57 protein-coding genes and 4 pseudogenes (1 of these 61 running past the window's edge) are annotated in these 57,671 nt (G+C 41.3%); 24 read left to right on the top strand and 37 right to left on the bottom strand.

The genetic code is table 11. The features are described 5' to 3' along the window. Positions 1 to 285 (bottom strand): annotated as a pseudogene (locus tag V7K89_RS05335) (Uma2 family endonuclease); its annotated part reaches 234 nt to the left of the window's first position; the annotation flags it as partial. Positions 286 to 778: 493 nt separating this feature from the next. On the opposite strand from V7K89_RS05335, the gene V7K89_RS05330 reads away from it, so the two are divergent. Further along, on the top strand, positions 779 to 1,228 hold the full coding sequence (locus tag V7K89_RS05330) for an orange carotenoid protein N-terminal domain-containing protein (protein ID WP_335185027.1): 450 nt from the start codon (positions 779 to 781) through the stop codon (positions 1,226 to 1,228). A gap of 184 nt (positions 1,229 to 1,412) precedes the next feature. Here V7K89_RS05330 and V7K89_RS05325 read toward each other — a convergent pair whose 3' ends face one another. After that, a complete protein-coding gene (locus tag V7K89_RS05325; protein WP_335185025.1) occupies positions 1,413 to 3,635 on the bottom strand; it encodes an FdhF/YdeP family oxidoreductase in 2,223 nt (740 codons plus the stop codon). 921 nt (positions 3,636 to 4,556) lie between these two features. Between V7K89_RS05325 and V7K89_RS05320 the strand changes: the two genes are divergently transcribed. Further along, positions 4,557 to 4,712, top strand: coding sequence for a hypothetical protein (locus V7K89_RS05320; protein ID WP_335185023.1), 156 nt, complete (start codon positions 4,557 to 4,559; stop codon positions 4,710 to 4,712). A gap of 727 nt (positions 4,713 to 5,439) precedes the next feature. On the opposite strand, the gene V7K89_RS05315 is transcribed toward V7K89_RS05320, so the two are convergent. Further along, positions 5,440 to 6,108, bottom strand: coding sequence for a Mo-dependent nitrogenase C-terminal domain-containing protein (locus tag V7K89_RS05315; RefSeq protein WP_335185021.1), 669 nt, complete (start codon positions 6,106 to 6,108; stop codon positions 5,440 to 5,442). A 385-nt stretch (positions 6,109 to 6,493) separates the two neighbouring features. Here V7K89_RS05315 and V7K89_RS05310 point away from each other — a divergent pair, with 385 nt between their 5' ends. The 6 genes from V7K89_RS05310 (at position 6,494) to V7K89_RS05285 (ending at position 11,570) form a co-directional block, all read left to right on the top strand. Beyond that, positions 6,494 to 7,612, top strand: a complete 1,119-nt coding sequence (locus V7K89_RS05310; protein ID WP_335185019.1) for a glutamate--cysteine ligase — start codon at positions 6,494 to 6,496, stop codon at positions 7,610 to 7,612. 537 nt (positions 7,613 to 8,149) lie between these two features. Then, complete coding sequence (locus V7K89_RS05305; protein WP_335185017.1) at positions 8,150 to 8,506, top strand: hypothetical protein; 357 nt, start codon at positions 8,150 to 8,152, stop codon at positions 8,504 to 8,506. A 276-nt stretch (positions 8,507 to 8,782) separates the two neighbouring features. Next, on the top strand, positions 8,783 to 9,322 hold the full coding sequence (locus V7K89_RS05300) for a Dps family protein (protein ID WP_335185015.1): 540 nt from the start codon (positions 8,783 to 8,785) through the stop codon (positions 9,320 to 9,322). Between the two features lie 468 nt (positions 9,323 to 9,790). Continuing rightward, a complete protein-coding gene (locus V7K89_RS05295; protein WP_335185013.1) occupies positions 9,791 to 10,558 on the top strand; it encodes a ChaB family protein in 768 nt (255 codons plus the stop codon). A gap of 504 nt (positions 10,559 to 11,062) precedes the next feature. Continuing rightward, positions 11,063 to 11,296, top strand: a complete 234-nt coding sequence (locus V7K89_RS05290; RefSeq protein ID WP_335185011.1) for a hypothetical protein — start codon at positions 11,063 to 11,065, stop codon at positions 11,294 to 11,296. Further along, positions 11,289 to 11,570: a hypothetical protein gene (locus tag V7K89_RS05285; protein ID WP_335185009.1), complete on the top strand. Its 282-nt coding sequence runs from the start codon at positions 11,289 to 11,291 to the stop codon at positions 11,568 to 11,570. The genes V7K89_RS05290 and V7K89_RS05285 overlap by 8 nt, the downstream gene beginning before the upstream one ends. A 179-nt stretch (positions 11,571 to 11,749) precedes the next feature. Here the strand turns inward: V7K89_RS05285 and V7K89_RS05280 are convergent, their stop codons facing one another. Together V7K89_RS05280 and V7K89_RS05275 are read right to left on the bottom strand one after the other, a co-directional pair. Next, entirely contained in the window at positions 11,750 to 11,923 is a 174-nt protein-coding gene (locus tag V7K89_RS05280; RefSeq protein ID WP_335185006.1) for a hypothetical protein, read from the bottom strand. 242 nt (positions 11,924 to 12,165) lie between these two features. Beyond that, the gene (locus tag V7K89_RS05275; protein WP_335185004.1) at positions 12,166 to 12,786 is read right to left on the bottom strand and encodes a 2OG-Fe(II) oxygenase; all 621 of its coding nucleotides are present in this window, start codon (positions 12,784 to 12,786) and stop codon (positions 12,166 to 12,168) included. On the opposite strand from V7K89_RS05275, the gene V7K89_RS05270 reads away from it, so the two are divergent. Next, complete coding sequence (locus V7K89_RS05270; protein WP_335185002.1) at positions 12,778 to 13,092, top strand: hypothetical protein; 315 nt, start codon at positions 12,778 to 12,780, stop codon at positions 13,090 to 13,092. The two genes, V7K89_RS05275 and V7K89_RS05270, sit on opposite strands and share 9 nt — an antisense overlap. A gap of 98 nt (positions 13,093 to 13,190) precedes the next feature. Here the strand turns inward: V7K89_RS05270 and V7K89_RS05265 are convergent, their stop codons facing one another. The 11 genes and pseudogenes from V7K89_RS05265 to V7K89_RS05220 form a co-directional block, all read right to left on the bottom strand. Next, entirely contained in the window at positions 13,191 to 13,478 is a 288-nt protein-coding gene (locus V7K89_RS05265; RefSeq protein ID WP_335185000.1) for a hypothetical protein, read from the bottom strand. Continuing rightward, positions 13,475 to 14,338, bottom strand: coding sequence for a fructosamine kinase family protein (locus V7K89_RS05260; RefSeq protein ID WP_335185031.1), 864 nt, complete (start codon positions 14,336 to 14,338; stop codon positions 13,475 to 13,477). Before V7K89_RS05260 ends, V7K89_RS05265 begins: the two co-directional genes overlap by 4 nt. 114 nt (positions 14,339 to 14,452) lie before the next feature. Then, positions 14,453 to 15,751, bottom strand: coding sequence for a M16 family metallopeptidase (locus V7K89_RS05255; RefSeq protein ID WP_335184998.1), 1,299 nt, complete (start codon positions 15,749 to 15,751; stop codon positions 14,453 to 14,455). A 76-nt stretch (positions 15,752 to 15,827) separates the two neighbouring features. Beyond that, positions 15,828 to 16,003: pseudogene (locus V7K89_RS05250) on the bottom strand (Uma2 family endonuclease); the annotation flags it as partial. A 51-nt stretch (positions 16,004 to 16,054) separates the two neighbouring features. Continuing rightward, positions 16,055 to 16,300: a BrnA antitoxin family protein gene (locus tag V7K89_RS05245; protein WP_335184997.1), complete on the bottom strand. Its 246-nt coding sequence runs from the start codon at positions 16,298 to 16,300 to the stop codon at positions 16,055 to 16,057. Positions 16,301 to 16,427: 127 nt separating this feature from the next. Beyond that, a complete protein-coding gene (locus V7K89_RS35775) occupies positions 16,428 to 16,559 on the bottom strand; it encodes a BrnT family toxin (RefSeq protein ID WP_442941588.1) in 132 nt (43 codons plus the stop codon). Between the two features lie 187 nt (positions 16,560 to 16,746). Further along, positions 16,747 to 18,282 carry a trehalase family glycosidase gene (locus tag V7K89_RS05240; protein ID WP_335184995.1) on the bottom strand — a complete coding sequence of 512 codons (1,536 nt, stop codon included), beginning with the start codon at positions 18,280 to 18,282 and terminating at the stop codon, positions 16,747 to 16,749. Between the two features lie 471 nt (positions 18,283 to 18,753). Then, entirely contained in the window at positions 18,754 to 21,573 is a 2,820-nt protein-coding gene (gene treY, locus V7K89_RS05235; RefSeq protein WP_335184993.1) for a malto-oligosyltrehalose synthase, read from the bottom strand. A 421-nt stretch (positions 21,574 to 21,994) separates the two neighbouring features. Next, positions 21,995 to 23,842, bottom strand: coding sequence for a malto-oligosyltrehalose trehalohydrolase (treZ, locus tag V7K89_RS05230; protein ID WP_335184992.1), 1,848 nt, complete (start codon positions 23,840 to 23,842; stop codon positions 21,995 to 21,997). A 266-nt stretch (positions 23,843 to 24,108) separates the two neighbouring features. After that, positions 24,109 to 24,516, bottom strand: coding sequence for a thiol-disulfide oxidoreductase DCC family protein (locus tag V7K89_RS05225; protein WP_335184991.1), 408 nt, complete (start codon positions 24,514 to 24,516; stop codon positions 24,109 to 24,111). 190 nt (positions 24,517 to 24,706) lie between these two features. After that, positions 24,707 to 24,853 (bottom strand): hypothetical protein, encoded by a 147-nt coding sequence (locus tag V7K89_RS05220; protein ID WP_335184989.1) that lies wholly within the window; start codon positions 24,851 to 24,853, stop codon positions 24,707 to 24,709. A 145-nt stretch (positions 24,854 to 24,998) separates the two neighbouring features. Between V7K89_RS05220 and V7K89_RS05215 the strand changes: the two genes are divergently transcribed. From V7K89_RS05215 to V7K89_RS05205, 3 genes are all read left to right on the top strand, one after another. Then, positions 24,999 to 26,048, top strand: a complete 1,050-nt coding sequence (locus V7K89_RS05215) for an aldo/keto reductase (protein WP_335184987.1) — start codon at positions 24,999 to 25,001, stop codon at positions 26,046 to 26,048. A gap of 114 nt (positions 26,049 to 26,162) precedes the next feature. Then, a complete protein-coding gene (gene dps / locus V7K89_RS05210; protein ID WP_335184985.1) occupies positions 26,163 to 26,735 on the top strand; it encodes a DNA starvation/stationary phase protection protein Dps in 573 nt (190 codons plus the stop codon). A 645-nt stretch (positions 26,736 to 27,380) separates the two neighbouring features. Continuing rightward, positions 27,381 to 28,097 carry a pirin family protein gene (locus V7K89_RS05205; protein WP_335184983.1) on the top strand — a complete coding sequence of 239 codons (717 nt, stop codon included), beginning with the start codon at positions 27,381 to 27,383 and terminating at the stop codon, positions 28,095 to 28,097. 175 nt (positions 28,098 to 28,272) lie between these two features. Here V7K89_RS05205 and V7K89_RS05200 read toward each other — a convergent pair whose 3' ends face one another. Together V7K89_RS05200 and V7K89_RS05195 are read right to left on the bottom strand one after the other, a co-directional pair. Continuing rightward, complete coding sequence (locus V7K89_RS05200; protein ID WP_335184981.1) at positions 28,273 to 29,766, bottom strand: helix-turn-helix domain-containing protein; 1,494 nt, start codon at positions 29,764 to 29,766, stop codon at positions 28,273 to 28,275. 262 nt (positions 29,767 to 30,028) lie between these two features. Further along, positions 30,029 to 30,247, bottom strand: coding sequence for a hypothetical protein (locus tag V7K89_RS05195; RefSeq protein ID WP_335184979.1), 219 nt, complete (start codon positions 30,245 to 30,247; stop codon positions 30,029 to 30,031). A 501-nt stretch (positions 30,248 to 30,748) separates the two neighbouring features. Between V7K89_RS05195 and V7K89_RS05190 the strand changes: the two genes are divergently transcribed. Together V7K89_RS05190 and V7K89_RS05185 are read left to right on the top strand one after the other, a co-directional pair. After that, entirely contained in the window at positions 30,749 to 31,453 is a 705-nt protein-coding gene (locus V7K89_RS05190) for a mobilization protein (protein WP_335184978.1), read from the top strand. A 147-nt stretch (positions 31,454 to 31,600) separates the two neighbouring features. Continuing rightward, positions 31,601 to 32,323 carry a class I SAM-dependent methyltransferase gene (locus V7K89_RS05185; protein ID WP_335184976.1) on the top strand — a complete coding sequence of 241 codons (723 nt, stop codon included), beginning with the start codon at positions 31,601 to 31,603 and terminating at the stop codon, positions 32,321 to 32,323. Between the two features lie 8 nt (positions 32,324 to 32,331). On the opposite strand, the gene V7K89_RS05180 is transcribed toward V7K89_RS05185, so the two are convergent. The 3 genes from V7K89_RS05180 to V7K89_RS05170 form a co-directional block, all read right to left on the bottom strand. Then, entirely contained in the window at positions 32,332 to 32,760 is a 429-nt protein-coding gene (locus V7K89_RS05180) for a YidH family protein (RefSeq protein WP_335184974.1), read from the bottom strand. A 391-nt stretch (positions 32,761 to 33,151) separates the two neighbouring features. Further along, positions 33,152 to 33,808 (bottom strand): hypothetical protein, encoded by a 657-nt coding sequence (locus V7K89_RS05175; RefSeq protein WP_335184972.1) that lies wholly within the window; start codon positions 33,806 to 33,808, stop codon positions 33,152 to 33,154. A 61-nt stretch (positions 33,809 to 33,869) separates the two neighbouring features. After that, positions 33,870 to 34,580, bottom strand: coding sequence for a cadmium resistance transporter (locus V7K89_RS05170; protein WP_335184970.1), 711 nt, complete (start codon positions 34,578 to 34,580; stop codon positions 33,870 to 33,872). Positions 34,581 to 34,801: 221 nt separating this feature from the next. Between V7K89_RS05170 and V7K89_RS05165 the strand changes: the two genes are divergently transcribed. Next, positions 34,802 to 35,788, top strand: coding sequence for a LysR substrate-binding domain-containing protein (locus V7K89_RS05165; protein ID WP_335184968.1), 987 nt, complete (start codon positions 34,802 to 34,804; stop codon positions 35,786 to 35,788). Between the two features lie 84 nt (positions 35,789 to 35,872). Here V7K89_RS05165 and V7K89_RS05160 read toward each other — a convergent pair whose 3' ends face one another. The 4 genes and pseudogenes from V7K89_RS05160 to V7K89_RS05145 all read right to left on the bottom strand — a co-directional run. Further along, positions 35,873 to 36,241 (bottom strand): pentapeptide repeat-containing protein, encoded by a 369-nt coding sequence (locus tag V7K89_RS05160; protein ID WP_322727597.1) that lies wholly within the window; start codon positions 36,239 to 36,241, stop codon positions 35,873 to 35,875. Next, a complete protein-coding gene (locus V7K89_RS05155) occupies positions 36,231 to 36,545 on the bottom strand; it encodes a hypothetical protein (RefSeq protein WP_335185029.1) in 315 nt (104 codons plus the stop codon). Before V7K89_RS05155 ends, V7K89_RS05160 begins: the two co-directional genes overlap by 11 nt. A gap of 185 nt (positions 36,546 to 36,730) precedes the next feature. After that, on the bottom strand, positions 36,731 to 37,261 hold the full coding sequence (locus tag V7K89_RS05150) for a hypothetical protein (RefSeq protein WP_335184966.1): 531 nt from the start codon (positions 37,259 to 37,261) through the stop codon (positions 36,731 to 36,733). Between the two features lie 121 nt (positions 37,262 to 37,382). After that, positions 37,383 to 37,481: pseudogene (locus V7K89_RS05145) on the bottom strand (DNA-binding response regulator); the annotation flags it as partial. A 160-nt stretch (positions 37,482 to 37,641) separates the two neighbouring features. On the opposite strand from V7K89_RS05145, the gene V7K89_RS05140 reads away from it, so the two are divergent. After that, on the top strand, positions 37,642 to 37,767 hold the full coding sequence (locus V7K89_RS05140) for a hypothetical protein (RefSeq protein WP_335184964.1): 126 nt from the start codon (positions 37,642 to 37,644) through the stop codon (positions 37,765 to 37,767). Positions 37,768 to 37,894: 127 nt separating this feature from the next. Here the strand turns inward: V7K89_RS05140 and V7K89_RS05135 are convergent, their stop codons facing one another. Further along, on the bottom strand, positions 37,895 to 38,029 hold the full coding sequence (locus tag V7K89_RS05135) for a hypothetical protein (protein WP_335184962.1): 135 nt from the start codon (positions 38,027 to 38,029) through the stop codon (positions 37,895 to 37,897). A gap of 222 nt (positions 38,030 to 38,251) precedes the next feature. Here V7K89_RS05135 and V7K89_RS05130 point away from each other — a divergent pair, with 222 nt between their 5' ends. From V7K89_RS05130 to V7K89_RS05120, 3 genes are read left to right on the top strand one after another with little or no spacing between them, the layout of a single operon-like run. Beyond that, on the top strand, positions 38,252 to 39,229 hold the full coding sequence (locus V7K89_RS05130; protein WP_335184960.1) for an ABC transporter substrate-binding protein: 978 nt from the start codon (positions 38,252 to 38,254) through the stop codon (positions 39,227 to 39,229). A gap of 9 nt (positions 39,230 to 39,238) precedes the next feature. Continuing rightward, entirely contained in the window at positions 39,239 to 41,902 is a 2,664-nt protein-coding gene (locus tag V7K89_RS05125; RefSeq protein WP_335184958.1) for a hybrid sensor histidine kinase/response regulator, read from the top strand. Next, positions 41,892 to 43,256 carry a GGDEF domain-containing response regulator gene (locus V7K89_RS05120; protein ID WP_335184956.1) on the top strand — a complete coding sequence of 455 codons (1,365 nt, stop codon included), beginning with the start codon at positions 41,892 to 41,894 and terminating at the stop codon, positions 43,254 to 43,256. The genes V7K89_RS05125 and V7K89_RS05120 overlap by 11 nt, the downstream gene beginning before the upstream one ends. Positions 43,257 to 43,316: 60 nt before the next feature. On the opposite strand, the gene aat is transcribed toward V7K89_RS05120, so the two are convergent. Then, positions 43,317 to 43,892, bottom strand: a complete 576-nt coding sequence (gene aat / locus V7K89_RS05115) for a leucyl/phenylalanyl-tRNA--protein transferase (RefSeq protein ID WP_335184954.1) — start codon at positions 43,890 to 43,892, stop codon at positions 43,317 to 43,319. A gap of 97 nt (positions 43,893 to 43,989) precedes the next feature. Here aat and V7K89_RS05110 point away from each other — a divergent pair, with 97 nt between their 5' ends. Next, positions 43,990 to 44,319 carry a hypothetical protein gene (locus tag V7K89_RS05110; RefSeq protein WP_012410384.1) on the top strand — a complete coding sequence of 110 codons (330 nt, stop codon included), beginning with the start codon at positions 43,990 to 43,992 and terminating at the stop codon, positions 44,317 to 44,319. 119 nt (positions 44,320 to 44,438) lie between these two features. Here the strand turns inward: V7K89_RS05110 and rpsN are convergent, their stop codons facing one another. The 5 genes from rpsN to V7K89_RS05085 form a co-directional block, all read right to left on the bottom strand. Continuing rightward, entirely contained in the window at positions 44,439 to 44,741 is a 303-nt protein-coding gene (gene rpsN, locus V7K89_RS05105) for a 30S ribosomal protein S14 (RefSeq protein WP_335184952.1), read from the bottom strand. A gap of 77 nt (positions 44,742 to 44,818) precedes the next feature. Further along, positions 44,819 to 45,508, bottom strand: coding sequence for an endonuclease III (gene nth, locus V7K89_RS05100; RefSeq protein ID WP_335184950.1), 690 nt, complete (start codon positions 45,506 to 45,508; stop codon positions 44,819 to 44,821). Next, positions 45,484 to 46,584: an RIP metalloprotease RseP gene (gene rseP, locus V7K89_RS05095; RefSeq protein WP_335184947.1), complete on the bottom strand. Its 1,101-nt coding sequence runs from the start codon at positions 46,582 to 46,584 to the stop codon at positions 45,484 to 45,486. Before rseP ends, nth begins: the two co-directional genes overlap by 25 nt. Positions 46,585 to 46,708: 124 nt before the next feature. After that, complete coding sequence (gene serS, locus V7K89_RS05090; RefSeq protein ID WP_335184945.1) at positions 46,709 to 47,989, bottom strand: serine--tRNA ligase; 1,281 nt, start codon at positions 47,987 to 47,989, stop codon at positions 46,709 to 46,711. 577 nt (positions 47,990 to 48,566) lie between these two features. Further along, entirely contained in the window at positions 48,567 to 49,145 is a 579-nt protein-coding gene (locus tag V7K89_RS05085) for a DUF3611 family protein (RefSeq protein WP_335184943.1), read from the bottom strand. Between the two features lie 624 nt (positions 49,146 to 49,769). On the opposite strand from V7K89_RS05085, the gene V7K89_RS05080 reads away from it, so the two are divergent. Beyond that, complete coding sequence (locus V7K89_RS05080) at positions 49,770 to 50,117, top strand: PadR family transcriptional regulator (protein WP_334853009.1); 348 nt, start codon at positions 49,770 to 49,772, stop codon at positions 50,115 to 50,117. A gap of 52 nt (positions 50,118 to 50,169) precedes the next feature. Next, on the top strand, positions 50,170 to 50,700 hold the full coding sequence (locus V7K89_RS05075) for a cofactor assembly of complex C subunit B (protein ID WP_335184940.1): 531 nt from the start codon (positions 50,170 to 50,172) through the stop codon (positions 50,698 to 50,700). A gap of 451 nt (positions 50,701 to 51,151) precedes the next feature. On the opposite strand, the gene V7K89_RS05070 is transcribed toward V7K89_RS05075, so the two are convergent. Then, the gene (locus V7K89_RS05070; protein ID WP_335154908.1) at positions 51,152 to 51,469 is read right to left on the bottom strand and encodes a DUF3155 domain-containing protein; all 318 of its coding nucleotides are present in this window, start codon (positions 51,467 to 51,469) and stop codon (positions 51,152 to 51,154) included. Between the two features lie 286 nt (positions 51,470 to 51,755). On the opposite strand from V7K89_RS05070, the gene V7K89_RS05065 reads away from it, so the two are divergent. Then, positions 51,756 to 53,111 (top strand): GAF domain-containing sensor histidine kinase, encoded by a 1,356-nt coding sequence (locus V7K89_RS05065; protein WP_335184938.1) that lies wholly within the window; start codon positions 51,756 to 51,758, stop codon positions 53,109 to 53,111. Positions 53,112 to 53,135: 24 nt separating this feature from the next. On the opposite strand, the pseudogene V7K89_RS05060 reads toward V7K89_RS05065, so the two are convergent. From V7K89_RS05060 to V7K89_RS05045, 4 genes and pseudogenes are all read right to left on the bottom strand, one after another. Further along, a pseudogene (locus V7K89_RS05060) lies at positions 53,136 to 53,256 on the bottom strand (transposase domain-containing protein); the annotation flags it as partial. A gap of 160 nt (positions 53,257 to 53,416) precedes the next feature. Then, positions 53,417 to 54,304, bottom strand: coding sequence for an aldo/keto reductase family oxidoreductase (locus tag V7K89_RS05055; protein WP_335184936.1), 888 nt, complete (start codon positions 54,302 to 54,304; stop codon positions 53,417 to 53,419). A gap of 97 nt (positions 54,305 to 54,401) precedes the next feature. After that, the gene (locus V7K89_RS05050; protein ID WP_335184934.1) at positions 54,402 to 55,157 is read right to left on the bottom strand and encodes an SDR family oxidoreductase; all 756 of its coding nucleotides are present in this window, start codon (positions 55,155 to 55,157) and stop codon (positions 54,402 to 54,404) included. A 75-nt stretch (positions 55,158 to 55,232) separates the two neighbouring features. Then, positions 55,233 to 56,198, bottom strand: coding sequence for a quinone oxidoreductase family protein (locus V7K89_RS05045; RefSeq protein WP_335184933.1), 966 nt, complete (start codon positions 56,196 to 56,198; stop codon positions 55,233 to 55,235). 277 nt (positions 56,199 to 56,475) lie between these two features. On the opposite strand from V7K89_RS05045, the gene V7K89_RS05040 reads away from it, so the two are divergent. After that, positions 56,476 to 57,414: an AraC family transcriptional regulator gene (locus tag V7K89_RS05040; protein WP_335184931.1), complete on the top strand. Its 939-nt coding sequence runs from the start codon at positions 56,476 to 56,478 to the stop codon at positions 57,412 to 57,414. The last annotated feature ends 257 nt before the right edge of the window (positions 57,415 to 57,671 follow it).

Genomic DNA, 57,671 nt, shown 5'->3' with positions numbered 1-57,671 from the left:
CCAACTATCACGGGGTTTGCGTTCAGTATTTAAAACGACAAAGAAATCTGACCCTCGAAAGTCTTCGGATTTACGCTGGCGTGGACTGTAATGAATGCTAAGATTCCCCGCAGCAAAGTAGTCATTAAAGCGATTGTGGTCTCGCCACCACCAATCAAGACATTTTATTAATAGCAGCATTTGCTGCAAATGTAAATATGTTTCCAATGGTGGTTCGTTACTTTCTAAATCCCCAGGTGGAAATATAACATCTTCTGGGGTTTCAAAATCTTTGGCGACAGACATGGCTGCAAGTTTTGAGTGATGTTAACTTGAACGTCGCAGTCGGAAAGCGTTAAGTAGGTGGACGTAAATATTTGTCGTTGGGATAAGGCAGGAGGCAGGAGGCAGAAGGCAGGAGGAAATAGGATTTTAGCCTCGTTCTTTTTTGTTAATATAGTTTGGTTTTATTCTGCCGACCTACTTAATATTAGGTTTGCTTTTCTAAGCGTACTATTGCATTATAATCAGGAACCCCTTCAAGCGATCGCTTACTGTCACAGACGCTACTTTCAGTTTTAACATTTGTCTTTGCTTTTCATACATCGTACGAGGCATTTTTGTAACTAGCAATTTCAGTTATCTATATCTGTCTTATGTAATAAATCCTATACCTATCCTAAGTAGGGTTATCTATCTATTTTTGTTCGTTAAGTTATATGAAGTACTAAAGAATTGCGATTTTCTCAGTAAGTAACTGAGGAAATCCAGAATAACCTTAACTTAGTTGGAGTTTTTTATGACTTACACCGCTGATGAAGCAACAAAACCGGCTTTAGAAAGTTTTAAAAAGTTTGATGTAGACACTCAGCTAGCCCTACTTTGGTTCGGTTATTTGGATCTTAAAGAGCAGCTACAGCCTGCACCTCCTGAAAGGATAGAAGTTCCCGCTAAAGCAGTGTTTGACAGATTTGTGGACTTGTCTAAAGAAGAGCAACTGCAAGCACAACGCGACATTATTAATGGTGCAGCTAACGAGATTAGCCAAGCCTATAATGCTCTAAGTGCCAATTCCAGATTAGACGTTTGGCTGCTGCTAGCACAAGGAATGGACAATGGAACCATCATTCAAGTTCCGTCCGACTATCAACTACCGGGTGAAACGGATGAATTTGTCGCATCGATCAAAAAGCTAGAGTTTGAGCAGCGGATTAATTTCCTGCTGACTGTGGTGCAAGCCTTCGGTTAGTTAAGTCCAAGAGCTCTCAAACTTTCTAGAATTGGGGATAACTCAAAGTAGCAAATTAAGCTAGACTTGGCTGTTTTTGCTCTACTTTAATAGTTGTTAACTTAGAACTACCGCAGAGATGCTCATCTTTGCGGTAGTCTTAATGGAAGTTAATTTTGTTAAAACTGGGAAAATGAGACTTGATTTAGATTTTTTCCAACCGCACGATCGCATTATAATCAGGTACACCTTCAAGCGATCGCTTACTTTTATCGAGTAGCACATTCCCTTCCGGCCAATGTACTTGCAAGTTTCCTGACTGAATTGGCGCAATGTAGACTTGACAGCATAACTCGCCTAAATCATTCTTAAGAATGACGCGATCGCGATCTTTTAAACCCAACTGTGCCGCATCAGTCGCATTCATCAGCACCGCCTCTCGCATTGCCCCAGTAATTGCATCCTTGCGTTCCTGCACCATACTATTAAATTGTTTGCCTCGGCGCGTTGCTAATAAGAAATAGCCTTCTGGTAATTCTCTTTGGCGTGGCAATAATACGCCAAAATGTGCTTTCCCATCCGCCGTCGGGAAATTCCAACCAAAGCACAAATGTGAGCCACCATATTGAAACTGATCGCCAGCTTGTTGTAAGTGTTGAATACCAGCATATTGCGGGACGACTTGAGCAATTTCTTGACGGATAGTAGCAGTGTCAGCAAAAGTCAGCTTATCTGCCAAATCTGGTTTTACCCGCCTTGCCAATTCTAAAAATACTTCCCACTCAGGCCGCGCTTCTCCAATCCGTGGTCCCGGAATTTCTGGACTGAAAATTACCCGGCGTTCGGTGTTAGTTTCTGTAACTCCTCCTGGTATTTCGTAGCGAGTCGTCGCAGGTAGAAGCACCACAGTCTCAGCAGGTTCTACCAACATTTGGCTGGAGAGAACAATATCTATATGTACCCGCAGTGGTATTTGCTTCAGCGCCACTTCTACATAATCTGGTTCTGGCAGTACTTCTAAAAAATTCCCACCCACAGAAAACAACACATCTAAATCCCCCTGATGTGCAGCGTGAATCATTTCTGGAGCAATTAAACCTTTACTTGTCGGCACTTCAAAGCCCCAATGTTGACTCAATTGGGCAGCATTTTCTGAGGTGATGGATTTGCCACCAGGAAATACTGTCGCGTAACATCCCATTTCTGCACCACCCTGCACCCCAGAGTGACCGCGAATTGGCATTAAACCGCAGCCTTCCCGACCGACAAAACCTTTGGTGAGAGCTAGATTAATGATACTTCGCACATTATCTTCGCCGCATTCATGCTGAGTAATGCCCATACTCCAAACAAATACGGCTTTATCCGCTTCTTTGACCATTTTGGCAAAGGCGTACATCTCCTCACAGGATGTTCCAGAAAGCCGCTCTAATTCTTCCCAAGATTGGTTTTCTAAAGATGCTTTGAGTTCAGTAAAGCCAACAGTGTATAAATCTATAAATGACTGGTCTACCCAATTGTTAGCAATTATATGTTTAATAGTGCCATTTAAAAATGCTATATCCCCGCCCATGTTGATTAAGAAGAAGTCTTCGACAAACTTTGTACCGAAAACGGCACTTTCTATAATTGAGGGCACCCAGTAGCGCTCCATTCCTGGCTCACGGTAAGTATTAATAACTACAATCTTAGTGCCAGCTTTCTTGGCATAATGGAGATACTTAACCGTAACAGGCTGATTGTTAGCAACATTCGAGCCAATGAAGACTAATAAATCAGTGCCAATCCAGTCTTTATAAGAACAGGTGGTAGCCCCAGCACCCAGAGAAGCTTTCAAGCCTGCTGTACTGGGAGAATGGCAAATGCGGGCAGCATTATCAATATTATTGCTTCCCATTGCTCGTACAGCTTTTTGAGTAGCATAATAAGTTTCGTTGACAGTACCGCGACTGGTAACATAGAAACTGAGACAGTCTGGTGTGGTAGCGCGGATGCGATCGCTAATTACTCCTAAAGCTTCATCCCAACTCACACGGCGAAAGCCTTTTTCTCCTCGTTGACGAATCATCGGATAAGGAAGCCGTCCCAAGTTGCGTAATTGGGCACTTTTTTGCTTTTGTAACTGTGAGACATCCGCTAATAGCACAGGGTCAAAAGCTGGCATCGTATTCATCCGCAACAGTCGCAACCGGACATTGCAGAGATGAATACCATCTAAAGTCCAATCCTTCATCCCAGTTGTTCCGAGAGCACAACCATCGCAGACACCTTTATTTAGGATATTCCACGTGTATGGTAGTTTGTCACGAGACAGCCAGATTGCCCGAAATACCTCCCAATAGTTGTTGGGGTACTGTTCGCCAATGCCAAAGGGCTTCCAACTTGCCCAATTTGAAGGTGTCCAATATTTCTTCGGTTTCGGCAACATGACACGTCATAGAGTGAGAAAAGTGACTCTTCTAGGCTACCCTTTTAAGTAGCATTTAAGTAGCAGCCAGTTAAAAATCCAGATAGAAGAGATGAAAACTGGGAAAATTAGTTTATTCGCTTCAATATACTGCTGGAAACTCTCCACCGTCCCCCTTGCTTTATCCCTAGCAATGGTATCAAAACCCTCCTGAACACCACATCCTGACTGACGGTATCAATAATTTGCTCATTCTTAGTTTTAATTTATTTAAGCAAATTCCAAGGGAAAACTTGCTACCACGTCAATTCCAGTGATAGAAAATCTACGGCGGTTATTCCTTATTTATGTGAACTTCTACAACTTATTTTAAGTATTTTACAATTTACGCTTAATGTGAATTATAAAAAAGGCGGGAGAAGTAAGAAGATGAAAGTTACCAGCTTCCGAATAATGTGAATTCCATTATTTTCCAATAAGTTAGGTGATCTAGTTATAGTGATTCTCGTTTAAATACAGCACTGTGAATCATGTATAGATGTTGCATTATAATCTCTACACAATCTATATTGTCTCAAAGTGAGAACCTCTATATTTGCTGATGAGTGAAATACAAAAATAAAAACAAGAAGATTATTAAGCAGTCAAGCACAATTCATGAATTGTGCTTACGTCATTTTCACTCCTATATCTCTTATGATTTTTTAATTTCAACAGAAAATATTTTCTAAATCTTTAAAGCTGACAATCGATGTTAGCAACTCTTGCCTTTAGCGCAGTATTTCAAATAAAAATCTCTGTCATTGTGGACAGGGATAGTAATTTGTAATTAGGACTTGTCTCTTCGCTAACAAAATCTTTGTGAGCGACAAGCATTTGAGCTTGCCTTAAAACGTTTCCAAATAAATAAAAAGGAATCTGCCAAGTGCAACGGTAACTTCTTTGACTATATCTTGTACACTAATTGCGATTAACTCATGCTCTGGTGGCTCTCCCTCAATAGTACCAGACCAAGTAAAAGCTAATAAGAAATCATCATCTCCAGGCAAGGATGCAATTAAACATTCTTCTGGTGTTGGTTTGCAAATAATTCCATAATCATTTGCAAATTCTATTAATCTTTGAAATTTATTTTTGTTTGTTATTTGTCCTTTGGGTTAATTGAATTTCAGTTTGAGAATAAATCATATTTTTAACTCCAGAACTCAATTTAGTTGCTTTATAGCAGAAATTACAAATTATTAATTATTCGTAGATAATTATGAGTTATTGAAGTTAGATCGGACTGTAAGTCCAAAATCTTACCGCGATCGCCTGGTTGTATCAGCAACAATTGTCACTGGTTGAAAAAAATTTAGACTACCTACTTTTTCAGTTTTCTCTATTTACATACACCTCCCTTTGTTATCATTTTAATATTGATGCCCTAATCTTACCCAGGCTGACGTAGTGCATTGAGAATTGCGTAGACGCCTAGTGGCTTGTCGTTAGACATCGCTTTTGGGGAACAGCTGTAAACCGAAGCAGAAAAAGATTTTCTTTACGAATCAGCTTTTAAAGCAGAAAGCAAATACAAAGGTAAGGAAAAGGGTACAAAATATAAAGATGGTTTAATCCATTTCATATTGATAATCCCTGAGTTCTAGATTAGTCAGGTGAATAAATCAAGTATTCCCAAAAACAGAGTCAGATTTTCCACTTAACTACAGAACTATTTATTGGGCATTGGGCATTGGGCATTGGGTATTGAGCATTAAGCAGAGGAGAAAGAGGTAATTTTTTATTCTCCCCCTTGTCCCCTGCTTCCCTGCTTCCCTCTCCTTACTCAAATATATGGTGAAACATCTTCACCGCATTTATCTGCTAAATAGGAGAGAGCACGGAAACGTAAACCTACCAGTTGCTCATATAACGGATTAATTTTACACATCGGTGGAATATGCACAATCTTGCGTCCAAATAGGGTGACATCTCGTTCAAAGGGACACTGGGCGGGAATCATTTTACACAAAAAGCGGGCTACTCTTGGGTCTTGGATATCTAGCCCATCAAGCCAGTGACGCAGAGGGTGTAGGGCATTAATTTGACGCTTTGTCAGCCCAGTGTTGGCGATAGTGGGGGTAATTTGCTGTGGGTGTTCCAGAGTGTGGCGAAGGGCTTCCAGCAAGTTCTCTGGTTGTTCCAAGGCTTGACAGAACTGTTGCAGAACCTCATCTTCGCTGGGAGAATAAGTACCATCTGCGATCGCTACCATCACCGCTGTCCTTAAGAAATTTTCTGCAGCTGGTGTACCTTTACCCAAGGCTGCGGCTAATTCCTCTGGGGTAATTATCTCTAGTGAGTCGCATTTAATCTTAGGAGCTAATTGATTTTTGGTGATGCTGGCAATTAATTCCTGTTCTTGATCGTCAAAATTACCATCAGCCCAAGCAATAGTAAGCAGTCCACGCAACCAAGCGGCAATCTGTTCGCTGCTGTAGGGGGATTTTGTCATAAACTCACGTCTCAAGCTTTCCTCAGTCACTACTACGCTACCCTAACCAGTGACTATGAAGATAGTGAAAGCAGCACAGAAAAATAAATCAGAGAAGTTTTCAAATCGCAATAGTCGCTCTTAAGGTAAAATCAATTTATACTGTTATTGAGAATTTTTATATTTAAATTTAATTCGATTGGAATGTCTCAAATATTCATAAGCTTTAAGACTGTAATTTGCGTTACAGAGTGATGGAGTTCTCTAAGTATGCGAACTTGCCAGCTAAATATCGCAAATATTTTTCTCTAATGAATCGTTTACGATGTTACTTTTTTGTTTGTGGGATTGTGATCGCTTGGCATTAGTTAAATTCCGTTAACTCTAAAAAATTAAGGTATATATAATGTTTTTCTTTGGCATTGAACATGAAGTCGCTTTCTTGAACAATGAGGGAAAGTTTGCCGATTTCTCCAACACAAAATTTGCCGATTTCAATCAAATTATTGAAAGGCTACCCACATACCCCAGTGACTATCCTCAACTACGCATCGGCGATGCGGGTATTAAGATGAAAAGATGGTACATTGAGGGATTTGAAAGATTTGCGGATTCTGATGAGGTTATAGACTGTCATATTAAAGGTATTGAAATTAGAACAACTATCCATTCTAATATTCAAGGCGCTATTACTGAATTATCAGAAAGTTTTGACTTGCTATGTAAGATTGCCGCTGACTTTGGCTTATCACCAGTTTTGATTAGTTTCAATCCCTACAATCCAGCTTTTGAGCCTCAACCCCCATTAAATAATTATGAAATCAAACAGCTAGAAGCTTATCCTGACGAACAAACTGCTAATATTCACATGGTATCTTATGGACCAGATTTAAATATTTCAGTGGCAGATTTGTCAACTGAAGATGTGATTGATATTGGCAAAAAGTTAACTTATTACAGTCCCTATATCGTTCCTTTTAGTTATAGCTCTCCTTTTTATGATGGAGGTCTATGGGATGGACTATCAGTACGAACATTTATCAGAACTGGAAAAAGACCAGCTACTCTGGTTTTTGTTCAAAAAAAAGAACAACTAATTAATAGCATACCTTCCTTAACAAAAATCGCCCGGATTCCAGCTGAAGTGGGACGCATCGAATTTAAGGCTTGTGATAGTTGTGATAATTTTTTAATCTATGCAGCTTTGCTGATATTATTGAAAGGCTTGGTGTTAGATAAAACCTTATTGGGTAGAGCAACTGTACCCGATGCAGTGTTACACCAACTTTCTGCAAAAGAAGCATTTGAAAACCAAGATATTTTTGAAAATGCGACAAAAGTCTTGCAAGCAGCCGAAGTTGCTTTAGGAAATGACCAAGATGTTCATTACTTAACGCCGTTAAAAGTTCTGCTGGCAAAGCGAAAAACAAGATCTCATGAATTAATAGAAATATTCCATCGCGTAAGTTCAATAGAAAAGGTAATAAGAAAGACTTATCAAGTTAATAGAAAAGATTCTCCTTAATCTCCTTTTATGAAAGGAGATTAAGGAGAATCTTTATATAAATTTATACTTTACAAATGTCCTCTCAGGTGCATATTCATTAAATTGCTTTGATTGGATAAAATCGAGCTAACTGAACATAAATAGTGGAGCCATTAACCTGCCAAAACTAGATTAAGTCGATATACCTAGAGACTGATTTTATTGCAACTAAAGATTCAGTAAACTTCATTCTAGAGATTGATGCAGAGGTTAGCTTTCCCAAAGTAAAAGTGTAAACAGATAATCTGAAACGAAAAATTTCAATTATGAAATCTAATGATTTTGTGAAATCTAACGATTTTTCTAAATAATTAAGGTGGTATTTGCTTATTATCCCTTATTAGTCCAATTCAGAAAAACAAAAGAGATTTCTTCGTTAGGTTCGTTTTTCAAGAACTTCTAAATTGAAGCGGAGCTTGCCAGTTTTATTATTGCTTAAAATTGCTAAGTAAAGATATATACTTCGCTCTTTCAGTAAAAGTTCTGCGTTGTAAAAGCTGTTATGGAGGGTTTCCAATGAAGATGATTACTTCTGTTTTATCTATTTTACGTCCAGTACGTTTTTTATTAGTGGCTTTTACTTGTGCCCTAGTATTATTCTCTAATGCTTTTCCTGCTTTTGCAATCGATAGCTACCAAAGTAATCCTACTGAAGGTACTACACAACTGCTTGACATTCAGCGCAAAACTGACGAAGCGGCTAAAGAACCACCAGAAGGATTGAAAAAGACTCAAAAGGAGGCTAACGAAGGACTTAATGAGGTTCAGGGAGCGGCTGATATTGACAAGCAAAAGCGTCCTGAAAATTCAGGGGATGCAAAATCTGTGGAAGAAAAAGCAAATAATTTCTTGGACAAGATTACAGGTAAGTAACAGAATTAATATTTTGGTAATTTATTAGTAATGGGTGATTGCGTAAAAGTAATCACCCATTACTACTTATTATATTAATATTTCTATTTATTTTTTTAGCTGATATATAGCTAATTGATAAATTATCTATTGACTGAAGAGTACTACCTATTAAGGCATAGGTATAATTATATAATGTAATAATTAATCTCAACTCATAATATTTCCTTTGGTTGATGTGGAATAGGTGGAAAATTTGGCAAGTTAATAAATAAGTTTGCTTAGGGATGGAAAACAATGCGTGCGATAAACATTGGTTTGACGGACGAACAGCGTCAAGGTGTAATTAATCTGTTAAATCAGGATTTGGCAGATGCCTATTTACTGCTGGTGAAAACCAAAAAGTACCACTGGGATGTCGTTGGTCCTCAGTTCCGCTCTTTGCACCAGCTTTGGGAAGAACACTACGAAAAACTGACTCTAAATATCGATGCTTTGGCAGAGCGGGTTCGTGCATTGGGCGGTTATCCAGTTGGCTCATTGGAGGGATTTCTCAAGATTGCTACCCTTAAGGAACATGCTGGTAATGTGCCTACCGCAACACAGATGGTAGCTAATTTAGTGGACGATCACGAGCAGGTTATTCGTAATTTGAGAGACCATCTGGATCAGTCTGGTGAAAAGTTCCACGATCAGGGAACTGCCGACTTTTTGACTGGACTACTTGAACAGCATGAAGAGATAGCTTGGATGCTGCGTTCATTTATTGAAGGCGAGGCAATAGATGCAGATGGTAGACAGCCAGCAGCAGGGGTTAAGACTCCCGTAGGTGTATAGCTCATACTCATACATCTGAGTTAAAGATGGCTAAGGGAGGATTGATTCTTCCCTCAATTGATGTGAAAGAATTAATCTGCCTGCATCCAATACAGTTCAGTTAAGCCTAAAACTCAACTTCTACGTAAGTTAGTTGAGAAATGAAACCCAACACTTCCGTTACTTTGTTGGGTTTCATCTCGTTCTACCCAACCTACAATTTACTTAACTAAACGCTATTGTACCTGCATCTACTCATTCACCCTGTTAGTTTTGAATTTTGGATTTTGGAATTGAAAATTGGTTCATGCGTCAACGCCACTTCACGTAAGTCTTCTCAAATCGAGAGATCCAACCACACGGCTGGCTTCTTTTTACTGGGGAAGCTGTCTACCGCAGTGGCTCTCTCGGATGAGTGCAGTCAATCTAAAATCCAAAATTGATTGGTCATCTTCATTGCAAAAAGAACATAATACAGGGAGTTTTTAAGTGCAAGAAGTATATAAAGCAGAACGTACTATTTCTGCTGTATTCAAAGAGCAGAAGCAAATTGATGATGTAATTCAACGTTTATTAGACAGGGGTGTGCCTAGAGATCATATTTCGGTCATGGGCAAGAATTTTCAGTCAGAAACCAGAATCGCTGGCTTTATTAGTAAAAAAGATGTGATTCTCGGAGGTTTGAGAACAGGAGCAGTTTTTGGTTCCTTGTTTGGTTCCTTTCTCAGCTTGCTTACGGGTGTAGGCGTATTGTTTATTCCCTTTGTCGGTCCAATCGTGGCAGCAGGACCTATTGGTGCAGTGCTGTTGGGAGCTGCTAGTGGAGCGATCGCAGGTAGTGCAGGTGCCGGTCTAGTATCGGTTCTAACTACTTTGGGAATGCCAGAAGATAGAGCGGCTATCTACCAAACTCGCTTACAAGCTGGCGAATTTTTCGTGATGGCAGAAGTTCCAAGCGATCGCACTGGCGAATTTCAATTGCTGCTCGAAAGTGCTGGTGGTGAAGAAATTCACACGATTGAGAAAACTCTGGCTCGTTCTTGTTCTGGACAGTGCAACAGTCCAGCAGACTTGTCTCCTGAAGTTCGCGCTCATCTTTCTGATGAAGCCCAGAGTACATTCATTGAGCACTATAATGCTGTACTCAATGAAAGAAGCGATGAGTTCACAGCCGAACAAGCTGCTTGGGAGACTATTCACCAGCAATATGATGAAGATGAAAATGGTGTCTGGTCTAAAGCTAAGGTCAAAGCGTAAAGAAGGTAGAGGGCAAGAGGGATGCAATCTGGTAATAGCTTCTCTACAAGACGCACAAAAGACAGATCCCCACCACCCATATTGCAGTTCAACTGTGGCAGACATATTAGTGTTCTTGACTTAAACCCTTGCTGAGGATAGTATTCTTGTTGCAAGAACTGCCTTTTACCTCTGTTATTAAACTACTCTGCAAGATTAGATATCAGAGATTTATAACAAATAAAATATCCAATATTGTGGGGCAGATTTTTCGGTCTACCTCACAAAAAGTAAGTATATTGGCAATAATATTAGAAAAAATGTACATATTTATACGTATCTAGACAGGCGCTCGCATTTAGATAGAAATTACCCAGCTCTGGGCTAGTTTGTATAACTTTGGGTGCATTACCGCAAATGCGCTGATACTTTAATTTCCCCTCTTCATAAATTCCGCAAAAACACCGTTACACTATTTGTGCTTGTGATCAAAACTTAGAGCATCCAGTTTATTAGGGCGTATTTATGACCAACCCTGTAAAGACGGTTATCCAAGTCAATCTGGAGATGGCTCTAGAAGTAGCTCAAGAATTGGAGCAAGCTCCATACACTCAACTCGGTGCTTATTGTTTAGAAATTTTACGAGAAATCGGCTGTCGTGGCACTGAACTCCCTGTTAACTTACAAACTCGCGATCAGCAGCTAAACTTCATTACAGGCTTTGCATCTTATGCTTTTGGAGAGGTACAAAGTGTATAAAGTATTAATTGATGATATATTTTCTGATTCAGAAGGGGCAGAAGAAACTACTTTTCCTGCCACAGATGAAGATTTATTAATCTTAACAGAAAAATTTTTAGGGTTTGAAATTCCCTCAAAGGTTTTCTTGCAAGCTATAGCTATTGCTGATTACGACGGTGCAGCTGCTTTTCGCTACGTTGATAATTATTTGATTAATCTCAAAAATAAGAAGAAGCGTAAGCAGAAGAAATTACTTGTGTTAGGTTGTTCGACTAAATTTGACAATAATTGACGTGCTTATTCACCAGCTAACTAAAAACCAATACGATTTAGATAAGATAATTTGCACAACTGATATAGAAGAGACGTTGCATTGCAATGTCTCTACACATATTTGTCCCACAGAGACAAGAAAGAACAATTAAAAATTATCTAGAGTTAGTGGAATTCCAAAAAATAAATTATCCAATTTCACCGAATTACAACAACTTTTTCTCTCCCCTGCTCCTCTGCCTTGAAAGCAATGGGATATTTTTTTAGTTGAAAGTCCTTAGTAGTCCGCCAAGTCAACAATGCTTGGTTTTTAGTGAGCGCTTCAGCGCTCAAATCAAGGACTAAAGTCCTTACTACGAACTTATTACTCATGTCCCCTATAATCCAATACGGTTCAATTAAGAGAAACAGGGCTTGGTGGGGGACAAGAGAGAACAAGGGAGAGGGGGAAGACAAGGGAGAAAAATTGCCCCCTTGTCCCCCTTGTCCTCCTTGTCAAGCGTGAAGAGAAGAGTGCTTAACCGAACCGTATTGCCCTATAACCTACGTGTCATTCCTATAGTTGTTTTGCGACCAATTCCTGCATACAAAGCAAAATTAGCTAAAGCATAAAACTATGAGGCATACTTTCTCTTTTTGGTTGTAGACTGAGTGCTTCTAGACTCTACAGTGAACTCAGGGATTTCCTGGAGTTCAGCTTCACTCAAACTATACTGTTCACAAACTAAACTTAGGCGATTTCCTGGGGTTTTGACAGCATTAACCGAATGGGTTAAATCACCTTGAAAATAGACTAAAGTATTGAATTGGGGCTTGATTTGCCCAAGTTGGCGTTTGTGCGATCGCAATATCAGTTCTCCCCCTTCCATATCTGCTGGTACGCGCACATAGAGAACACTGACAATCGCTGGCGGTTCAATGGTTTTGGAGTAGGAACGTAAAGAGCGATCAATATGGGGATCGACGCGGGAGCCTTCTTTAAGTTGTAAAGGATTGAGGTAAAAAGCATTACAATTCGGCTGGAGAGCTAAATCTAGGTAAGGCTTGAAGTAGGGAAACTGCTGTTCTACTTTCGGTAATCCAGAACGCTGAAATACTACAGAAAATCCTTTAGTGGCGACAAAATCACGGTTGAGGTTGTTGATTGCAAAGTAAGGACAAGCTTGGATTTCTCCCCACAATTTGTTTAGGTAATCGCTGGGGAAGGCGTTGGTTTGTTGTTGATAGTGTTTCACTGGGATAGAGGAGCGATCGCTGAAAAAGAGAACTTACCAATTAAAGCACGAGCTGGGAAGGAGTTTTTAAAGATGTTAAGGCAAAAAGGGGAAAACGCTGATCCAGACAGAGAATTTGAAATTGATTTCGTTGGCTATTCAGGAGATGAAGGTGAGATTATGTACGGACTAAAAGAGCCGAATAATTCCGAAAGTAAAGAAAAATATGTTTCTTCTATTACTCAACTAAGAATTGACTCTAATCATCCCATAGCTACTGAAGTGGAGGCTTACCAACGCCAGCGAATTTGTAAGTTAATGTTGTAAAATTCCAGAGGTTTTAAAGCAGAGCTAATGACATTAGAGCCAGCAAAAAATAAAAACTGTAGTAAATATTTTAAGAAGTAATTAACTCCGAAAACCAATTATTTATTTTGATAAAATGCTAAAATACTCTGTGCAGGCCACAAGCTAATATTATTTAATTTTTCATATAGTTGAGGAAATTTTTTGAACCAATTGTATTCTAGAATTTCTGTGATCGCTCTCGCCAAAGCTTCCTCCCAAGATGTTATTGACATTAATTTTTCTAATAAATCTATGATTTCATCTTTATAGTCTTGCCCCAATTTATAATGCTTTTCTACGTGCTTGTGTTTTGTTGTGGAAGAGTGATTCGGACTATTGGCACTTTGTAAAAAAGTGAAGTTCAACGCAAAATCTGGTCAATCATCTGATTTGCTTGAGAACCATAACCGCCACCAAATAAATTGAAATGATTCAATATGTGATAAAGGTTATAAAGTGTTTTTCTCTGCTCATAACCTGGCTCTAAAGGGAAGACTTCGTTGTAACCTTTATAAAACGCTGCTGGGAACCCACCAAACAATTCTGTCATGGCGATATCAACTTCGCGATCGCCAAAATAAGTTGCTGGATCAAATATCACTGGTTCCCCTGATGCAGTACACCCAGCATTTCCGCCCCATAAATCGCCATGTACTAAAGAAGGTTGCACCTGACGATCCGCCAATAGTTCAGGGATAGCTGTTAATAACTTGTCTTGTTGGGGAAAATTACCTCCTCGTCGCCTTGCCAACTGAAATTGATAACCCAAACGATGTTTAAGATAAAATTCTGTCCACTCTGCTATCCAAGTATTGATTTGAGGCGTGGAACCAATGGTATTGTTAATTTTCCAACCAAAACCTTGACTGTTCCTAGCTTTGTGCATTGCCGCTAACTTGCGTCCCATTTCTTGCCATGAATTGCTGTTACCGCTACCAAGTTCCAACCATTCTAGGACGATGTAGCTAGAATTATCAGCAGTACTCCAGCAAATTGGTTTGGGAACGCGAATACTAGCTGTTGCGATCATTTCCTCTAAACCCAACGCCTCAGCTTCAAACATCGCAACTTGGGATGCTTGGTTTAACTTGACGAAATAGGTAATCTCACCATTAGAGATAGTATAACCTTGGTTGATGCACCCGCCACCAACTGATCGCCGTTGCTGACTCTGAAATTTTTCGCCAGTTACCTGGCTAATATGGGTGTCGATTTGAGTCCACATCATGCAATTTTGGATTTTAGATTTTGGATTTTGGATTATTAACTGGGCATTGGGTACTAGTTATTGATTATGTTCCTCTTTCACATGCCCAATATCCCATTCACAATTTTTAATTTACGGCTTGACGAAAACTACACCATAAGCATCTGGAGATAGATATTCTTTGGCTGCTTGCATCAAGTCTGTTGCATCTTGGCTCTGAATGATCGCTGGGTAGTTAAAGGCGGGTTCCAAGTCTCCTACCAAAGATTGATAATAACCATACAACCCAGAGCGATCGCTTGGTGTTTCGTTACCAAATATAAATCTGTTAGCGACTCGCCGCTGCACACGAGCTATTTCTGATTCTGTTACCAACTCTGTTTGTATTTTGCCAATGTGTTGAGCGATCGCATCCTCTACAACTGGTAAATTTTCCACTGCACATTTAGCTGAAATATAAAATATCCCTTGTAGCTTGTTGCTCATGTTGCTCACAGAAATTGAAGAAACTAATCCCCGTTCTTCCCGTAAATCCCTCACTAGTCTTGATGTCCGTCCGTGTCCCAAAATTCCGGCTAAAACATCCAATCCATAGGTGCGATCTAACTGGGTCATTCCTGGAACCCGCCAAACCATCACTAGCCTTGCTTGTTGGAGACTTTCATCGATAAATTCTCGACGGACGATTTCTGTAAATGCTGATTCAGGATTCAGTGGGGAGTGGACACAGATGCGATTCATCGCGTCTGTTCTGGGGAGTGGGGAGCAGGGAATAGCTTTTGTAAATCCTTCCGCAACTGTTGCAATTAATTCTTCCACAGGCAAATTGCCCACAGCCACGGCAGTAATTGACTGCGGTTGATACCAATTAGTATGAAAATCTCGCATCTGCTGGGGTTTAAGTCCAGCAATCACCGATTCTGATCCCAATACTGCACGGCGATAGGGTAGACGATCAAAAGCTGTCTCCATCGCCCGCCGATATGTACGCCGCTGAGGATTATCCTCTGAACGCCTAATTTCTTCTAAAACTACCAATCGCTCACGTTCAAAGGCATCATCAGGAATACTCGCATTCGATACTACATCTATTTGTAGTGGCGCAAGCTTGGCAAAATCTTTTGGTGCAGTAGTTATATAGTAATGAGTATAGTCTTGGCTAGTAGCGGCATTGGTGACAGCACCCCGTTCTTCAATTCGACGTTCAAATTCGCCACTAGCCAGTCGTTCTGTTCCTTTAAAAATCATGTGTTCTAAAAAGTGAGCCATGCCGTTAATAGCATCAGATTCTACAGCAGAGCCAACTTTTATCCATAAGTTGAGGTTTACGGCTTCAACTGGCATTTGCTCGGCAATGATTGTCAAACCATTGGGCAACTGATGAAGCGTCGGAGCATTGAGAAGGGGAAATTTCTGCAGGGTTGAGGTCATTGCTACTTGTGTGTGAGGAGCATGTTACTCTCTTATCTTATCTGCGACTGTAAAATAAGCACTGTGATCGCTTTCCCTGACAATCAATTTCTACATTCAGTTTTCGCCCAATCAATGCAGATACTTGCTCGTGTGGCCCAGTTGGTTCCATGTCAATATTAATTCACCATCAATTATTTCATCGCGATCGCACTCACCATAATGGCTAATAAATTCATCAACGGTTAGAACTTTTGGAGCTGATTGAACCATTGTGATTATTCCTCATGATTTGGTACAAGCCAGTAAGGTAAGGTGTTATGGCTATGAATTCTGCTCAATATAAGAGCAAAGAGCGGAGTTAATTAGAGATTCGTAGTCTTTTCCTTTGCTTTTAAACCAATCTAGAATATCTCGATCTAGTTGAATTAATGTGGCTTTTTGGCTAACAGGTTTTACTATTTTAGCTTTTTCCCAGAATTGTCGATCTAATTCAGGAATATCTGAAGTATCAATCGCTGTATCAGGGATATTTTCGAGTTTTTTAAGTCGATTGGGCGAGATACTCATAGTAGGTTTTCCTTTCTTTGGGGGTGGCTTTTCGGGCAGAGATTAATCGAATTTTGCTGTTTTTGTCTGTATGGGCGACGGTAATAATTACAACGCCTTGGATTGAGCCAATACTAATTTATCGAATTTATTCATAGTTATACCGTTCATTAATTGAGGTGAAAACAACACCGTCAAATATTTCTGTAGCCTCTTCAAAATTAATGCCATGTTTATAGATATTTTGTTTGTTTTTGTTTTTGTCCCATTCAAATTTCATTCAACTAATACATAATTAATATAAGTAAGTTGGCACAATAAAACCAAATTATATGAAGAAAGATAAACTAGACTAAAACCCTCTTCCCTCCTGCCTTATCCCAACAACAAATTTTTACGCTGACCTGCTTAGAGTCAAGTGTAAAAAATTAAGATCAAGGCATGAGGAAAAACTCACGCCTTTTTATTTAAACTTTTTTCTGTGCGGCTATTAGGAGTTCCAGAATAGCTCCATTTGTCCAGCCGAAACCAACTTCGTTGGAACTATATCCAAAGCAGATTTCGTCGGAAACATTGGCAGAACAGCGCTCAACATCATATTTCTCAACTAGGGTATTGTGACGCTCGAATTCTTTAACTACCATAGCGAGAAATTTATTGGCAATGCGATCGCCCTCTGCATGAAACCCATAGCGGCGAAGTCCCTGGACGGCAACTAATGTCAATGGTGCCCAGCCAAAGGGAGCATCCCATTGGTTGCCAGTGACACGAGTACTAGTAAAAATTCCACCTGGGGCTTCAAACAAGGAGAGATTTTTGACAACGCGTTTGGCTTGAGTTGGAGAAGCAATTCCCAACCAGAGAGGATAGAACGTGGTAGCAAATTCGTAGCGGCGGCGTTTTCCGCTCTGGAAGTGGTAGTCGAAATATAATCCTTGTTCTTCATCCCAGAGAAATTGATCGATGCGATCGCGGCGGATATCTGCGCGATTGCTCCATTTTTGTTCCAATTGTTCGTTCCCCAGAATATGCTTAATTTGCGCCATGTCTTGTTCAACCTGATACAGCAAACTGTTGAGGCACACAGGAGCGTAGTGGAGGATATCAGCACTGAAAGGGCCAAATCGGTTGGTGATATCAAAACCAGACTCGCGCATGGTGCGATCGCTTTTGTAAAATAGGTTGGTCAGTTGGTCAGTTTCCTGGTTGTAATAAAGACTAACGTCATAATCCTCAACTTCAAAAGTTTTATAGAACTCCTTAACGCGATCGTAGTGGCTTTTTCCCTGTTCATCCCGCTCGGAGAACACAACTTCTGGCGCGGGTCCTTCCCCAAAGGCATAAAATCTAGATAAGCCGGTTGCAGCATTCAAATGGGGCGGAACTACCCAATAATAGTAAAATTGCTCTAGCAGCGGTACGATTGACTTTAACCACTCTTTATCCTGGGTGTGCTCGAATAATGCCAAAACCATCATGCTGAGAACAGGAGGCTGCGATCGCGACAGCATATAAGTCCGGTTGGAATTGAGGATGATGCCGTAATTCTGGATCTGATACAGCAGTTGGTCTACTTGGCTTTGCGCTAGTTCTAATTCCCCATCGTGCAAAAGTCCCAGTAATATAAAGTAGCTGTCCCAGCCATACATTTCATTAAAACGACCACCTGGTACGACATAAGGCCCTGGTAGGTACAACAATCCGTGATCTTTAATCGCCTCCACTTCACTTGGCAAAGTGCGAATTACCAAGCATTCCATATCCTTGGGAGATAGCGATCGCTCCAACACACTTTGAACTTTGGGAGAATCTTCTAAGGGGGAAATGTAGACAATCCAACAAGTATCTTTTTTGTGCTCTAGTTTGGTGTCCCTTGCAGATTGTAATAAGTGTTCATGCGAGCGCGTTAAGGTTTTCCACGTTTTTTTGATATGCGATCGCACGGCATCAATCTGCGTAGTAGTAAGTGCTGGTGGAGTGTCCGTGTAAGCTGGAGTAGTCATAATTCATCTCAAAATTCAAAATGGGGCTGGAGCGAGATTAAGGACCAGCAGCAGGGAATAGCGCTGTCAAGGTGATACCAATTCAAAATTCATGCATTAAGAAAGCCAGACAGAACAAAAATTTGGGAGTATGTATAGCCGTAGTCACACAGGTTGGGACATTTGGAAGGAGTGAATGCTAGAAGCTAATAGTTTTACCTCCTGCCTCCTGCTATATCTGTCGCATTCTTTTTTCAAATTGGTATGAGTTTGGATGAGATGAGACTGCAATTTCTATTTCATTACTAACTCAGAACTCGGAATTTTCAGAATTCTAAAAGGACAAGTAAAGATTTGAGTTGAACAAATATGAAATTCAATCTACATTTCACCTTGACACTGGCTAGATCAAAAAGCAAAAAAGCAAGGCAGAAGAGTTTTCCCCTCTGCCCTTTTTACTCTTACCCTCTACCTCTTTTGCCCCCATGCTTGTTAGTCACTGACTAACAGTGCAACTGGAAAATCGGTGAGGGCTGCTGCGATAGATAATGTTTCTGTAGCTTGTAGGGGTTGCTGAGTTAGGACGTTTTTCCAGGTTTGGGAAGTTCCAGAGGGTAATTGCAGATGCGTATCTTGCCAAACTGACTTGCCTAAAGGATTGTCTCCTGGCTGGATGAGGCTGGTTAAAAAGCGTGGCGCGATCGCGATCGCTGTTTGATTTCCCTCCCGCCGCGCAAAGGCGATAATGTGATTGGCATAGGTTCCCTGAACTTCTAACGGCAGATAGTCGCCATCCTGGAATAATGAGACATAGTTTGTTCTAGCTTGGAGTAATTGAGTCGTTAAAAACAGTTTGATTCTGCCGTCTGTTTTGTCGTTGAGTAACTCCTGAATTAATCCTAAAATGTCTGTTTTTGCCTGTTCGCGGATGGCGCTTAAGTAAGTACGTAGCTGTTCAAAATCTACGGGACGGCGATTGTCTGGATCGACTAGACTCAGTTCCCAAAGTTCCGTTCCCTGGTATAAATCGGGTACGCCGGGTGCGGTAATCTTCAGTAGAGTTTGGGAAAGAGAATTAAAGATCCCATAGTCTGCAATTCGCTGTTGAAAGGGACGAAAGGCTTCTAGAAATTCCCTAGAGATGGAAGGATCGAGTACTTTTTCAATAAAGGAAGTACAAGCTTCTTCATACTCATTGTCAGGTCGTAACCATGCAGTATGCACCTTTGCTTCTCGTATTGCCTTTATTATATATTCCTTTACCCGTTCCACGAAGGATTCATGTTCATGTTCCGCAAAAGGAAACGCCCCTATCAGGGTTTGATAGAGAAAATACTCATCGTTGCGATCGGGGATAGCGAAACCGTGACGTACACCGAAGATGTTTACAAAGCCGCCATCGCTACGATGTTCTCGATTTATGGCGCTCCAAGTATTTACCTGCTGATCCCATTCATCGGGGATTTCTGAGAGGACATTCAATCTGGCCCGGACATCTTCGCCGCGTTTGGTGTCGTGGGTGGCGGTGGTGTTCATTGTATGGGGCCAGGTTGCTTGGTGCTGTTGGTTAAAGGCATGAAATTTGGTTACTGGAATCCCAAAATGACCGGGATTACCCCCAACTTCATTCAACGATAGCAAGCGATTGTATACATATAATGTAGTGTCTTCTACGCCTTTTGCCATTAGCGGGCCGCTATATTGCTGCATTCGCAAAACAAAATATATCCATTGTTCGCGTTCTGTTTGAGTTAGAGAATTATCAAACTCTAGCAGCATTAACTTTTCAATAAAGGTCAGTTCGTGCTGTAACAGGGGCGTTTGCTCTTTAGCTTGGCTAATTACTTCTTGAATGGTAGCGCGATCGCTATCTCCAATCCCATCAGGCGTAATGTAAGTCCGGTAAATCGGGAACTGTGTCAAAACTTCAGCGATCGCTCTTTTTAATCCATTCAACGTAAAATCATTGCCATAGCGATATTTGCTGGAGATATTTTTTAACAAACTAGCCAGATTGTCAATATCACCTGCTAAATTCTTTTCCAGGATTAGCTGCTTTTTATCCCTCACTACTGAAGCATAATCTACTCGTGAACCAATAAAGTTTTGGTAAATTTTATCAAACTGCGATTCATTTTCTGTTTGACAGAATACGCCATTTACATAGTTCAAAAAGTCATATCCCGATGTACCTTCAATGTTCCAATTTTCCGGCAAATCTTCGGTGATTTCTAAAATCTTCTCAACAGTGATGTAAACATCACCCATTTTTTCTCGTAGCCTTTCGATATACTGGGTTGGGTTATAAAGTCCATCAATATGATCGATGCGTAAACCTGTAAACTTGCCTTCCTCAACCAGCTTTTGAATAAAGCTATGAGTATTATTAAAAACCCGCGCTTCTTCAACTTTAACGGAAATCAGTTCGTTGACAGTAAAGAAACGGCGGTAGTTCATTTCCTCTGCCCCAACCTTCCAAAAAGCAAGACGGTAAAATTGGTCATTGAGTAAATCATCTAGAAGGTTAAAGCTTTCGGAATTGCCCGGTTCTCCGTTAAAAGTTTGGATATTTTCGTCAAGAAACTCGCGGATGGTATCGTTTGTGGTGTAGAGTTCCCAAACCAATCCTTTAATAAATGCGATTTGGTCTTGTCGCTGTTTTCCCACAACTTCTGAGGGCACATTTTTAAGAATGTAGAGAATCCCCAATAGCTTAATAAAATCGGGATGATTGCGTCCCAGTGTGCGCGTGAGTCTACCCAAATTCTGAGTGATAACTTTTGTGTAAGACTCTAACCGCAACGGCAGTTTTAAGTCGTAATAGTTTACACTTAAACCGTTTTGTTCATATTGCAGTTGAATGTGTCCGTTTTCCAGGGATACACCATAAAAATCTCCCAGTAATGGCGCGAGAATTCGCTCTTGGCGATCGCCAAAGGGAGCATTCCAAGAAAGGTCGAAGTAGTCGGTATAGCTGGAATCGGGACCGTATTCCAAAATATCTATTAAATAAGGGTTTTCGCTGGTATAGGCCATGTGGTTGGGCACAATATCTTGTAACCACCCCATACCAAGAGATTGAATTTCATCAACTAATGCATCAAAAGATTCATTAGTTCCCAGTTCTGGATTAAGTTGAGTGGCATCTACTATATCGTAGCCGTGTGTACTCCCGGATCGCGCTTTGAAAATCGGGGAGGCATATAAATCAGAAACGCCCAAATCTGCTAGATAAGCTGCGATCGCTTTAGCGTTGTCAAAGCCAAACTGAGGTGTAAACTGAATTCGATAAGTGGCGGTAGGAATTCGCATGAGTTTGTTCTAATGAGAGATGGGGCGATAGATTCGGTTAAGATGTTTGTCTCTTGAAGATCCCCCCAACCCCCCGATAAAATGGGGGGGCTTTTTCCGATTACCCCCTTTTTAAGGGAGTCGCCGCAGGCGGGGGAATCTTACCTGAAATGCTTTCAGAGGTGGGGGGAGTTTGAGCCTTTTTACTCGAACGTTGAGCCTTTTTACTCGAACGTTGAGCCTTTTTGCTCGAACGTTGAGCCTTTTTGCTCGAACGTTGAGCCTTTTTGCTCGAACGTTGAGCCTTTTTGCTCGAACGTTGAGCCTTTTTGCTCGAACGTTGAGCCTTTTTACTCGAATGTTGAGCCTTTTTACTCGAACGTTGAGCCTTTTTACTCGAACGTTGAGGTTATCAGGGTAATTTAAGTTCTAACTTTCCCTTTCATCCTTTTTCATAGAGTACTAGACTAGTCGGTTGCAATTTCACTTCTTGGCTCACAGATAGATGTTCAGGAGCTTCAGAACCATGCCCAGACCATGAGGTATCAGCCGAGTCTAACAATTTATTAGCATTTTGCTCAAACGGCAAAGTCACTGTCACTGCCGATGAATTGAAATTCATCACAAATATGACTTCACTCGATTCGCACCAACGCCGCACGATTACCAAATCCTTCTCTTTATCGCTAGTCGCTTGGATGAAATTGCGGTCTTGATTCAAAAGGGCTGGATGCGTCTTCCGTAAATTAATTAACTGGCGATACCAATCCCAGAGAACTTTATGCTTACCTTCATTGCGTAATTCCCAGTTGAGTTTAGACTTTAGGAAAGTTTCTGCTGATTCTGGATCTGGCGGATCGTCTGCAAAGTGAAATGCTTCAAATTCTTGTTTGCGTCCGGCTCGAACTAATTGAATTAAATCAGGATCGGAGTGACTGACAAAGTAAATGAAGGGTGCAGTTTCACCGTATTCCTCTCCCATGAACAACAGAGGTAAATTGGGCGACAGCAGCACAGCCCCAGCGGCTAACTTTAATCCCTCAAAAGAGATGCGCTGGGTAAGGCGTTCTCCTTTCATTTGATTGCCGATTTGGTCGTGATTCTGAATGCAGATTGTAAACTGTGATAAAGGGCGATCGCGGCAAGATACACCATGAAATCGATTGCGGTGTGGTGCGTATTTCCAATCGTAGACAAAAGTATCTTCATAAGCTTTTGCTAGATCCGCAACCTGCCCAAAATCTTCATAATATCCTTGGCGATCGCCTGTCAAAAGTGCGTGCAATGCATGGTGGAAATCATCACTCCACTGAGCATCGAGTCCATATCCACCCAATTCTGCCGGACGAATTATTCGCGGATTATTCATATCACTTTCGGCAACTAGATGGCGTTTCCATCTTTGCCCTTGTTGTGAAAAATGATGAACTGCTTCTGACAATTCCCATAAAAAATGTTTAGCGCCCAAATCATAAATTGCTTGAATCGCATCCAGCCGCAATGCGTCAATGTGAAATTCACCCAACCAGTACAGCGCATTTTCGATAAAATAATTTCGCACACCCTGACTATGGGCGTCATCGAAATTCAGCGCTTCGCCCCACGGCGTTTTATAGGTTTGAGTAAAGTAGGGCGCGAACTGACTCATATAGTTGCCTTCCGGCCCAAAGTGGTTATACACCACATCCAGCACAACGGCGATATCATTTTGGTGGCAAGCATTTACCAGTTGCTTGAGTTCGGCTGGACTACCATAGGAATTTTGCACAGCATAAGGATAAACGCCATCATAACCCCAGTTACGATATGCCAGAGAGGCCTCAATATGAGTGTCTCCCGGAACCTGGGAAATGGGCATGATTTCAATGGCGTTAATTCCCAATTCTCTCAGCTCTGGTAAACGGGGAATGATCGCGGTGAAAGTTCCTTCCGGCGTGAATGTCCCAACATGGAGTTCATAGAAAATCATCGACTCTACAGGAACACCTGTCCAGCCTTCATCAGTCCACTCAAAATCATGATCGATAATTTGCGATGGTCCATGCACCCCTTCTGGTTGATACTGCGACGCCGGATCGGCAAAGGTGTCTTGGCCATTTAAGACATACTGATAAAGCGTTCCTGGATATACATCGCTGACTTTCGTGTGCCAGTATCCCTCAGACTGAGGCTTGAGGGGAATTAACTGCTGTTCTGGCGTCAAAATTTTTACCGTAACGCTATCTAATAGCGGAGACCAAACTGTGAATTCACACTCTCCGTTACCCAAGTAGTTTGCACCAATTTTCACGCAGTATCCTCCCGTCAGACTCTTTGTTGTGCCAAATTGTAGCGCGATCGCAATGTCATTGATTGCACAATGTTTACAAACACGCCAGATAGCATAATCGTTAGTCTACCAGACTTTTTGCTAGCATCTGGAGGCGGATTTTTTCGCAGAATAAATTCTGTCTAATGACAAATTTAGTTGTCAAGAAGACAGGAGGTAGGAATTTTGAAACTTACGCAGGTGGGTAAAGCCTGGTGTCGCTGCGGTTTTTAACTACATATTTAAACTTAAGTTGACTTGCAGCTACCATCCACACAATAAGATGATTCATACGTGTTAGAACGTTTACCAAAAATTGCGTAGCGGTTATCGCGGATTTGTTCGTAAAAGCGATCGCCTGCCCATTTCATCCCCGGTAATGCTCGATAAGCGTCTACAAATATACTTCCTGCTGGCAATAACCGCCCAATTTCTTCAGCGGCATTACTACCTTGCCAACGTCTTTGAGGTTCATTGCCATCAATTAAAATCATCCCCTGTTCGCAGTCTTGGGCTGTAATTCCCCACCGTAAAAGTGTCTGCTCATCTTGCATAGGACTGTAGCGAAACAGCTTTCCTTGGTCTAAGGTTTCTAGTGATCGCACTAGAGTAACGCAGAGATTGCAATTTCCATCGTAGATTACGTAGTAATTCATAAAAATAACTGCTCTTTAGCAATTGACTTGTCAGATGTGTCTAAAACACAACTTTGGTATTCTAGCTTAGAAAACTGTAGCGATTGCTCTTGCCTTACCGAATCCAGCAATATTAGAGAGGAAAACAATGGCAACATACCCTATTCTTAAATTTCTATATCAAAGAGCCATAACATGACTGTACAAAGGTTCACTCCGTTGATGTTGCCGTTGCTGTTCTACAAAAAGCGATCGCATTGGCAATGCAAGTCATTGCATTCACAATGTAAGTCATCGCATTCATAATGCAAGTCATCACATTCATAATGTAAGTCATTGCATTCACAATGTAAGTCATCGCATTCGCAATGCAAGTCATCGCATTTCAATAGCACGAAAATACAAATACTAAAGGGCTTGTCCTCAAACATCACCCTCAGTTTTTAGTTATCATGCCTTTGGAATAGTATTTGCTTAATTTTTTCATTAATCAGAAAATATTCATGAAATACAAACTCTTGGGCAAAAGCGGATTAAGAGTCTCTGAACTCTCCTTGGGAACCATGACCTTTGGTGAAGATTGGGGTTGGGGTGCATCTGCTGACGAAAGTCGGAAAATTTTTGATAGCTATGCAGAAGCAGGGGGAAATTTCATTGACACCGCCAACGGTTACACCGATGGTAGTAGTGAAAAAATTGTCGGTGAGTTGATTGCTAAAGAACGGGAACGTTTTGTAGTTGCGACAAAATATTCCTTTCCATTGCAGATGAATAACAAGAAGGGCGACCCGAACGCTAGTGGAAACCATCGCAAGAATTTAATTCAATCTTTGGAAGGTAGCCTCAAACGGCTAAATACTGATTACATTGATTTATTCTGGTTGCACGCTTGGGATTTTACAACACCGATTGAAGAAGTTTTGCGATCGCTTGATGATGTAGTCCGTCAAGGTAAAGTACTTTACATCGGCATTTCTGACACACCCGCTTGGATTGTTTCCCAAGCAAATACTATCGCCCATTATCAAGGATGGACGCAGTTTATCGCCCTGCAAATTGAGTATAGTTTGATTCAGCGCACACCGGAGCGGGATTTGATCCCGATGGCAAAAGCTTTGGATTTGGCAGTAACGCCGTGGTCGCCTTTGGGTGGTGGAGTGCTGACAGGAAAGTATAACAAACCCAGTCAAGAAGGCGGCGAACAAGGGCGAGTAGTGAGTTTAGGGGGAGAAGTTTCCCAAAAGAATTTAGCGATCGCGCAAGTTGTCAGTGAAGTTGCGGCAGAAATTGGCCATACACCTTCACAGGTAGCATTAGCTTGGTTACGCGCTCAAAGTGGTGTGATTATTCCGATTGTTGGGGCACGTAAGCTAACACAGTTTCAAGATAACTTAGCTTCTTTAGATGTCAGCCTCTCGCCAGAACATCTGCAACGATTAAATGAAGTGAGTCAAATCGAACTGGGTTTTCCCCATGACTTTTTGCAGAATAATGATATCCGCGATCGGCTTTTCGGTGGTACATTCAATACCATAGAAAACCATCATATCTGACCAAAAGTCATAAACAGTAACACATTCAGCCGTTAATATAATCTGTCGTCAGAGAGTTTCGCACAGCCAACCAAAATCTGTAAGGTTAGATGCAAAAGGCATTAACGTAGAACTATGAGCGACAATACTATTACATCACGTTTGTACCCCACTCGTATTGACATTCCGGCTGAAGCGCGAGTGCAAATCGTGGTACTTCTCAACCAAAGCTTGGCAGCCACTTCGGATCTAAAAACCCAAGCAAAGCAAGCGCACTGGAATGTAAAAGGAACTGACTTCTATCAGCTACACCTCTTATTTGATGAAATTGCTGGAGAATTGGAAGAGTTCATCGATTTGATAGCTGAACGTGTCACAGCTTTAGGCGGATATGCTTTCGGAACAGTTCGCGCCGCAGCTAGTAATTCGATCCTGCCAGAATACCCCTTAGATATTTTGGATGGCAAAGATCATGTGACAGCCTTGGCAGATCGCTTTGCATCCTATGCTAAACATCTTCGGCAAGCGATCGATAAAACTGATGAATTAGGCGATCTCGATACTGCTGACCTTTACACCGAAATTTCTCGCACCATTGACAAACGACTCTGGTTCTTAGAAGCTCATCTGCAAGTAGCAGAAATTAAGGCAGAGAATGGCAAAGCGGGTATTACTCAGACTCAAAAGATACCTGCTAGTGTAAATTAAGCACTTTTGAGAAACACTTGATTTACTAATAGGGTGCATTAGACTTTAGTTTAATGCACCCTATTGTAACGTTATCTTGATGTGAGTTCGACAAAACTCTCTACCTAGAACCAAAGTTCAAAACTATCCCTCTCCAAGTCGAAGAGGGATAGTTTTACGTAATAAAACTTAGACCTCTTGCACAAATGCAAAATTTGCTCTCATCTCCTAACCCCTTCTGCCAAAATTGAGAGAAGGAGAGCTAAATTCAAAGTCCCTCTCCCAAGTTTGGGAGAGGGATTTAGGGTGAGGGCTTTTGATTCATGCAAGAAGTCTATTGATTTGGCTAATTAGACAGACATTATTATATGAGTCGTCAAATTCACGTTACCTCGATCGGATTTTTGATATGTTTCTAACACACCTTAGCAGTTAATCTTGTTGTGCAAAAATTTGAATCGCAGTAATTTAGTTTTGCAAAAGTGTATTTTATTCAATCAAAAATATCTGTTAAATTTCATAGTATCTTTTTGGTAAGTACGCCACTTTTAAGTGCGTACTTTTCATTTTATATGTATATACTTTATTATTTAAATAGTTACAAATTAGATCTAATCAATCAGAACTCTAAATTCTTCTAAAAACAATTAACAACGAGGTAAATTTATGTCTCAAAATACAATTACCCACTTAATTCACGATCGCAATTCCCGTGGTCACGTTAATATGGGCTGGCTCGATACTTATCACACATTTTCCTTCGGTAGTTTTTACGATCCTAACCGGATGGGATTTCGCTCTCTGCGGGTGATTAACGACGATCGCGGGGCCCCTGGTGCTGGATTCCCTATGCACGGTCATCGCGATATGGAAATCCTCACTTATGTCTTAGAAGGTGCAGTAGAGCATAAAGATAGCTTAGGTACTGGCTCGATAATTCATCCCGGTGATGTACAGATTATGAGTGCTGGTACTGGAATCAGCCACAGCGAATTTAATCCTTCGCCAACTGAACCACTACACTTGCTGCAAATCTGGATTCTTCCCGATCAACAAGGATTGACACCAAGATATGAACAAAAAACTTTTCCTCTAGAAGAAAAGCGCGGCAAACTCCGCTTAATTGCTGCTAAAGATGGGCGTGATGGTGCTGTGACAATTCACCAAGATGTTGAGTTATACACATCTGTTTTAGAGGATGGTGATGTTGTTAATTATCAAGTCAAACCTGGTCGATATGCCTGGTTACAAGTAGCGCAAGGCATAGTCAATTTAAATGGTGAAGAACTCAGAGCCGGTGATGGTGTACAAATCAACGGCGAAGAACAGCTAGAAATTAGCACTAACATCGGCGGCGAAATCTTGCTTTTCGATTTAGGCTAATATTGCAGCCAAAAGGGCGGTTAGAAACCGCATCTAAACAAACAAAACCTGCTTTTACAGGTTATAACAAGGGGCTTAAGCCCCTTGTTTTGTCTTATATAATATCCGCATAATTATAGCAATTTGAAAAAAGAATGCGACAATACTACAACTTACGCATTGTCAAAAAACTAGTCTAACTAAACGAGTTTCTAAATTTGAGTGGCGAGATGCTTGTCTTATTCTTAAATAATTTATTAAACGACTGCGGATGTTCAAAACCGAGCTGATACGCTATTTCGCTGACTGAAAGCGATGTTGTGGATAACGCTTCTTTGGCTTTTTCAATTAATTTATTGTGGATATGCTGTTGGGCGTTTTGTCCCGTCAGCGTTCTTAACATATCGCTTAAATAATTCGGCGATACGTTTAATTTATCGGCAATATATTTGACGGTTGGAATTCCCGATTGTAATTCATTTTGTCTGTCAAAATACTCGTTTAATAAATCTTCCAGTTTCACCAGCAAATCACTACTCGCTTTTTTACGGGTGATAAATTGCCGATTATAAAATCTGTTTGAATAATTAAGCAGTAATTCAAGTTGTGAAACAATTATATCCTGACTAAAGTTATCAATATTGGAACGATATTCCTGCTCCATATTTTCGATAATATCGTTTATGATTGCTTCTTCTTTTTCCGAGAGGTGCAAAGCTTCATTAACCGAATAGTTGAAATACTGGTATCGCTTGATCGTTTTGGCTAGCGATGTATTCCATAAAAAGTCGGGATGGATTAGTAGTGACCATCCCCTACGCTTTGATGCTGCATCTTTATCAATTTCCACACCCAATATTGGTCTATGGCGGAAATAGTCTTCATACAATCTGCCGCCACGCCTAGCAGCATTCATTTCCGTAAAACCCTGTGCAGTTTGCGGGTTCATTCCTGATTCCAATAGACCATTTAAAAATTGTTCGTCAGAAATTTCCAGCCATTTCAGATCAGAATTTCCGATGGCTTCGCCCAGAATTTCGGCGATTTCGTTTGGCGAAACTTCATCGCTTGCAATATAACGAATTTCTTTACCATTAAAAGGTTTTTCAATTTCTTCGGCAATCACGGCAGCAATATCTAAAGGGGAGACCCATGGTTCTTTTTCATCGCCGCGATAGTTGCCGATGATCGCGCCTTGTGATTTGATGGTTTGGATAAAGGTATACATGTAAGTGTAAAAACCAACTGGGCGCACGAATTTAATAAAGACTTCTTCCGGCAGCTCTGTTAAAATATTTTCGACATTGTAATGAAACTGGAGCAAGCCAACTCCTTTGTCAGCACCGATGCTGCTCAGATGCACGACACGTTTCACGCCCGATTGTTCAATGGCTTGTTTGTAGTTTTTGCCAATCTCGGTGATAGCCGCGATCGCATCAACATTCGGGTCGAAGAAAGCATCGGGGGCAAGCGATTCCATCACATAAACGACATCTGCGCCTTTAAAAGTCGCTGATAGAAAGCCAGCGTCTTCCATTGTGCCAATAGCAGCTTTTGCACCTAGAGCTTCAATATCTTTGTGCCTTTCAGCTTTGCTGCTGATAACCGTCACCTGATGCCCTTTTTTCACTAACTCTTGTGTCAGTGGTTTACTAATATTTCCTAAAGAACCTGTCACTATAACTTTCATCAATATCTACTCACAAACTATTTCTAAATTGAAATTTGAATTTCTCTATTTATGGTAGATAATTTTTTATTTTTAAAGTTAGCCAAATCATCGGTAATTGTATCCAAAATGTGGAATTTTCTGACGTGACAAAACTAAATAGTTGCAATCATGGCGATGCCTGCGGTGGTCATTGAGCTTTGTCGTACCACTTCCCTGCGGGACGCTACACGAACGTGGAAGCAAGCTAGCAAGAGCATCTTGTAGAGAAGTGTGGGCTATGTCAACGCATTTGTTGATTTGGCGATCGCATTTGTTGATTTAGCGATCGCATTTGTTGATTTGGCGAACGCATTTGTTGATTTAGCGATCGCATTTGTTGATTTAGCGATCGCATTTGTTGATTTGGCGATCGCATTTGTTGATTTAGCGATCGCATTTGTTGATTTGGCGAACGCATTTGTTGATTTGGCGAACGCATTTGTTGATTTGGCGAACGCATTTGTTAATTTGGCGAACGCATTTGTTAATTTGGCGTGGACATAACGCACCCTACTGGCGTGTCATTACTCAAATGTTGCAATAAATTTTCTTGTGGGATGGGTGTCCTCACCCGTCCAAGCGGGCAAGATGCCTACCCCACAAAAGCTAAATTTTATGCACCATTTTAGCCAATACGCGCTGCTACGAAACTACTATTGAAACCTATGCTGGTCATACTTGTGTGTACACTATAGGCTTGCGGGGAACTTGGGGCAGAGAGAGAGACGAAGCGTAGCTTTAGCTCTTTGGGGTTCTTCGGGTTTGATAAGTAATCAACCGGACATGATATTAGTCCGCGCAGACGGACTTTACCTGTGTAAAATGAGACTGTTGGAAAACAATATCCAAATCACGGTTATACTTTCTCATAAAACCACCAAAATACTTGGGGGCAATGGCCAAAAAGTTCCTAGTTTGGGAAAGATGTATCAGACTTTTATAACTATTAGAGGTGGCTGTAATGCCGACGATTCATTTTGTGGATGGTGAAAAAGGCGGGGTAGGAAAGTCTCTCTTTGCCAGGACAATGATTCAGTATTGTCTGGATAAAAGAATCCCATTTATACCAGTAGAGACAGATAGATCGAATCCAGATGTAGCAGGGGTATATAAGGAGATATGTAAATATGCTGTGTTTAGTGAGAATGAACGACAGGCAAATAAGGCAGATAGAATATTTGAGTGGGCGATAGAGAAGCCAGTAATTGTGAATTTAGCCGCACAATCGCATAGAGCAGTACAAGAGTGGATTGAATCTAATCAATTACTTGAACTAGGAAGTTCGCAAGGAGTGATATTTTGCAAATGGTTTGTATCGACAGGAGGATACGACAGCATCAACCTATTTACTCAGTCAGTGAATACTTACGGTGAGAAAATCCCTCATATTCTAGTGAGGAATTTAGGGCTGTGTGATGATTGGGAGCATTTAGACTTAGACTCCAACTATCAAAACATAGTCAATAAATATCACATAAAAGTTATAGATTTTCCGAAGTTAGCATACAGAGAAAGAAACATAATTGACCAAAATCGCCTGACGTTTGCAGAGGCTAGAGAGTATAAAGAATTTGGAATAATTGGGAAACAGAGAATAGTGAATTTTCTCAAGCTTGCTTATGGTGGTTTTGAGAAAGTAGGTATCTGGTATGAAAAAGTTGAGTAGCAGCCATTAGTCATTAGTCATTAGTACCAATGATTTCAGACAAACCTTAGCAGAAGATTGGATGGGGTGCGATGGCGTAGCCACCCGCCGTAAGCGATCGCTTTGCGAATTTGACTACAATCCTTAAAAAGAGTAGCAAAAACTTAAATGTCTAAAAAGCCCGATTCGCAGTTCCAAAATCTCTTTAGTTCACCCAAATCAACAAACTGGGATGAAAGATTAGCTCAAATAGCTTATCGCTTTAACCGAGAATATCAACGTGAAACCTTTGAACTTCCAGCAGAAGTACAAGCAATGCCGATATTCGGCGAGTGGATTGCTGGAAGTTTCTCAGGGAGAATTGCTTCCCCTTTTTGGGAAATTGCTAAACCTCAAAAAAACCAACACTGCATAGATATTGGCTGTGGGATCAGTTTTTTGATCTATCCTTGGCGGGATTGGCAAGCATTTTTTCATGGACAAGAAATCAGTAATGTGGCACGCGATACCCTGAATTCTCGCGGCCCACAGTTGAATTCTAAGCTGTTCAAAGGTGTTGAGTTGGGAGCAGCTCATCAGTTAAACTACCCATCAGAGCAGTTTGATATTGCGATCGCCACAGGATTTAGCTGCTATTTTCCCCTCGAATATTGGGATGCTGTACTAGCAGAAGTCAAGCGGGTATTAAAACCAGGTGGACATTTTGTATTTGACGTTCTTAATCCAGAACAGCCTTTAGCAGAAGATTGGGCAGTTCTGGAAACCTATTTAGGGGCTGAGGTGTTTTTAGAACCTTTGGCTAAGTGGGAAAAAACGATTAAGGCCGCTGGTGCTAAAGTTGTAACCCATAAATCAGGGGAATTATTCGAGTTGTATAAGGTGCGATTTTAAAAATATTATTACTCAGGGATAAGTGGACTCATTGGATCTAAAGAAGTTGTAAAAACAAAATAGATTACCCCAGCGCCGAGAATCATCACGGCGAGACTGAACAGTAACACCCATCGGTCAGTTGGTTCGTAAGTATCTTCTTCAATATCACGACGGACAGCAAAATAGTGTCCTGTTGAGAGCCACACCGTGATTAAACCCACCAGTGAGAAGACTAAACCTAACTTCCAGCCGTTACCAGGACGAGGTACCAAAGGTACTTGGAAGGCACGCAAACGCACGATGACCACACCAAAACCTAAAAGAGCGATCCCTGTCCGCATCCAAGCGAGGTAAGTACGCTCATTTGCCAAGTGATCTCGAATTCTGGACGGATTCAGTCGTCCTGGCTTTTTTTTATCTTGATCTTCTTCTGTAGGTTTCAATTTTAACTGCATTAATAACACCCTTATCCCCAAAGCAGCTTCTATCAAAAAAATGCGCAGGTAATAGGAAATCTCTTTCCAGATAACTTGCACCCAGCGCAATAGTTGCGCTACTGAAATATGCTTGTTGTGATTGTACATTTTTCCAAAATTTATTTTAATGCAGATATCGAAATAAAACAAGTCTGACCAAATAATTCGGAACTGATAATTAATGTTATGGAGCAACTATAAGTAATAAGATTCATAAAGAAAACAGCCAAGATCAGAGAGATTTTTCGCCAGCTTGTGTCCTGTTTTCTCTGAAATTGGCTGTTACCCTGTTGATATTTAGAACAATTTATAAACAGTTATAAGTCTAAATTATTACCATACACTTAGTAACTGTTTAACGTTCAATGATTTAAGACTTCATAATAGGCGCATTGGGAACCCGTGTATCTATTATAGCCTGTGATACATTCGGAATAAACCAGTTAACTTCGTTAGCTTTGACAATTTGAGCATTAGGAATGTTAATTTCAATTGCAGCAGTATCTGGATTAGTTTTAATTGCTAACTTACTACCATCAGGTATCTTAATAGCCACTGCCTCTGGAAATTCTTGAGCTTGTCCGTCTGCGGTTAAACCTGTAATTGTGGCATCATTTGGCAAATATAAGCCATCACAATCCCAGTTATTTTTAGTGGACTGACCATCAGCTAGAAAATATAGACCGTTCTCGTACATAGCATCGTCATCCTCTTCCTCATTTGGTCTTTTGCCATATACTGCTATGGTGTTACCTGTTTTGTTTTCGCATTGACCCCAATTGATTCCTGTCTCTAAAGCATATTTTTGGAATGTTAACTCATCGATTTTCTGCTGAATTTTCTCTGGTGTGACACCTTCTACTTGAGTTTGGGCTTCTTTTGCTTGAGTCAGTTTATCAAGCGTTTTCGTGACTTCGATGTAATCAGGGTTTTTGCTAAATTTTGGTTTATCAGCAAAAGAAGGTTGAGCAAAGGCGAAATTAGCAACAATCATTAAGATAATTAGCAGAGATTTCCAGATTTTCATGTTTTGATTCCTATTGATGGGTTAAGATATTTTGCTGTTAGAAATTCATAATCACTTCTTTTTAGACAATTAGTTTTTCTTGTTCTTCACTCGACGGTTGAGTATTGAAACCTAAAATTAATGAGAATATATAACTAAAAATTACAGATAAAAGAGTCCAAGTAACATTTTCTGAAACAATAAACACGCCCAAACCAATCAAGACACAAGGTACAAAAGTCTTGCCATTTTCAGTTAAAAAGTTGGCGATCGCAGGCAAGTAGGTTAATTTGTAAGCGGTATAACACCATACACCAACTAGGGTAAAAAATACACTTAGTATTACCAGTAGATTATCTAATTCTGAGTTGGCAAACAGGGGCACATAAACGCTGATATTGTCGCTACCATTGGCAAAGGCGATCGCAGCGACATTGCAAGTTTGCGGAGAGAGAAAATTGCTAACTATAGAGGGACAAGACGGCTCAGTTTCTTCTTCAGCTTCTTCAGATGAATCCTCTTCGCGTTTTAGTAAACTGCTTATGCCAATAATCATTGGTATAAAACCAAGTAGTCTAATCCAGTCCTGCGGTATAATTAGTCCACCTAAGAAACCAGGAAGGCTAGCAACGATCAATGCTGCAAAACCGAGATACTGACCAGCAAGGATGTGACGACTGCGAAACGTTGTACTTATTTGTGAAAAAAACAACGTCAAAATGACAATATCATCAATGTTGGTAGCAGTGAATGCGGTAATCGCTGTGGTAATTGCAGTTACTAAATCGTTCATTTATAAATGTCCTTGTGTTCATGCTTGGGAATTGGGCATGGGGCATTGGTTCTCCCTCTGCTTCCCCTGCTTCTTCCGTTCTCTACTTGGCCGTTTGATTCTGTGCCGAAGCTTTGATTTATACTTTAATCAAACTAACCGATAGAATCAAATGCTTTTATTTGTCAAAATGATAAATGAAAGTGATTAAAATTTGACACTAAGTCTTAGGGATACGATAAATGGCAGGAATGACGCTTGAGCAGCTAAAAATCTTTCTAGCTGTGGCGCAGAACTTACACTTTACTCGCGCAGCAGAGGAGCTTTATATTACACAACCTGCTGTCAGTGCAGCAATCCACAACCTAGAGCAAGAATACGGAGTAAAACTATTCCATCGGATTGGTCGCCATATCGAGATTGCTGAAGCGGGTAAATTACTGCAAGTGGAAGCGCAAAAAATTCTCGATCAAGTTTCCTTGACAGAAAGGGGATTGCGAGAATTGAACAATCTGCAACGAGGTGAATTAAAATTAGGGTCGAGTCTAACAATTGGCAACTACTGGCTACCAAGTAAGATTAGTGAGTTTAAGAGCCAATATCCTGGTATCCAGATTGACTGTACCCTTGCAAATGCAGAAACAATTTGTGTCGGGACAGCGATGGGACAGTTTGATTTAGGTTTGGTGGAAGGAGATGTGAAGCCAGCGCTTCAGAATACTCTAGAGTACGAAATAGTGGGGAGCGATCGCTTGCAAATTGTGGTTGGTCAAAAACACCCTTGGTTTGAGTGGGGAGAAATTGACTTAAGCCAGCTAACTCAAACTCCTTGGGTGATGCGGGTGCGGGAATCTGGAACACAGCAAAGATTTGAGGAAGCGTTACAAAATTGGGGTATCAACCTCAGCGAACTGAATGTAATTTTAGTGTTCGCCAGTGGTGAGATGGCAAAAGCCGCGATTGAAAATGGTGTAGGTGCAACTGGAATTTCTGAGTTGATGGTAAAAAAAGAAATCCAGTTGGGGACTCTGCGGGCAATTCAAGTTATTGATAATAGAGAAGGCAACAGTGCGATGCCTACAGCAGGCTACGCCTACGCAGAAATAGTTCGACCTTTTTTCAAAATCAAACATCGTCAGCGTTTTCAAACTGCTCTTTCCAAAGTCTTTGAACAAATTTTGATATCGTCTATGTTAGATGGCTTACATCAACATGTGTCAGTTATTTAAAGGGAATTGGGGATTGAAAAGAGGTAGGGGGAAAAACTTACTGCAACTGCCCCCTGCTCCCCTGCCCTCTGCCCTCAATCCTCTTCACACCTTCTGCATATTTCTACTGATGGGGTCAAAACCTCTAGAAAAGCGCGTGCTTTCATCGTAGTAAGCACCAGTCAGATTCGCTCCATACAACTTGGCATAGTTGAGTTTTGCTCCTCGGAGATTTGCTTCATTCAAATTGGCACCACTCAAATTAGCTCTGGTCAAATTCGCTTTGGCTAAGTTAGTTCTACTCAAATCTGCTCCCCAGAGTTTAGCTTTAGCTAGGTTAACTCCACTTAAGTCAGATCCCCATAAATTAATTCCAGGCAAATCGGCTCCAATCAGCTTGTCCCTACTCAAGTTGACGGCTGGAAAATATCTTTCCCCTGCGGCAAAACGCCTTTTTAATTCTTCAGCATTCATGCGTCGCGTTGACCTTTCTTAGCAATACAGAAGTTATTTGTTGCCACTCCTGGCTTAGTTCTCCTGAAAATGCTGGCTGACCACTGCGTTGATACCAGTAATGGGCATTTTTCAAATCGCCTTCTTTGCGGTGCAGGTAAGCGTGAACCCAGGCACTGTCAGCATCGCTGGCATCTGTAACTAATTCATGAGCTTTGTTCCAATCACCTTTTTCGGCATACCACATTGCTTGCAGCCCTTTTGATAGTGTCTCAGGACATGGGCGCTGCTTTTCCATTAATCGCAGGAATTCCTCTATATTCACGATCGCCACCTAATAAAAATCATACTTCTATCTCTAAGATACTCCTCAATCCTAGGAGAGAATGGGGATTGGGGGAGATGAGGGAGTGGAAAAGCAGGGGAGCAGGGGAGTAAGCGAGCAGAGGAGAAGTGCAGTAAGTTTTACCCCTCTGCCCCTGTACCTCTTGTGCCCAATGCCCTTCATCTTTATTTAACTGGAATAACTTCAAACTGGAAAGTACCGATCAAACGGTCATCAATATAGACTTCTATTTTATGCTTACCAACTGGATCGCCAGGGGCGATTGTCCAAAAATTCTCAATCACACCTTCTGGAGCCGACTGTGTGCGCCGTGTTACAGATGTCTTACCGTCTGCTGATATTGAGAAATCTTCACCATTATCTGTACCCCAAGTTTCTGGAGGTTTTGGTAAATGCAAGACTTCACGCCATTTCACTTCACCTTGGTAGTTTTTAAGTTTAATCCGCCATCCGTAGGTGTTTCCTTCCTGAAGTGGCACTCTTGTTGTCTGGAAAATAGAAACATTTCCTTTGGAGTCAACTCTCTTGAGTCCAAATTCGGTATTACTGACAGTAATCTGTTTTACATTCGTTGGTGCAGGAGATGATATGGCATTTTCTACCAAAACAGAAGTAGCGTTAATTGGCTCAGAACCGACGATCCCAGATATTAGCCAAAAAGCAGCTAGCACAGCAGTAGTAGTCCAAATTCTCATGAGTATGGTTTTCCTGTCAGACTTTTGGTACTTATTCAAGTAATCTGCCATGTTTTCCGGGTCAAGGTTAGCGATGGTTAGACAAAGACGAAATTGCTTTGATAAATTTGACGGATTTAATCAACCCACTGACTTTGGTCAACATCCAATCTAAAATTAGTAAATCATAGTCTTTGCAAAAGGCAAACCATTGCACTGTCGTTTCTCCATCTGCGTAGGCTAGCAAGAACCGTAGGTATCGCATTTACTGCATAGCCATTCTTTACCGTCTTATACTACAAGGCACTTCACGAACAAGACAGTGTGGCATGGATATAGTATTCTAAATTCTGAATTCTGACTCCTTCTTTATATCTTCCTTTTCTAATCACACTTTGCACATGAGATACCAAGTTGGCGGTAGCCTCTACAGTGACGATCCCACTTATGTTGTGCGTCAAGTAGACGAAAAACTTCATAACAGTCTCAAAGATAGTGATTTTTGCTACCTCTTAAACTCTCAGTAAATGGGTAAATCATCCCTACTACAGCGAATAAGTTATTGTCTCAAGTTAGAAAGCTATAAATGTGTTTACTTAGATATTGTTTGAAAAGGGTTGACTTGAGCCTCAAGTATGACTCAGGGGCGCGATCTCAAATCCCAAAACTCCGATTCTCTTGTAGCAGTTTCTTGGTAGCCAGGGTAGTGAAACACACGCTTGAGGACTTTTCAAACATCCTCTTAATATAACGAGCGATCGCTCTGTTTGCAATTACAGCCTTTTTCATTGATTTGAACCATAATTCCTTGTTAAAGCTGCTGCAAAACAATAGTGAATAAAATTTTAAGCCGCTCTTGCGGTCAGAATTTCTAAATCTTGATGCAATTCCAACAACCAAAACTCCTTTAGTACAATCTCCAACAAAATTTACACGGCAATTTCAATTGGAACAATTAGTTTATTTAGCTGAATCTTTTATTAACAATAATTAAAAAATTTCAAATATTCTATGCTTAAACTACTCAGATACATTAGTATTTTCCTGATTACTGCCTTTTTACTACTTGCTTGTAATACTTCAGTACCAACTGAAGTAAAACGCCCTCCATTGAAAGTGACATTTGCATCTTTTGTTGGAGAGCTTCCAGGCATCATTGCTCGAGAAAAAGGATTCTTCAAAGCCCAAGGGGTAGAAGTGGAACTAATTCATAAACAATACACCCAATTGGAACAAGCAAACTTTAATGCGGGTAAGTATGATGGTATTACATCGTCCTTGGGAAATTTTATAATTTGGAGTGCCACAAATCCAGATATACAAAGCGTGATCGTTATAGACGAATCAATAGGAGCAGATGTGGTAGTCGCCCAATCACAAATTAAAACCGTTGCTGACTTGAAAGGCAAAAAGCTGGGTACAAATCTAGGCGGTTTTAGCGAAGTTTTCGTGACTGAAATGCTGAAAACTGCCAACTTAACTAGTGATGATGTGAACTTAGTTCAATTAGAAGCTTCAGAAATTCCTCAACGCCTGAAAAATAATACAATTCAAGCCGGACAAACTTGGCAACCCTATCTATCTGAAGCAATGAAATTAGGAGGAAATATTTTATTTACTAGCAAACAAACCCCTGGCTTGATTTTAGATTTGATTATCTTTAGGGGTGAGACAATTCGCGATCGCCCCGAAGACATTCGTGGATTTGTGCGAGGATGGCTGCAAGCCTCGACCTACTGGAAAGCAAATGTTGAGGAAGGAAAAGCTATCATCAGCAAAGCGTTAAAAATTCCGATCAATACTCTCTCTCTAGAGGGAATAAACCTAACTGATTTAGGTGAAAATCAAAAATATTTTCAATCTAGCAACCCTAACTCCATTTACAAAACTGCCGAGATATATACAGACTTTTTTATTCGCTCTGGAAATATAAATCGCATTCCTAAATTAAAAAGTTTGTTTAATTCTTCCTTCATAAATCCCCCGTAGTTTGAAGCTATGCAGCACTCCTTTTTGGGTGGCATTCGTACAAAGTTAATCGCTTCGTTTCTCGTTGTTGCTTTGATTCCATTGCTGTTATTGGCATTTGTCAACAAACAGACAACCGAAAAAGCACTAACTGACAACGCCCGACAAGCCCTATCTGCGGCGGCTAACGAAACTGCTAATAGAATAGATGCCTTTATTGATGGAAATCTGAATGCCGTGCGCGTAGAGGCGATTTTACCTGGTTTGGCACGCTATCTTAGTTTAAATCCAAAACAGCGAAATGACAGCCCTGAAATACAATTGGCGACAGAAACATTAATCCGTCTCAGTCGCAAAGATATGCTCAATGTTCTCTCCTATGCTTTGCTCGACTTAAATGGGAAAAATGTATTGGATACACGTACGCTGAATATTGGCAAAGATGAATCAGTTCAAGATTATTTTAAAAAACCGCTACAAACTGGTTTATCCTTTGTTTCTAGTATGAAGCAGTCGCCAAAAATTCCTGACCTTCTTACCCTCTTTTTTAGCAGTCCAGTTCGCAATGCCAGGGGAGATATATTGGGTATATTGCGTGTTTCATACAATGCTACTGTTGTTCAACAGTTAGTAACTCCACAAACTGAACGGGCTGGGGCAAAATCTTTTGCTATTCTTTTAGATGAAAATAATATTTATCTGGCACATAGCATTGCACCAGAACTACTTTTTAAATCAATTGTGCCTCTACCTGAGGATATTGTAAATCAACTACAGCGGGAAGGGCGTTTGCTTAATTCTTCTGTCAAAGAATTGGCAACTAATGAATTAAAAGTTAAACAGGCATTGGATAATAAACAATCGTATTTAATTTCGCCTTTAGAAGCAACAGGTAATCAAGTTAATCTGATTGCGATCGCTCGTTTACATTATCAGCCTTGGTCTGTATTGTTTGCACAACCCCTTTCTATTGCCTTAGCACCTGTAAAAAAGCAAATTCAGGACACAATTTTTCTATTTGCATTTATTGCTGGAATAGTCACAATCATTGCTTTTGTGATTGGACAACTGCTTACAAAGCCAATAATTTACCTTACCAATATAGTTTTTCAGTTTACCGCAGGTAATTTAAATATTCGTGCCAAAAATAACTCAAAAGATGAAATAGGTCAACTAGCAAAATCGTTTAATAAAATGGCATTTCAGTTGCAAACATCTTTGGAAACTTTGGAACAACGGGTACAAGAGAGAACAGCAGAGTTAGCCATTGCTAAAGAAAAAGCCGAAGTAGCAAATCAAGCTAAAAGTTTATTTATTGCCAATATGAGTCATGAATTGCGATCGCCCCTGAATGCTGTTCTAGGTTTTTCTCAATTAATGTTACGTGCTAAAAACTTGCCTGCCGATCATTATGAAAATGCCGGGATCATTTATCATAGTGGTGATTATTTACTAACACTGATTAATAATATTCTTGATTTATCAAAAATAGAAGCGGGTAAAACTACTCTTAACCCCAAAGACTTTGACCTGTATCACTTGCTGGATGACTTAGAAGATATGCTATATTTACACGCAAGTAATCAAGGCTTAAATTTAATATTTCAACGTAGTGAAAATGTTCCATGTTATATTTACACAGATGAGTTAAAACTTCGACAAGTATTAATTAATTTGATTAGTAATGCTATTAAGTTTACTCAAAAAGGAACAATTAGTTTAATAGTAAATAATCTTAGTGAAGACACAGATATTTTAACTCTTGATTTTAAAATCAGTGATACAGGAGTGGGGATTGCAGCCTCAGAATTACCCAAACTCTTTAATGCTTTTTCTCAAGCACAAGCTGGAAAAGAGTCCCAAGAAGGAACGGGTTTAGGTTTAGCAATTAGTCGCAAGTTTATTCAGTTAATGGGAGGAGATATTTCTGTTGAAAGTAAATTAGGAATAGGGACAACTTTTAAATTTTATATTCAAGCAAAATTAGGTCAAGAAACCAATAGTAATACTTTAGAAGTACATCTAAAAGTATTAGAACTTGTACCAGGACAACCTATATATAAACTATTAGTAGTAGATGATAAACATATTAATCGCAAATTATTAATTAAACTTTTACAACCGTTAGGATTTGAGATGAAAGAAGCTAGTAACGGCAAAGAAGCGATCGCCATTTGGAATGAATGGGAACCCCATCTGATTTGGATGGATATGCGAATGCCTGTTATGGATGGTTACGAAGCTACAAAATATATCAAGTCTACTACAAAGGGGAATGCTACAGCTATAATTGCTCTGACAGCAAGTGTTTTAGAAGAAGAAAAAGCGATCGTCCTTTCAGCTGGGTGTGATGACTTTCTCCGCAAACCTTTTACAGATCATACAATTTTTGATACTCTAGCCAAACATCTTGGTGTCAAATATATATTTGCTGAAAATAATTATTCAAATTTGGAATATACAGAAAAGCATCCTTTAACATCTAACAATCTAATTTGTATGTCTCAAGAGTGGATTAATCAATTTTATCAAGCTGCTTTAGAAGCAAATACTAATCGTGTTATAGAATTAATTAGAGATATTCCCAAAAGCGAAACTTTTTTAATTAAATCTTTAACAAAACTTGCTCATAAATTTGAATTTGAGGAATTGGTTGATTTAGCTGAACCCCTGATAAGCAACAATGAATCTTGATTCTGATAAGGAAAATAAAGGTAATATTCTCCTAGTAGACGACAATCCCAAAAATTTACATTTATTAAGTGATTCTCTAGTTAAACTTGGCTATACTGTTCGCAGCGTCACAAGTGGGCGGATGGCACTAAAAACAGTAAAGGCGAAGCGACCAGATATCATTCTTTTAGATATCAAAATGCCAGAAATGGATGGCTATCAAGTTTGTAGAACCCTGAAAGCAGATGAAGTTCTACGCACCATTCCCGTTATTTTTATTAGTGCTTTAGATGATGTTTTTGATAAACTGATAGCCTTTAAGTCAGGGGGCATAGACTACATCACTAAACCCTTTCAGATTGAAGAAGTTGTAGCGCGTCTAGAAAATCAATTAACTATTCAACGCCAACAACGGCTTCTAGAACAAGAAAATATTAAGCATAGGGAAACAGAAGAGATACTGTATCAGTCCAGGGCAATACTAGCGAGTATTCTGAATAGTTCACTAGATGGTATTGCCGCTATGCAAGCTGTCCGTAATGCAACTGGGGACATTGAGGATTTCCGTTGCTTAGTTATCAATCCTGTGATTGCTAAAGCCTTCGGATGCAAATCTGAAGAGATGATTGGCAAATTAATATTCAAAAAATTCTTAGCTCATCTACAACCAGAACTTTTTAATCACTTTGTTAATCTTGTCGAAACAGGGGAAGCTTTAAAACGGGATTTTTACCATCCATTAGGTAATTCTTGCTGGTATCACTTTGTCGCAGTCAAGCTAAATGATGGTTTCGCTATTACCATACGCGACATCACTGGACGTAAACAAATTGAATTGGCTCTCCAAGATGCAAATCAGAAACTAGAACAACTGGCAAATTTAGATAGCTTAACTCAAGTAGCTAACCGTCGTTGCTTTGATACACGACTGCAAGCAGAATGGAGACGCCTTGCACGAGAACAACAACCCCTGTCATTGATTATGTTTGACGTTGATAAATTCAAACTTTACAACGATTACTATGGTCATCTTGCAGGCGATGATTGTCTAATGAGGATAGCCCAAACAGTGCAACAGACAATTCATCGTCCTGCTGATTTAGTGGCGCGTTACGGTGGAGAAGAATTTTTGGTACTTTTGCCCAATACTGACTTAGCGGGAGCGATCAAAGTAGCACAAAGTATTCAGCAAGCAATTCATGCTTTGGCTATTCCCCATGTACAGTCTGATGTTAAGGATATCATCAGCGTTAGTTTAGGAATTACCTGTCGCATACCCACTTGGGACATCAGGCCAGATACACTTATTGCCTCAGCAGATAAAGCACTGTACCATGCCAAACAAAATGGGCGCGATCGCTATTGTAATTATTGAAAGATTTTTTATGGTAATACCTTCATTCCCGGACTATTACATCCGGCTTTTCTTACAAAATTATATTAAGTTATAAGTACGTTGCAACGCTTGCTGAAGTAAAGATTGATATTCTTCATCCCCAACCCGATAAGCACCAAATCTTTCCAAATGGGGATTCATCATTTGGGCATCAAAAAACACAAATTTTCTCTGACGCAATCTTTCTACCAACTTTACCATCGCGACTTTTGAGCCTTCGGGAATGCGGTAAAACATCGACTCTCCAATAAAAGCACCACCAATCACAATCCCTAAAATTCCCCCAGCGAGTTCGTCACCTTGCCAAGTTTCAAAACTATAAGCATAACCCTTTTGGTAAAGCAGCGAATAAATCTTTTGCAATTCCGATGAAATCCAGGTTGTCTCTCTGTCAGCACAGCCAGCCACCACAGCCTGAAAGTCTCGATTAATCGCTACAGTAAACCGCTCTTGATTCAGAACGCGCTGCAAAGATTTGGGGTAGCGAAACCTCTCATCCAAAGGAATCAAAGTCCGATCGCGACTTACGTACCAACTCAGGCGATCGCGCTCATCAGCCATGAGAAAATAGCCTTGTGCATAACCCTCAACAATAGCCGCGATATCATATTCCATAAATAAATATAAAAAAACACTCTTAAAAACGCAATTCGATGCTATCAATCATCCTCTGCGTTTCCCTCCGCGTCCCTCTACGTTTAAAATAAAAAAAATGACTCAACCAATTCCACCCATCACCCTACCACCGCCTGAAAATCCACTGCTCGAAGGTGAATGGTTACGAGAACGCTTACAACGGTGGCTAGATACAGAATTTATCCCCGAAGCAGTCAACCAAAATATTGCTCAACGAGCCGCACAGATTTTTGTGCGTCAACGGATGGAAGGAGAAAATGACCTTGGTTCTCTGGTAATTGCCATTGTCACAGAGATGCAGTCTTATGATTTTTCCAATAGCTTCTACGGAGAGTTTGCGATCGCCAACGCCGTCAGCGATCTACTCTTAGAAAGTCTGGGAATTGATAAGTGTTGTGGTCAATAATATTTTGTCATTTGTCTTTGAAGTTCTGATCGGAGGAAGCCTGCGCTCAGACTTTTCTGTTTGTCCTTTGTCCTTTGTTTTTTACCAATGACTAATGACTAATGACTAATTACTCTTGACTACCAACTAGACTTAACAACTCCAGGTAAAAGACCTTCATGCGCCCATTCTCGCAGCACGTTCCGAGACAATCCAAAATCGCGGTAAACACCTCTAGAACGACCAGTCAACCAGCAACGGTTGCGGTGGCGACTGGGCGCACTATTCCGAGGTAGCTGTTGAATCTTCCGGTGGATTTCCAGTTTATCCAAAGGAGATGCTGCACTTCTGAACTCTTCTAAGAGAGTTTCTCGCTTGTCAGCATACTTTTCGATCAACTTGGTGCGCTTTTTCTCGCGCTCAATCAAGCTCTTTTTTGCCATATATTCTCTAACTTATTTTAAGACACCGTTTTCCATTCTACAGTCTCTCTATCAATTCTGGGGTTACTTGTTGTTGCTTACCCTACAACCACTGGCTGATTCGCAGCCGGACATAAATCGGCAAGCTCACAAGCAACACAGACGGGAGAGCGGGCTTTACAAATAGCACGACCATGATAAATCAGCCGAATTGACCAATTTTCCCAATCAGGCTGAGGCAATAAACCCATTAAATCTTGCTCAATCCGAACAGGGTCTTTTGCTTGAGTTAAACCCAAACGTTCGCACAGACGGCTGACGTGAGTATCTACTGTCACGCCAACATTAATGCCATAAGCATGACCCAAGACTACATTTGCTATCTTGCGCGCCACACCTGGAAGTTTTAACAACTGTTCCATTTGGTTGGGGACAACAGAGTTAAACTCAGTGACAATCATCCGACAGGCAGCTTGAATATTCTTGGCTTTATTGCGATAAAACCCTGTTGAACGCACCAAGTTTTCTAATTCTACCAAGTCAGCGATCGCTAAACTCTCTGCATCAGGAAACCGAGCAAATAAAGCTGGTGTTACTTTATTCACTCGCTCATCAGTACATTGAGCAGAGAGAATCGTTGCCACCAATAGTTGTACTGGCGTTGAGTAGTTCAAAGAGCAGGTAGCATCTGGATAAAGACGCTTCAGCCGAGCTAAAATTTCTATCGCCCGTTGCTTTTTAGATAACGATTTGCGAGTAATGCTTACTGGAACAATTTTTGTACCCATTCCAATTGGCTAGTTAATTGGGTAGTTTCTTTGACGATCAGAAAAATTCCTAAGCCTAAGAGTAACACCAAACCGGTCTGCATTACACTTTCTTGAATCCGGGCGGGTACTGGCTTACCGCGTAAACCTTCAATCAGCAGAAAAGCGAGTTGTCCACCATCCAAAGCTGGTAAAGGCAAAATATTAATAATAGCCAAGTTAATACTGATAATTGCCGCAAAAGACAACAGATTTGCACTATTGTCATCAGCTAATTTTGCACCGATTTTGACAATATTAACTGGCCCAGAAACTTGTCCAGCAGTTTGTTGAAAGTTGGTAATTAACTGCCCAAAACCACTGAGTGTCCCAACAAATAATTGTTGAAACCTGTTAGCAGCAATCCCGAAAATTTCAAAAGGACTATTAGGACGGCGATAAACTGCTGTACCATTGGGACCAAGTTCAATGCCAATTACACCTTGACCTTTATTTCCCAGCTTTGGAGTTAACTTTATAGACTTTGGTTGGTTTTCATGTTTAATTTTTAGTTCGATTTGCTGATTGGCATGAGTTTGAATTTCTTTTGTGAGAAAAGCTGTCGCTTTTTCAGAAGCGGGGAGTTCCTGACCATTAACAGCCAGAATGATATCTCCTTCCCTAATACCTGCTTGGTAAGAAATAGATTGTTCATCGACCGGCTTAACGATAACACCAGGTTGAAAGTTAATCCTCTCTGGAATGCCGACAATACCCAATTGCAGAGCCAACACCAAGTAGGCAAATATTAAATTAGCGATTACTCCAGCACTGATAACGATCGCCCGGTCTAAAACTGGACGGTTACGCAGCAGATTTGGGTCATTGGGTGGAACATCGCTATCGGGGTCATCATCAGGAAAGCCCACAAAGCCGCCCAAAGGAAAAGCGCGGACAGCATATTCGGTTTGTGAACCTTGGTACTTCAAAAGAACCGGGCCAAAACCCAAAGAAAAACGGTTAACGAGAATGCCTTGAGAACGTGCTGCAACAAAATGTCCCAACTCGTGTACCAAGATCAAAACAGCCAAGACTGCGATCGCTGCTAAAACTGACATAGAGTAAATTAGTGAAGATATTAAGCTATAGTTATCTCCATTCTAATTGGGCATTGGGTATTGGGCATGGGGCATGGGGCATTGGGCATTGGTAAAAAACAAATGACAAAGGACTAATGACAAATTACAAAACTTCACGTCCCAAATAAGGTTGCAACACTTCAGGTATTTTTACCGTTCCATCGGGTTGTTGATAATTCTCCAAAATTGCTGCCATCGTCCTTCCCACCGCCAAACCCGAACCATTTAGAGTGTGTACGAACTGAGTACCTTTTTTCCCCGCCTCTTTGAAACGAATATCAGCCCGTCGTGCTTGGAAATCTATAGTATTGGAACAGCTAGAAATTTCACGGTATTTTCCAGAAGAGGGCAACCAAACCTCTAAATCATAAGTTTTAGTAGAGGCAAATCCCAAATCTCCAGTACTTAAATTTACGACTCTGTAAGGCAATTGCAACGTCTGTAAAATTGCTTCTGCATTCCCCACCAATTTCTCTAGTTCATCAAAAGACGTACTGGGTTCGACAAACTTCACCATTTCCACCTTGTTAAATTGATGGAGGCGAATTAATCCTCGCATATCGCGCCCATAACTACCAGCTTCGCGGCGAAAACAGGGAGTAAAAGCGCAGTGGTAAATAGGCAAATCTTCAGCAGCAAGAATTTCACCCCGGTAGAGATTTGTAACTGGAACTTCCGCCGTCGGAATCAGCCACAAGTCATCATCTGCACATTTAAAGCTTTCTTCGGCAAACTTGGGTAACTGACCGGTCGCCGTCAAAGACTCGGTATTTACTAACAGTGGCGGACTAACTTCCACATACCCAGCTTGAGTATGGAAAGTCAGCATAAATTGAATTAATGCCCTTTCTAATGCCGCGCCAGCACCTATCAATGTCACAAATCGACTTTGAGCAACTTTTACAGCTCGTTCAACATTGAGAATACCCAGCTTTTCACCAATTTCCCAGTGAGGGAGAATATTTGGATTTTGAGGAATGTACTCATCACCCCAACGGCGCACTTCTACGTTATCTTCCTCATTCTTTCCAAGGGGTGTAGAGTCGCTTGGCAAGTTGGGAAGTGCCAACACAAGTTGAGCAATTTCAGCTTTCAGGTCTTTTTCTTGGGGTTCCAGTTGACTCAACGTAGCTTTGAGAGAGTTACCTTCATCCCGCAAAGCTTGAATTTCTGGGTCTTGAGGATTGATCCCAGATTTTATCTTCTGCCCAACAATTTTACCAATTTCGTTGCTACGAGCTTGGAGTTGACTACGTGTCCCCTCAAGTTCCCGTTGTTGCCGATCTAACAGTAATATCGGCTCGATATCGTATTTACCACTACGACTATTCAATCGTTCTTGAACTAATTGGGGATTTTCCCGTATTTGCTTGATATCCAGCACAGATTTTTCTCAGTTTTTGCCTATTATCTACCTGTTAACACACCTGTCAACACATCAGCATATACTGATTTTGGCTTGCTGTGAGCAGAAAAGCAACCATTTAAATTTTTCTAGAGCCCCCTGCCAATCTAGCTAGGGCTAGAAAAATTTCAAATCCAAAATTTGGTATTAATCTTCCGATTTCTGGACTCCTGAGTGTTTGCAGGTGAGGGTAGCCAGTAGGCAAGTACGCCTGATAAACCACTCCAATAGACTGCTTGGTTTTGGTTATTATTGCGTTCTATAAAGATTAGGGAACTACATAATCTAATCATCAATGTGCTAAAAATTACTTCTATACTAAACTTCTAGCTTTCAAGTTTTTTCATAGTGTAAGACCTGCAATTAAAAATTAATTCACTCTTATAACGGTTCTAATATCACTCTTTAGATGGGTGCTAATATAATTAACTGATATTATCCACACTGCAATTTAAGAATTTCAGAAAAGTACAATTAACATATCTGAAAAAGAGGAAAAAAGAAGTCAAAAGAATTGCTGATTTTTGACTATTACCTTTTTTTCCGACTCCCCTTTTTAAGGTCGGTGAATGCGATTGAGTAACCAAAGTGATGCTACAAGCCCTGCAAAGTGGGCTGAGACAGTGTTGGTGTTTGCCTGTACCACAAGCATATCTAGACCGCTAATAATTCGCGTCGGGTCAAAAAATTGGGTAGTTATCGCTTGCGGAGATATGGATCGTGCTACCAGTGTTCCAACGATCGCCTGCGCCCCCAAAAGAGTCACCAGCGTTCCTCCTAAATTCACCCAGACCCCTAAGCGTAATACTTGTACAGTCTCGCTTTTCCGAGGGCGGTTGCTGGGATTGGAGGATTCCAATTGCTTGCCAATCCTCGTGTAACGGTAAGCTAAAAAAATGCCCCCACCCAAAATAACCAGTCCACAAATTGCTAAAAATACGCCAAAACCAGTCCCAGGATTATTAGTAGGACTGCCAGCTCTTTGATTAAAGATGGCGAACAGCAACACAATTATGCTAGAAACAACGCCTAGTACTAGCTGAATCCAGAAGCTAATCCAACCAGTGAGGCGAAAAGTTTGGGCAATTGCCCTAAGAGTTGAGGAAAATGATGGGGCATCGGGAGTTTGTGACATAGCGATCGCCAATGTGCTGGATGCTAGATTAAGGGACGCGAGGACGAGGGGACAAGGGAACACGGGAGAGTTCTTTCCCCTAGTTTTTAGCGCCTTCTTTGATAAATTTACTATCACACTTGCCAAATAAGACAAGAAATTCTGTGATCAAGGAAATCAGAAATGGTTACTGCTTAAGTGTGTCTACCGACGTAGAACTTGATCCCAGATATATCCTTTAACTTAATATTTTAGAATTTGCATTGTGAAAATCACTGTAAAACAAAGTGTTTATTAAGTTTTACAGACAAAATAGCATTTTACCTGTAAAATTTCTTCGATGGCATTTTATTGCTTCAAGCAGTTCTAATCGGCTCGGCATCAGTTAACACCAAGATAGTGACTTCCTCAGTGTCTGTTCGCTCCTCACCCCACCGTATCGAGCTTGAGTGGGGTACATTATTTTGTACTCCTAAAACTCGCAAAGCCCCACAACTTCACAGGCGTGGGTAATTATTTCATGTTTACACTTTAGAAATCTAATCTCAGTAGCTTTATATGTATTACTCACGTAGTAGTAGCACTGTATACTGACTACAAGGATTGTAGACTTTACTAAGGCATTTTTTTAGCCATTCACTAACCATGAAACTTGAGGATATATATCAATTCTTTGAGAATCCTCCGCCAACTTACCTTTGTCAGGAACTAGCAGTTTGTTACATACTGTCTGTTTTATTACAAGGTGAATCCTACGGAACCGAGTTGATCGAGCAATTAGAAACTGAGTATCCCGTCTATCGGCTTTCAGATACCGTACTTTACAGTGCAATCAAATTTCTGGAAGACCAAAGTGCAATCACTGGATATTGGAAGAAACTCGAAGGACGGGGACGCCCCAGGCGGATGTACCAAGTTTCTCCCGAATGGCAAGTTCAAGCTCAGGATTTAGCTTTTCTTTGGCAAGACTACATCAACGGGAGGAAAAAGTAACGAATAATTGATAATGAATAAGTCTCCTCCAGTCAAACACTAACAATTAGTTATGGATACTGCTATTCTGCCATCTACGTTCCTGCTAACCTTGTTGTTATCGGTTGGGCTGTTTTTCTTTATTCGTGCCTCGACTAAAGATCGTACAGAAATGGCCCAACTAGTATCTGAGCAAGATGAAGCTGTTTTAATGTCTCAATTAAAAGAGTATTTTCAATCGCGGTCTTACCGAGTGGCAGCGGTAGACCGAGAAAAAAATCAGGTAACTTTTGAAGGTAATGTTCGCCCTAGCTGGTTCTTAGCTATATTTCTGACTTTACTAGCAGCTACTGGGATTGTTTGTCTATCTCTGGTGGCATCCCTGCTTTTTCCTAGCCTCAGTACCCTTGTTCTGGCGATGGTACTGCTGTCGCCTTTAAGTGGTCTATTTTATTGGAAAAAATCTGGAAGACTTGAGAAGGTGTTGCTCAAAGTAGAAACAACTCAGAGCGAACCAACCTCCTCAAGTAAGATCACTGTAGTTGCCCATCGAGATGAACTCAGTGAGTTGCAGAGGACTCTACAGATCAAGCCTGGGAAATAATTGTTGATTCTTGCGACCATCTCTTAACTATGATATGCAGACTTCTGACCTAACCTACTCTTTAGGCAATGGAAAGTAGTCAGGAGAAAATCAAGATTGCTGCTTTGCCAGTTATTCCCCACGACCCAAACTCGTGGGGAAAATTTAAATTCATTAATTTAAATTCATTGACAGAGCTTAACTTAACCATCTACGGCATAAGAGCGCAACTTCACTAGCACTTTTAGACGCGCTTGGCTCTATACCCACTCCCTTCTGCATCATCAAAGTAGTATCAACCCATGCAATCTAGCGTGGTTTGAGACAAGTTCACTTTCCAACTACCTGGACTAGATTTACTGGCAAATCAGCTACAAACTAAAAAAAAATTAAATTTTGCATAAACTTACTAATTCTGCCAGTTAATTATAGTCAGGAGTCACATTCAATGCCCAAGATGACCATCTATGGTTCACCGACTAGCTAAAGCAACAGGTTCTTGACCTGGTGAAGGTTCTAACACCCTCAAACTAGGAAACAAGAAATGGTTTTCCTCTACGTATTGAGCACCAAACAGTCCCTTTTCTGCCCAGAAATAACGATCTGTAGTGTGTTCATTTCGCTTTACAAGTAGCAACGCGGGTGGCAAAATTCCTTCAGCTTGAATGAATCTTCTCGCTGCTGTCACAGGTTTTTCTTCGCCACTTTCGATGCTATATTGAGGCACGTGTTCCAAAATACGCCGCCCTTCTTGACGACGACGACTCTTCCTTTTGCGTCTCCTTGCCAATATATTGTCCTCCTCTTTCAAGCTATAGATTGTAGTTATAGCTACAAAATCCGTCGTCATTATATAGGTTCTAGTTCAGAATATCAATAGTTTTTAACCTTTTAATATAAGAAAGTTAATATATTTGAAACATAGATAAAACAAAATTACCTAAGAATATAATCCCTTGGTACAAACCATCTCTAAGAAAATTTTAGTTAAGCTTTATGAAATGAGCGAGGTAAAAATTAAGTATCCTCTCTTACATCATGCCTCAAAATCTATAATCTTGAGCAAAAGCTAAAAAATGTTAATGTCTGCCAGTTCCGATTTTCTTGCTCTGTGTCGAGAGCAAATAGCGCTACTAACCCAAGGGCTGGGAGCGACTTTAAGTATTGTGTACCTAACACAAGAATTGGTAGATACTCCTTCCGGCGATGCCAAACTGATTCCTGTGGTGATTTACCCGGAAACAGCATTATTACCCCAAGGTGAGGAAACTATTGAAGCGACGGCATACAACCAACTTCAAGTTGGAAATGCGTTTATATTACCCAATCATCAAGGAAGGTTATTGACACCGGGTTCAGAATCTCCAACTTCGTCACAGGAGTCTGACATTCCAGATGCGTCTCAACCTAATCTAAAAGAGGAATACCTACTTAGTGGCAACCAAATTGTTTTACCTCTAATTTATGAGGGTGTGATGATGGGGTTACTGGTGACACGCAGGAAAGATCGGGCATGGAATGAACACGAGCAAAGTCAGATTCAACGGATAGCCCAAACATTAGCGATCGCTTGTATTTTAGATCAGCGCCGAGCATGGTTTGAGCAACAGTTGCGTGAGCAACAAATTCTCCAAGAAAAACAGCGGGATTTGCTAGATAACCTGTTGCATCAGTTTCGTAACCCATTAACAGCATTGCGGACTTTTGGCAAACTGTTATTGAAGCGACTACGACCAGCAGATGCTAACCGAGATGTAGCAAATAGTATTGTCCGGGAAAGCGATCGCCTGAAAGAATTACTGCAACAATTTGAACAAGTAATTGATTTGACAGAGGCAGATTTAGCACCACTACATCTACCGGAAGATGGAGTATTTGTAGAAGCAACTATCCAAAAATCTGCTAAACCGCCGCTATTATTGCCGGGAACGGGAGATAAAGCAGTTGACTGCTCGTTAGCAGATATATTAGAACCATTATTAATATCAGCCAAAGCGATCGCCCAAGAGCGAAAGCTAAAACTAATAACTGAAATTCAAGATAATTCATCCCTAGTACGTGCCAATGTCAAAGCATTACGAGAGGTGTTAACTAATATTATTGATAATGCTTTGAAATACACTCCCACTGGTGGCAAAATTTTGATTCAAGCAGGGCAAGAAAAAGCTCATTTTCAGGGAATAGTCATTAGTGATAACGGGCCCGGCATTCCACCCCAGGATTTAGAACATCTTGGAGAACGGCATTATCGCGGTGTACAAGCGCAAACAGAAATCCCTGGCACAGGTTTGGGGTTAGCGATCGCTAGACAACTAATAGAGCAAATGCAGGGCGAAATCGAGATTTTCAGCCCTGCAATCAACTCTAAGCTAACTTCACCTAATAGACCAGGCACTACTTTTATTATTTGGTTACCGGAAGTTGAGAATTAGTCTATTTTCCTTTAACCTTTAACGATCAATTAGATTCTTTAGTACATCCCGCATTGAATCTTCTCGACCACAGACTCATTGCTATTATTAGACACACTACTAATTGCGCTGGTAACGAGCGTGTACGTTCCTCTTCAACTTTGATTTTCGCGTAGACGCTCTTAGCGACTTGCCGTTCGCGTAGCGTCTCGTAGAGAAGGCATCGCCTGTTCAATTATAAGTTGCTGGGATGCTAAGTCAAGCCGCAACTTAATTGACTTCATTAGTTCTTCGTTGAAGTTACTTAGCCTTGGACAATAATGTTTTTATTGAACCGCAGTTGTAGCGATCGCGTCGAGATCTGCGATCGTTTGCGGTGAAAGTTGCAGATTTGCCGCTTTGATGTTTTCGTGCAAATGACCAATGGATGACGTTCCGGGAATTAACAGGATGTTCGGCGATCTCTGAAGCAGCCATGCCAAAGCGACCTGCATTGGTGTGGCTCCAAGTGATGCTGCGACAGCATCGAGCGCTGACGATTGCAACGGATTGAACCCGCCCAGCGGGAAGAACGGCACATAAGCAATTCCCTGCTTCGCGAGGTCGTCAATGAAAGCGTCATCTTCCCGGTGCGCTAGGTTATACTGATTCTGCACGCAGACAATTTCTGTAATAGTTTGCGCTTGTGCCAATTGCTTAGGAGTGACGTTGCTCAGACCCAGGTGACGGATCAATCCCTGTTTTTTGAGTTCGACTAGGGTCGTCAGCGGCTCTGTAAGAGAATCCTCCGATGGTCCATGACCGTCACCCATCAAGCGGAGATTGACGACATCGATCGTATCGAGTCCGAGGTTACGCAGGTTGTCGTGAATCGCTTCGGTCAGATCCTGCTGCGACATCGCGGGAACCCATGAGCCATCTTCAGGACGACGCGCTCCAACCTTGGTGACAATCACTAAATCTTCCGGGTAGGGATGCAGCGCTTGTCGGATAATCTGATTAGTGATGTGAGGTCCATAGAAGTCGCTGGTATCGATATGATTAATGCCAAGTGCGATCGCTTCGCGCAAAACAGCAACGGCTGCATCCACATCTCGCGGCGCACCCCATACATTTGGACCTGCGAGTTGCATGGCACCATAGCCTGTGCGCTTCACTGTGATTGAAGTGTTCGGCAACGTAAAAGTGCCGCCGAGGTTCGTTTGCTCAGACATATTGCTACTTTCTCCAAGAATTTTTTAGTGATTTAACGAAAGCAATTTTGAAAGTCCATTTCTCAATTGATGTCGCTGCGTGCGATCAAAGCCCTTGTCATTGTTTGTTGCGGCTCGCGAATATTTGCTCATACTCACCGTTCCTTTCGGCAAATCGATGTGCTTTGACACGATTAACAAGGATTTCGCCGTGGGACGGGTTGGGAGTGCTGAGAATCTGCATCACTTCAGCAATAAAGTCAGCGAGTGGCATTGCGGCAGGATCAGTCGCCTGACTAGCCCCGCCAAGCTCCGTCTGTACATAGGGTGGGGCTAGTTCAAGAACCTCCACGGAGGTTTCTTGAAGCTGAACGCGGAGCGACTGCAACCAAGAGTGCAGAAAAGCCTTGCTCGCGCAATAGGTCGGATATGGACTGATGGGAACGAAAGCCAAGCCAGATGTGGTGGTGATGATCGTTGAATGCGGTTGCTGTTTAAGAGTCGGGAGGAGTGCCGCCGTAAGGTGAAGTACACCGACAACATTAGTCTCAATTATAGACTGCATCACGGAGAAATCGATCGGATCTGAGGTGAGATCCTCCGTCTTACCAATTCCGGCATTGTTGATCAGAACATTGAGTTTAGGGAACTGCTCTCGAATGCGGGACGCAAAGGCTTCGATGTCCGCCGGGTCTTGAACGTCAAGTTGAATCCCGTGCATACCGGAGTGAGCGGCAGTGATTTCGTCGAGGAGATGTTGACGGCGACCCGCGATGATGACTTGATTACCGTGTTGATAGAAAGCCTCGGCAAGCCCACGACCGATGCCGCTTGTGCCTCCAGTGATGAGGATGGTGCTGTCCGTGAGATTCATAGGTATTTTTCCTACAAAGATGTCAAAGTTTGTTGAGAGTAAAGTTGTTGTAAAAGCTGGAAATTCAATCAGCGCTTATTCGCCGCTCACGCGCAACACGATTTTGCCCAGATAGTGCTGTTTCATGGCATCCTGCGCTTGTGCCGCCTCTTCCAGCCCAAATGTCTGCGCGATGTGAACTTGAAACTCACCGATACCGATCAATCGGTTAAGTTCGTCTAACAACATCGGGTCGGCGAAGCCATTTGCCTTCTTGAGTTCCACACCGTCGGGCGCTTTGGGTTCAGGCATCACGCCATTAGGAAAAGAGATGATCCCACCCTGGCGCACCAAACTCAGCGTAGATTGAACCTTGTCGCCGCCCACCAACACTAACGCCGTATCGAAGCCATCGGGCGCAAAGGCGCGGGCGCGTTGGGCAATGTCGTCGCTGTGTCCGTCCACTGCTTCATCGGCACCTAATTGCTTGGTCAAAGCTACACCGTCTGCACCCGATGCGATCGCGAATACGTGTGCCCCCATACGTTTAGCCAGTTGCAGCGCGACGTGACCGACGCCACCACTCGCGCCCCACAGCATTAATTTGGTTTCGCTGCCTATCCCCAGCGCCTGCAAATTGTTTAGCGCTGTTATACCAGCAATAGGTAGCCCGCCTGCAATCAGCATATCGAGACCATCGGGCATCGGCGCGACCGTTTTCTCCGAGACAACAACGTACTGGGCATAGCTACCGCCCTTGTCGTTCATAAAGCTCTGGGCGTAAACGCGATCGCCAACAGCAAAACGCTCAACGCCGTCGCCAATGGCAACAATAGTGCCTGCACATTCGCCGCCCAGCACACGCGGAAAGTGGACTTCGTTATACACCAGATCACCTTCACGCTCCATTGCGTCCCAGATGCCAACTCCGGCCGTCTCGATGCGAATCAAAACTTCGCCTGCGTCTACCGTAGGCACAGGTAAGGTGTGCAAAGTCAGTTTGTCAGCATGACCGAACTCGTCCACAGCCATTGCTTTCATTTGTTGGGGAGTATTTTGCATAAATAGGTTCTCCTGCTTATTGGAGTTGTTATTGAGGGGTTCAAAGGCGTAAAACTGCTTTCAAAGTTTGTTTGGACGGATTGCCATTTCCTCCAAGAAGTTTTTAATTTCAGGAAAGAAATGCGGCATCGTTCTTCAGACTCTTTAAGGTCTTGCTTGAGATGCTTTCATCCTATTCATTCGATTCAGTGTTTCCAATGCCTAAAACTCTTCGATCCTTGCCTAATTCTCCAGCTTGGATCGCTTGAAGACATTCTATAATCGTGTAGGGCATTGAATGAGTCGAGACTTTACCATGACTTTCGTTATCTCCAATTCTGAAGTAGTTGCAGATCAGTGCCAAGCGCTGGCGGCATTAGTGGCGCGGCACACCGAACCCAATGGCAACCTTGTCTATCCAACTGCGATCGCACCATTGAGTTTTTCGCGATCAAATGCGTCATCTGCTATCATCTACCAGGATTATGAACCGCGTCTGGCGATTCTCGTTCAAGGCAAGAAAGACATAGTGCTGGGAGAGGAAACGTATCCCTATGATATAGGGCAATGTCTTGTTGTCTCAGTTGATCTCCCCATCGGTGGGTGTATTGTTGAGGCGACAACCGATCAGCCGTATTTAGGATTAAAGCTGACCCTAGATCCAATGCAACTTTGTGAAATGGCTGCTCAAATGAATTTTAGTTCAGCGAAGAAAGATAACTCCGTCCGAGGCTTATTTGTGAGCAACGCTGATCCCACATTGCTGGACTGTGCCCTTCGCCTCACTAAGCTTTTAGATACGCCACAGGATATTCCCATGCTGGCACCGATGATGATTCGGGAACTCTACTACCGTCTGCTGATCGGGGAACAAAGTGAAGCCGTGCGTCAAATTGCTACATCTGGCAGCAGTATGCAGCGAATTGCTGAAGCGATCAAACGCATCAAGTCTAAGTTTACTCAGCCGATGCGAGTCGAGGACTTAGCAAAGCAGGTGAGAATGTCTACTTCGTCGTTTCATCAGCACTTCAAGCAAGTGACCTCAATGAGTCCACTTCAATATCAAAAGCAGTTAAGACTGTTAGAAGCCCGTCGCCTGATGCTGACGGAAGATTGTGATGCAACCTCTGCTGCCTACCAAGTTGGGTACGAAAGTCCCTCACAGTTCAGCCGGGAATATTCACGCCTGTTCGGTGCGCCACCGATGCGAGATATCGAACGGTTACGAACGGCTTGACTTAGACTTCTTTCAAGGATGGAATAAAAAACAATAGAGCGATGTCTACGACAAGTCGATGCAGTATCTACGCTTATGGTCGTGATGGAAAACTCTAACCAAGTCGTCTGAAATCCTTATTCTTTCCTCAACTTTCAAAACTTTTCAGTCTACTGAAAGTACCTTGAAGGGGCGACAATAATCGTAAAAGTGTTACAGGTAAAGGGATTGAAGTAAAAAACCCTCTCAAAAAAATGAAGCTTATTGACAATAACTGT

This window comes from Nostoc sp., from assembly GCF_036917515.1.
Taxonomy (GTDB): Bacteria; Cyanobacteriota; Cyanobacteriia; order Cyanobacteriales; family Nostocaceae; genus Nostoc.
Note: the sequence above shows the minus strand (reverse complement) of the source record. Positions and strands in the feature narration are given on the sequence as shown.

Coding starts and splice junctions, on each gene's coding strand:
- V7K89_RS05330 (WP_335185027.1), top strand. CDS start 779: ATGACTTACACCGCTGATGAAGCAACAAAACCGGCTTTAGAAAGTTTT.
- V7K89_RS05325 (WP_335185025.1), bottom strand. CDS start 3,635: ATGTTGCCGAAACCGAAGAAATATTGGACACCTTCAAATTGGGCAAGT.
- V7K89_RS05315 (WP_335185021.1), bottom strand. CDS start 6,108: ATGACAAAATCCCCCTACAGCAGCGAACAGATTGCCGCTTGGTTGCGT.
- V7K89_RS05310 (WP_335185019.1), top strand. CDS start 6,494: ATGTTTTTCTTTGGCATTGAACATGAAGTCGCTTTCTTGAACAATGAG.
- V7K89_RS05305 (WP_335185017.1), top strand. CDS start 8,150: ATGAAGATGATTACTTCTGTTTTATCTATTTTACGTCCAGTACGTTTT.
- V7K89_RS05300 (WP_335185015.1), top strand. CDS start 8,783: ATGCGTGCGATAAACATTGGTTTGACGGACGAACAGCGTCAAGGTGTA.
- V7K89_RS05290 (WP_335185011.1), top strand. CDS start 11,063: ATGACCAACCCTGTAAAGACGGTTATCCAAGTCAATCTGGAGATGGCT.
- V7K89_RS05280 (WP_335185006.1), bottom strand. CDS start 11,923: ATGAGTAATAAGTTCGTAGTAAGGACTTTAGTCCTTGATTTGAGCGCT.
- V7K89_RS05260 (WP_335185031.1), bottom strand. CDS start 14,338: ATGTGGACTCAAATCGACACCCATATTAGCCAGGTAACTGGCGAAAAA.
- V7K89_RS05255 (WP_335184998.1), bottom strand. CDS start 15,751: ATGACCTCAACCCTGCAGAAATTTCCCCTTCTCAATGCTCCGACGCTT.
- V7K89_RS05245 (WP_335184997.1), bottom strand. CDS start 16,300: ATGAGTATCTCGCCCAATCGACTTAAAAAACTCGAAAATATCCCTGAT.
- V7K89_RS35775 (WP_442941588.1), bottom strand. CDS start 16,559: ATGAAATTTGAATGGGACAAAAACAAAAACAAACAAAATATCTATAAA.
- V7K89_RS05240 (WP_335184995.1), bottom strand. CDS start 18,282: ATGACTACTCCAGCTTACACGGACACTCCACCAGCACTTACTACTACG.
- treY (WP_335184993.1), bottom strand. CDS start 21,573: ATGCGAATTCCTACCGCCACTTATCGAATTCAGTTTACACCTCAGTTT.
- V7K89_RS05225 (WP_335184991.1), bottom strand. CDS start 24,516: ATGAATTACTACGTAATCTACGATGGAAATTGCAATCTCTGCGTTACT.
- V7K89_RS05220 (WP_335184989.1), bottom strand. CDS start 24,853: ATGACTTACATTGTGAATGCAATGACTTACATTATGAATGTGATGACT.
- V7K89_RS05215 (WP_335184987.1), top strand. CDS start 24,999: ATGAAATACAAACTCTTGGGCAAAAGCGGATTAAGAGTCTCTGAACTC.
- dps (WP_335184985.1), top strand. CDS start 26,163: ATGAGCGACAATACTATTACATCACGTTTGTACCCCACTCGTATTGAC.
- V7K89_RS05205 (WP_335184983.1), top strand. CDS start 27,381: ATGTCTCAAAATACAATTACCCACTTAATTCACGATCGCAATTCCCGT.
- V7K89_RS05200 (WP_335184981.1), bottom strand. CDS start 29,766: ATGAAAGTTATAGTGACAGGTTCTTTAGGAAATATTAGTAAACCACTG.
- V7K89_RS05195 (WP_335184979.1), bottom strand. CDS start 30,247: ATGCGTTCGCCAAATCAACAAATGCGTTCGCCAAATCAACAAATGCGT.
- V7K89_RS05190 (WP_335184978.1), top strand. CDS start 30,749: ATGCCGACGATTCATTTTGTGGATGGTGAAAAAGGCGGGGTAGGAAAG.
- V7K89_RS05185 (WP_335184976.1), top strand. CDS start 31,601: ATGTCTAAAAAGCCCGATTCGCAGTTCCAAAATCTCTTTAGTTCACCC.
- V7K89_RS05180 (WP_335184974.1), bottom strand. CDS start 32,760: ATGCAGTTAAAATTGAAACCTACAGAAGAAGATCAAGATAAAAAAAAG.
- V7K89_RS05175 (WP_335184972.1), bottom strand. CDS start 33,808: ATGAAAATCTGGAAATCTCTGCTAATTATCTTAATGATTGTTGCTAAT.
- V7K89_RS05170 (WP_335184970.1), bottom strand. CDS start 34,580: ATGAACGATTTAGTAACTGCAATTACCACAGCGATTACCGCATTCACT.
- V7K89_RS05165 (WP_335184968.1), top strand. CDS start 34,802: ATGGCAGGAATGACGCTTGAGCAGCTAAAAATCTTTCTAGCTGTGGCG.
- V7K89_RS05160 (WP_322727597.1), bottom strand. CDS start 36,241: ATGAATGCTGAAGAATTAAAAAGGCGTTTTGCCGCAGGGGAAAGATAT.
- V7K89_RS05150 (WP_335184966.1), bottom strand. CDS start 37,261: ATGAGAATTTGGACTACTACTGCTGTGCTAGCTGCTTTTTGGCTAATA.
- V7K89_RS05140 (WP_335184964.1), top strand. CDS start 37,642: ATGAGATACCAAGTTGGCGGTAGCCTCTACAGTGACGATCCCACTTAT.
- V7K89_RS05135 (WP_335184962.1), bottom strand. CDS start 38,029: ATGAAAAAGGCTGTAATTGCAAACAGAGCGATCGCTCGTTATATTAAG.
- V7K89_RS05130 (WP_335184960.1), top strand. CDS start 38,252: ATGCTTAAACTACTCAGATACATTAGTATTTTCCTGATTACTGCCTTT.
- V7K89_RS05125 (WP_335184958.1), top strand. CDS start 39,239: ATGCAGCACTCCTTTTTGGGTGGCATTCGTACAAAGTTAATCGCTTCG.
- V7K89_RS05120 (WP_335184956.1), top strand. CDS start 41,892: ATGAATCTTGATTCTGATAAGGAAAATAAAGGTAATATTCTCCTAGTA.
- aat (WP_335184954.1), bottom strand. CDS start 43,892: ATGGAATATGATATCGCGGCTATTGTTGAGGGTTATGCACAAGGCTAT.
- V7K89_RS05110 (WP_012410384.1), top strand. CDS start 43,990: ATGACTCAACCAATTCCACCCATCACCCTACCACCGCCTGAAAATCCA.
- rpsN (WP_335184952.1), bottom strand. CDS start 44,741: ATGGCAAAAAAGAGCTTGATTGAGCGCGAGAAAAAGCGCACCAAGTTG.
- nth (WP_335184950.1), bottom strand. CDS start 45,508: ATGGGTACAAAAATTGTTCCAGTAAGCATTACTCGCAAATCGTTATCT.
- rseP (WP_335184947.1), bottom strand. CDS start 46,584: ATGTCAGTTTTAGCAGCGATCGCAGTCTTGGCTGTTTTGATCTTGGTA.
- V7K89_RS05085 (WP_335184943.1), bottom strand. CDS start 49,145: ATGTCACAAACTCCCGATGCCCCATCATTTTCCTCAACTCTTAGGGCA.
- V7K89_RS05080 (WP_334853009.1), top strand. CDS start 49,770: ATGAAACTTGAGGATATATATCAATTCTTTGAGAATCCTCCGCCAACT.
- V7K89_RS05075 (WP_335184940.1), top strand. CDS start 50,170: ATGGATACTGCTATTCTGCCATCTACGTTCCTGCTAACCTTGTTGTTA.
- V7K89_RS05065 (WP_335184938.1), top strand. CDS start 51,756: ATGTTAATGTCTGCCAGTTCCGATTTTCTTGCTCTGTGTCGAGAGCAA.
- V7K89_RS05055 (WP_335184936.1), bottom strand. CDS start 54,304: ATGTCTGAGCAAACGAACCTCGGCGGCACTTTTACGTTGCCGAACACT.
- V7K89_RS05050 (WP_335184934.1), bottom strand. CDS start 55,157: ATGAATCTCACGGACAGCACCATCCTCATCACTGGAGGCACAAGCGGC.
- V7K89_RS05045 (WP_335184933.1), bottom strand. CDS start 56,198: ATGCAAAATACTCCCCAACAAATGAAAGCAATGGCTGTGGACGAGTTC.
- V7K89_RS05040 (WP_335184931.1), top strand. CDS start 56,476: ATGAGTCGAGACTTTACCATGACTTTCGTTATCTCCAATTCTGAAGTA.